At 45.1% G+C, this 57,671-nt stretch carries 52 protein-coding genes (1 of these 52 only partly in view); 37 read left to right on the top strand and 15 right to left on the bottom strand.

All coding sequences use genetic code 11. From position 1 onward, the window contains the following. The 10 genes from F6I03_RS02545 to F6I03_RS02500 form a co-directional block, all read left to right on the top strand. Window positions 1-1,882, top strand: partial view of a LysM peptidoglycan-binding domain-containing protein gene (locus F6I03_RS02545; protein WP_070430512.1) — the 3' portion only. The gene continues 23 nt to the left of window position 1, outside the view; only the last 1,882 of its 1,905 coding nucleotides appear in the window; the start codon falls outside the window, past its left edge; the stop codon is at window positions 1,880-1,882. 185 nt (window positions 1,883-2,067) lie between these two features. Continuing rightward, a complete protein-coding gene (pepV, locus tag F6I03_RS02540; protein ID WP_150983050.1) occupies window positions 2,068-3,462 on the top strand; it encodes a dipeptidase PepV in 1,395 nt (464 codons plus the stop codon). 4 nt (window positions 3,463-3,466) lie between these two features. Next, entirely contained in the window at window positions 3,467-4,225 is a 759-nt protein-coding gene (locus tag F6I03_RS02535; protein ID WP_070430510.1) for a TrmH family RNA methyltransferase, read from the top strand. Window positions 4,226-4,248: 23 nt separating this feature from the next. Then, complete coding sequence (locus tag F6I03_RS02530; RefSeq protein ID WP_070430509.1) at window positions 4,249-4,788, top strand: HD domain-containing protein; 540 nt, start codon at window positions 4,249-4,251, stop codon at window positions 4,786-4,788. 1 nt (window position 4,789) lies between these two features. After that, on the top strand, window positions 4,790-5,131 hold the full coding sequence (locus F6I03_RS02525) for a winged helix-turn-helix transcriptional regulator (protein ID WP_150983049.1): 342 nt from the start codon (window positions 4,790-4,792) through the stop codon (window positions 5,129-5,131). Window positions 5,132-5,496: 365 nt separating this feature from the next. Beyond that, on the top strand, window positions 5,497-6,543 hold the full coding sequence (gene pheS / locus F6I03_RS02520; protein ID WP_070430507.1) for a phenylalanine--tRNA ligase subunit alpha: 1,047 nt from the start codon (window positions 5,497-5,499) through the stop codon (window positions 6,541-6,543). Window positions 6,544-6,551: 8 nt separating this feature from the next. Then, window positions 6,552-8,981: a phenylalanine--tRNA ligase subunit beta gene (gene pheT / locus F6I03_RS02515; protein WP_070626009.1), complete on the top strand. Its 2,430-nt coding sequence runs from the start codon at window positions 6,552-6,554 to the stop codon at window positions 8,979-8,981. Between the two features lie 96 nt (window positions 8,982-9,077). Continuing rightward, window positions 9,078-10,058 (top strand): phosphate acetyltransferase, encoded by a 981-nt coding sequence (pta, locus tag F6I03_RS02510; RefSeq protein WP_070430505.1) that lies wholly within the window; start codon window positions 9,078-9,080, stop codon window positions 10,056-10,058. 120 nt (window positions 10,059-10,178) lie between these two features. Then, window positions 10,179-10,646, top strand: coding sequence for a tRNA (adenosine(37)-N6)-threonylcarbamoyltransferase complex ATPase subunit type 1 TsaE (gene tsaE, locus F6I03_RS02505; protein WP_070430504.1), 468 nt, complete (start codon window positions 10,179-10,181; stop codon window positions 10,644-10,646). A gap of 2 nt (window positions 10,647-10,648) precedes the next feature. Beyond that, complete coding sequence (locus F6I03_RS02500) at window positions 10,649-11,188, top strand: GNAT family N-acetyltransferase (protein WP_070430503.1); 540 nt, start codon at window positions 10,649-10,651, stop codon at window positions 11,186-11,188. Between the two features lie 72 nt (window positions 11,189-11,260). Here the strand turns inward: F6I03_RS02500 and F6I03_RS02495 are convergent, their stop codons facing one another. Next, on the bottom strand, window positions 11,261-11,503 hold the full coding sequence (locus F6I03_RS02495; protein WP_070430502.1) for a hypothetical protein: 243 nt from the start codon (window positions 11,501-11,503) through the stop codon (window positions 11,261-11,263). Between the two features lie 531 nt (window positions 11,504-12,034). Between F6I03_RS02495 and murB the strand changes: the two genes are divergently transcribed. From murB to F6I03_RS02475, 4 genes are all read left to right on the top strand, one after another. After that, complete coding sequence (gene murB, locus F6I03_RS02490; protein WP_371325726.1) at window positions 12,035-12,940, top strand: UDP-N-acetylmuramate dehydrogenase; 906 nt, start codon at window positions 12,035-12,037, stop codon at window positions 12,938-12,940. Between the two features lie 145 nt (window positions 12,941-13,085). Next, window positions 13,086-14,756, top strand: coding sequence for a DUF3744 domain-containing protein (locus F6I03_RS02485; RefSeq protein WP_070698460.1), 1,671 nt, complete (start codon window positions 13,086-13,088; stop codon window positions 14,754-14,756). A 15-nt stretch (window positions 14,757-14,771) separates the two neighbouring features. Continuing rightward, on the top strand, window positions 14,772-15,485 hold the full coding sequence (locus tag F6I03_RS02480) for an AzlC family ABC transporter permease (protein WP_070431815.1): 714 nt from the start codon (window positions 14,772-14,774) through the stop codon (window positions 15,483-15,485). Then, entirely contained in the window at window positions 15,482-15,799 is a 318-nt protein-coding gene (locus F6I03_RS02475; RefSeq protein WP_070431814.1) for an AzlD domain-containing protein, read from the top strand. The genes F6I03_RS02480 and F6I03_RS02475 overlap by 4 nt, the downstream gene beginning before the upstream one ends. Window positions 15,800-15,869: 70 nt before the next feature. Here F6I03_RS02475 and fni read toward each other — a convergent pair whose 3' ends face one another. The 4 genes from fni to mvk are packed head-to-tail and all read right to left on the bottom strand — an operon-like array spanning window position 15,870 to window position 20,031. Beyond that, window positions 15,870-16,937: a type 2 isopentenyl-diphosphate Delta-isomerase gene (gene fni / locus F6I03_RS02470; RefSeq protein WP_070431813.1), complete on the bottom strand. Its 1,068-nt coding sequence runs from the start codon at window positions 16,935-16,937 to the stop codon at window positions 15,870-15,872. A 21-nt stretch (window positions 16,938-16,958) separates the two neighbouring features. Next, window positions 16,959-18,044: a phosphomevalonate kinase gene (locus F6I03_RS02465; protein ID WP_070431812.1), complete on the bottom strand. Its 1,086-nt coding sequence runs from the start codon at window positions 18,042-18,044 to the stop codon at window positions 16,959-16,961. Window positions 18,045-18,068: 24 nt separating this feature from the next. Continuing rightward, a complete protein-coding gene (gene mvaD / locus F6I03_RS02460; protein WP_070431811.1) occupies window positions 18,069-19,058 on the bottom strand; it encodes a diphosphomevalonate decarboxylase in 990 nt (329 codons plus the stop codon). Window positions 19,059-19,077: 19 nt separating this feature from the next. Next, complete coding sequence (gene mvk, locus F6I03_RS02455; RefSeq protein ID WP_168160489.1) at window positions 19,078-20,031, bottom strand: mevalonate kinase; 954 nt, start codon at window positions 20,029-20,031, stop codon at window positions 19,078-19,080. A gap of 214 nt (window positions 20,032-20,245) precedes the next feature. On the opposite strand from mvk, the gene guaA reads away from it, so the two are divergent. After that, on the top strand, window positions 20,246-21,787 hold the full coding sequence (gene guaA, locus F6I03_RS02450) for a glutamine-hydrolyzing GMP synthase (RefSeq protein ID WP_070431825.1): 1,542 nt from the start codon (window positions 20,246-20,248) through the stop codon (window positions 21,785-21,787). Window positions 21,788-21,867: 80 nt separating this feature from the next. Here guaA and F6I03_RS02445 read toward each other — a convergent pair whose 3' ends face one another. The 5 genes from F6I03_RS02445 to F6I03_RS02425 form a co-directional block, all read right to left on the bottom strand. Beyond that, on the bottom strand, window positions 21,868-22,947 hold the full coding sequence (locus F6I03_RS02445) for a site-specific integrase (RefSeq protein ID WP_070431809.1): 1,080 nt from the start codon (window positions 22,945-22,947) through the stop codon (window positions 21,868-21,870). 132 nt (window positions 22,948-23,079) lie between these two features. Next, on the bottom strand, window positions 23,080-23,847 hold the full coding sequence (locus F6I03_RS02440; protein ID WP_070431808.1) for a DUF1828 domain-containing protein: 768 nt from the start codon (window positions 23,845-23,847) through the stop codon (window positions 23,080-23,082). 19 nt (window positions 23,848-23,866) lie between these two features. Then, complete coding sequence (locus F6I03_RS02435) at window positions 23,867-24,316, bottom strand: DUF6978 family protein (protein WP_083290649.1); 450 nt, start codon at window positions 24,314-24,316, stop codon at window positions 23,867-23,869. 131 nt (window positions 24,317-24,447) lie between these two features. Continuing rightward, window positions 24,448-25,818 carry a DUF4041 domain-containing protein gene (locus tag F6I03_RS02430; protein WP_224788481.1) on the bottom strand — a complete coding sequence of 457 codons (1,371 nt, stop codon included), beginning with the start codon at window positions 25,816-25,818 and terminating at the stop codon, window positions 24,448-24,450. Between the two features lie 55 nt (window positions 25,819-25,873). Next, on the bottom strand, window positions 25,874-26,599 hold the full coding sequence (locus tag F6I03_RS02425) for an XRE family transcriptional regulator (protein WP_070431807.1): 726 nt from the start codon (window positions 26,597-26,599) through the stop codon (window positions 25,874-25,876). 394 nt (window positions 26,600-26,993) lie between these two features. On the opposite strand from F6I03_RS02425, the gene F6I03_RS02420 reads away from it, so the two are divergent. From F6I03_RS02420 to F6I03_RS02365, 12 genes are all read left to right on the top strand, one after another. After that, window positions 26,994-28,217 carry a mechanosensitive ion channel gene (locus F6I03_RS02420; RefSeq protein ID WP_150983048.1) on the top strand — a complete coding sequence of 408 codons (1,224 nt, stop codon included), beginning with the start codon at window positions 26,994-26,996 and terminating at the stop codon, window positions 28,215-28,217. A 337-nt stretch (window positions 28,218-28,554) separates the two neighbouring features. Beyond that, the gene (locus tag F6I03_RS02415) at window positions 28,555-30,807 is read left to right on the top strand and encodes a CAMP factor family pore-forming toxin (protein ID WP_070431806.1); all 2,253 of its coding nucleotides are present in this window, start codon (window positions 28,555-28,557) and stop codon (window positions 30,805-30,807) included. Between the two features lie 190 nt (window positions 30,808-30,997). Then, a complete protein-coding gene (cysK, locus tag F6I03_RS02410; RefSeq protein WP_070431805.1) occupies window positions 30,998-31,912 on the top strand; it encodes a cysteine synthase A in 915 nt (304 codons plus the stop codon). Next, window positions 31,902-32,471: a serine O-acetyltransferase EpsC gene (gene epsC / locus F6I03_RS02405; protein WP_070431804.1), complete on the top strand. Its 570-nt coding sequence runs from the start codon at window positions 31,902-31,904 to the stop codon at window positions 32,469-32,471. The genes cysK and epsC overlap by 11 nt, the downstream gene beginning before the upstream one ends. A gap of 208 nt (window positions 32,472-32,679) precedes the next feature. Then, the gene (locus tag F6I03_RS02400; protein WP_070431803.1) at window positions 32,680-33,591 is read left to right on the top strand and encodes a magnesium transporter CorA family protein; all 912 of its coding nucleotides are present in this window, start codon (window positions 32,680-32,682) and stop codon (window positions 33,589-33,591) included. 181 nt (window positions 33,592-33,772) lie between these two features. After that, complete coding sequence (lysA, locus tag F6I03_RS02395; RefSeq protein WP_070431802.1) at window positions 33,773-35,086, top strand: diaminopimelate decarboxylase; 1,314 nt, start codon at window positions 33,773-33,775, stop codon at window positions 35,084-35,086. 15 nt (window positions 35,087-35,101) lie between these two features. Next, window positions 35,102-36,073 (top strand): diaminopimelate dehydrogenase, encoded by a 972-nt coding sequence (locus F6I03_RS02390; RefSeq protein WP_070431801.1) that lies wholly within the window; start codon window positions 35,102-35,104, stop codon window positions 36,071-36,073. 131 nt (window positions 36,074-36,204) lie between these two features. Next, entirely contained in the window at window positions 36,205-37,128 is a 924-nt protein-coding gene (locus tag F6I03_RS02385; RefSeq protein ID WP_070431800.1) for a pseudouridine-5'-phosphate glycosidase, read from the top strand. 63 nt (window positions 37,129-37,191) lie between these two features. After that, a complete protein-coding gene (tsaA, locus tag F6I03_RS02380) occupies window positions 37,192-37,878 on the top strand; it encodes a tRNA (N6-threonylcarbamoyladenosine(37)-N6)-methyltransferase TrmO (RefSeq protein WP_070431799.1) in 687 nt (228 codons plus the stop codon). A gap of 19 nt (window positions 37,879-37,897) precedes the next feature. After that, on the top strand, window positions 37,898-38,449 hold the full coding sequence (locus F6I03_RS02375; protein WP_224788480.1) for a LemA family protein: 552 nt from the start codon (window positions 37,898-37,900) through the stop codon (window positions 38,447-38,449). Continuing rightward, window positions 38,443-40,248: a DUF2207 family protein gene (locus F6I03_RS02370; RefSeq protein ID WP_070431798.1), complete on the top strand. Its 1,806-nt coding sequence runs from the start codon at window positions 38,443-38,445 to the stop codon at window positions 40,246-40,248. The genes F6I03_RS02375 and F6I03_RS02370 overlap by 7 nt, the downstream gene beginning before the upstream one ends. 148 nt (window positions 40,249-40,396) lie before the next feature. Then, window positions 40,397-41,281 carry a DUF368 domain-containing protein gene (locus tag F6I03_RS02365; protein ID WP_070431797.1) on the top strand — a complete coding sequence of 295 codons (885 nt, stop codon included), beginning with the start codon at window positions 40,397-40,399 and terminating at the stop codon, window positions 41,279-41,281. Between the two features lie 93 nt (window positions 41,282-41,374). On the opposite strand, the gene F6I03_RS02360 is transcribed toward F6I03_RS02365, so the two are convergent. Both F6I03_RS02360 and F6I03_RS02355 read right to left on the bottom strand, forming a co-directional pair. Beyond that, complete coding sequence (locus F6I03_RS02360) at window positions 41,375-42,118, bottom strand: amino acid ABC transporter ATP-binding protein (protein ID WP_070431796.1); 744 nt, start codon at window positions 42,116-42,118, stop codon at window positions 41,375-41,377. Then, window positions 42,111-43,751 (bottom strand): ABC transporter permease subunit, encoded by a 1,641-nt coding sequence (locus tag F6I03_RS02355; RefSeq protein WP_070431795.1) that lies wholly within the window; start codon window positions 43,749-43,751, stop codon window positions 42,111-42,113. Before F6I03_RS02355 ends, F6I03_RS02360 begins: the two co-directional genes overlap by 8 nt. Window positions 43,752-43,979: 228 nt before the next feature. Between F6I03_RS02355 and zapA the strand changes: the two genes are divergently transcribed. From zapA to trxA, 4 genes are all read left to right on the top strand, one after another. Then, window positions 43,980-44,462 carry a cell division protein ZapA gene (gene zapA / locus F6I03_RS02350; RefSeq protein WP_168160488.1) on the top strand — a complete coding sequence of 161 codons (483 nt, stop codon included), beginning with the start codon at window positions 43,980-43,982 and terminating at the stop codon, window positions 44,460-44,462. Between the two features lie 21 nt (window positions 44,463-44,483). Further along, window positions 44,484-45,059, top strand: a complete 576-nt coding sequence (locus tag F6I03_RS02345; RefSeq protein ID WP_150983047.1) for a hypothetical protein — start codon at window positions 44,484-44,486, stop codon at window positions 45,057-45,059. A gap of 24 nt (window positions 45,060-45,083) precedes the next feature. Further along, window positions 45,084-47,486: an endonuclease MutS2 gene (locus F6I03_RS02340; protein ID WP_070431792.1), complete on the top strand. Its 2,403-nt coding sequence runs from the start codon at window positions 45,084-45,086 to the stop codon at window positions 47,484-47,486. A gap of 82 nt (window positions 47,487-47,568) precedes the next feature. Next, on the top strand, window positions 47,569-47,880 hold the full coding sequence (trxA, locus tag F6I03_RS02335) for a thioredoxin (protein WP_070431791.1): 312 nt from the start codon (window positions 47,569-47,571) through the stop codon (window positions 47,878-47,880). A gap of 612 nt (window positions 47,881-48,492) precedes the next feature. On the opposite strand, the gene mgsA is transcribed toward trxA, so the two are convergent. Beyond that, complete coding sequence (mgsA, locus tag F6I03_RS02330) at window positions 48,493-48,954, bottom strand: methylglyoxal synthase (RefSeq protein ID WP_070626067.1); 462 nt, start codon at window positions 48,952-48,954, stop codon at window positions 48,493-48,495. Between the two features lie 86 nt (window positions 48,955-49,040). On the opposite strand from mgsA, the gene racE reads away from it, so the two are divergent. Next, a complete protein-coding gene (racE, locus tag F6I03_RS02325; RefSeq protein ID WP_070431789.1) occupies window positions 49,041-49,841 on the top strand; it encodes a glutamate racemase in 801 nt (266 codons plus the stop codon). 11 nt (window positions 49,842-49,852) lie between these two features. After that, a complete protein-coding gene (locus F6I03_RS02320; protein ID WP_070626069.1) occupies window positions 49,853-50,452 on the top strand; it encodes an XTP/dITP diphosphatase in 600 nt (199 codons plus the stop codon). A 75-nt stretch (window positions 50,453-50,527) separates the two neighbouring features. Here the strand turns inward: F6I03_RS02320 and F6I03_RS02315 are convergent, their stop codons facing one another. Next, on the bottom strand, window positions 50,528-51,415 hold the full coding sequence (locus F6I03_RS02315; RefSeq protein ID WP_150983046.1) for a mechanosensitive ion channel family protein: 888 nt from the start codon (window positions 51,413-51,415) through the stop codon (window positions 50,528-50,530). A gap of 211 nt (window positions 51,416-51,626) precedes the next feature. On the opposite strand from F6I03_RS02315, the gene F6I03_RS02310 reads away from it, so the two are divergent. The 3 genes from F6I03_RS02310 to F6I03_RS02300 all read left to right on the top strand — a co-directional run bounded on the left by F6I03_RS02310 (window position 51,627) and on the right by F6I03_RS02300 (window position 54,010). Next, window positions 51,627-52,136, top strand: coding sequence for a DUF948 domain-containing protein (locus F6I03_RS02310; protein WP_070431786.1), 510 nt, complete (start codon window positions 51,627-51,629; stop codon window positions 52,134-52,136). Window positions 52,137-52,156: 20 nt separating this feature from the next. Then, window positions 52,157-52,714 (top strand): YtxH domain-containing protein, encoded by a 558-nt coding sequence (locus F6I03_RS02305; RefSeq protein ID WP_070431785.1) that lies wholly within the window; start codon window positions 52,157-52,159, stop codon window positions 52,712-52,714. A 285-nt stretch (window positions 52,715-52,999) separates the two neighbouring features. Further along, window positions 53,000-54,010, top strand: coding sequence for a substrate-binding domain-containing protein (locus F6I03_RS02300; RefSeq protein ID WP_070431784.1), 1,011 nt, complete (start codon window positions 53,000-53,002; stop codon window positions 54,008-54,010). Window positions 54,011-54,104: 94 nt separating this feature from the next. Here the strand turns inward: F6I03_RS02300 and F6I03_RS02295 are convergent, their stop codons facing one another. Beyond that, window positions 54,105-56,600 (bottom strand): transglycosylase domain-containing protein, encoded by a 2,496-nt coding sequence (locus tag F6I03_RS02295; RefSeq protein WP_150983045.1) that lies wholly within the window; start codon window positions 56,598-56,600, stop codon window positions 54,105-54,107. A gap of 113 nt (window positions 56,601-56,713) precedes the next feature. On the opposite strand from F6I03_RS02295, the gene F6I03_RS02290 reads away from it, so the two are divergent. Further along, window positions 56,714-57,610 carry a diacylglycerol/lipid kinase family protein gene (locus F6I03_RS02290; RefSeq protein ID WP_070431782.1) on the top strand — a complete coding sequence of 299 codons (897 nt, stop codon included), beginning with the start codon at window positions 56,714-56,716 and terminating at the stop codon, window positions 57,608-57,610. Window positions 57,611-57,671: the final 61 nt, after the last annotated feature.

The raw sequence follows: 57,671 nt of genomic DNA, 5'->3' as shown, positions 1-57,671 counted from the left end.
AGGACAAGTTCTTAAAAAATTATCACTTGCATCACTTGCCTTAGTATCTACTGCCGCTTATCAAGTTTGTAAAGAAAGTGTAAAAGCTGACGAGGTCAACCAACACCAAGTCCAAGCTGGGGATTCTCTCTGGAAGATTGGGAACACTTATGGGGTCAGCATTGACCAATTAAAGAACTGGAACCAATTGAAGGACAATTATGTCTTACACCCAGGGGATACCTTGTATATTCAAGCACAAGCAGGTGTGCCTAAGACAGAAGACCAAGCCAGCCCAAGGGCAAGTCAAGAACCAGCTAGCACGAGCAATCAAACCGCTCCTGCAGCGGAAGCCGAACACGTTAGTCCCAATACTGATGCGACTTACCAAGTCAAGGCAGGGGACTCACTCTGGCGGATTGCTAAGAATAATGGGGTCAGCTTGGATGACTTACTGGAATGGAACCAGCTAAAAACAGATAGCCTGATCCTGCCAGGTAAGCAACTCGTAGTCAAAGCTCCAGCCAATGCACCGGTTAAAGAAGCAACAAATAACCAGGCCGAGTCTAAGCCTAGCACAGTAAGCCAAAGCCCTTATGTGCGTGATCAAAAGACCTTTAAAGATGTCAACTCTGCTGTTAAGTATGCGCGCGCTCATTTTGACTATAAGCGCCACAAACAATTCTATGTGAATTGGCAAGCAGATGGAACCTACACGGTCGACTGGGAGATGCAGTCTGACCAAAAACAAAAGCCAAAAGTTCACCAAGATAACAAGCAAGAGCCAGCAAGAGCTGACTATGCTGTGAAAGCTGGCGACTCGCTCTGGGCAATTGGTCAACGCTATGGCGTCAGCATCCAAGACCTGATGAAGTGGAATCAATTAACGCCGCAGAGTGTCATCCATCCAGGGCAAAAGCTCCAGGTCAAAGCAAGCAAAACGCCTCACGTCAAAGCTGACCAAGCAAAAGATACTGAAAAGGGTCAACCAGCTCATTATGAAGTGAAAGCTGGCGACTCACTTTGGGCCATTAGCCAAAGCCAAGGGGTTAGCCTCCAAGACTTGATGAAGTGGAACCAGCTGACGGCTCAAAGTGTCATCCATCCGGGGCAAAAACTCGTCCTTAAGGCGACGCAAGCAAGTCCAAATCATCAAACAACAGCTCAGCCAAGCCCTGTCGTAACGGCAGAAGGACGGCTTGTGGATCCCAAACGTTTTGATGATGTGAAGGCAGCAGTCCAATACGGGCGCGCCCACTTCGATTACACCAAACATAAAGAATTCTATGTTAACCAAGCTAAAGATGGCTCTTATATCCTGGAATGGGAGATGAAGGATAAGCCCGCTAAGCCTAAAGAAAAAGAAGTTGATAAAGGCAGTCAGGATCAAGAAACTTACACCGTCAAAGCTGGCGATTCGCTCTGGCGGATTAGTCAAAGAGCAGGTGTGACACTTGCTGACTTGATGCAATGGAATCAATTGCAAGCTCATTCTATCATCCATCCCGGCGACCAATTAAGGGTTAAAAAGCCGGCTGAAAAAGACCCACAAAGCACTCCCCAAACTGATAACAACACAAGCCCATATGTCAGAGATGGCCGGTATTTCCAAACTGTCAATGATGCTGTCCGTTATGGCCGTCAAAATTTTGACTACAAGCGCCATAAAGAGTTCTATGTCAACTGGGATAAGGGACACTATGTCATCGATTGGGAAATGCAGCCAGGAATCAAAAAAAACTTAGCGGATAATAGCCCAGAAAAAACGAACTATACCGTTAAAGCAGGCGATTCCCTCTGGTTGATTGGAGTCCGCCATGGTGTGAGTGTCGACCAATTGAAGAGATGGAACCACTTGACCTCTGATTTCTTACAAATCGGTGACCAATTAGTAATTAAGTAAAAATTAACAAGCAGGAGCATTTTGAAGCCTAGCTTATCTTTTAGAAAGAGACTGGAAATTTTATCCCAGTCTCTTTCTCCCTTAACGATTAATTGATAAACTTTTAACACTTTCATATAGTAAGTTGCTTTCAAGACTACGGAAATATGCTATAATTGATAAAAAAAGATGGAGGCGTTTACCTTATGACAATTCATTGGACACAAGAAGCACAGAAACGCTATGAGGACTATTATGAAGACCTTTTTAGCCTACTCAAGGTGGATAGTGTACGGGATGACAGCCAAGCGAGCGCGGAGGCACCGGTTGGCCCAGGTCCTAAGAAAGCCTTAGAAACATTCTTAGCCATGGCTGAGCGTGATGGCTTTAAAACAGCTAATATCGATAATATTGCCGGGCGGGTTGAATTCGGCCAGGGCGATGAAGTCCTAGGTATCCTGGCCCATGTGGACGTGGTTCCTGTTGATAAATATTGGGAAACAGACCCCTTTAATCCGGTCATAAAGGACGGCAAGCTCTATGCTCGGGGAGCAAGTGACGACAAAGGACCACTGATGGCGGCTTACTATGCCCTTAAAATCATTAAAGACTTGGAATTACCCGTTTCCAAACGGGTTCACTTCATTGTAGGGACGGATGAAGAAAGCGATTGGAAGTGCATGGACCGCTATTTCGAGGCTGAAGTCAAACCCGATTTCGGCTTCTCACCAGATGCTGAATTCCCTATTATTAATGGGGAAAAAGGCCAGTACACAAGCCATCTTAGCTTTACGCCATTCTCTGGAGACTTGGTCAGCTTCGAAGGGGGCCAACGTGAGAATATGGTGCCAGCTGAGGCCAAGGCCTACCTCGCCCATCTTGACCTAGACCAAGTGAAGGGGGCTGCAGAAGTCTTCCACAAGGACCACCCAGCAGCAAGCTTGGCTGTTGAAGAAGCAGACCAAGGGCAAATCCTCGTTGCCTGTGAAGGTAAGGCCGCTCATGCCATGGATCCTTCACAAGGGGAGAATGCGGCAACTTATCTGGCTCTCTTCTTGCAAGGATTGAGTGATGATTTAGCTAAGAATACTTTTGTCAACTTTACGGCTAACCTTCTGCATGAAGACTTTTACGGGCAAAACTTAGGCTTTGCCCACCATGATGAGGTGATGGGAGACTTAACCCTCAACCCAGGTGTTTTTGCCCCTGAAGGCTCTAACTTGCGGGTGACTTTAAACATGCGGGTGCCCCAAGGCATTAGCTATGAAGAGATTGGCCAAGTCTTGGATAAATTAGGCCAGGACTATGACTTCAGCCGTGAAGATGGGCAATCCAACAAGCCCCCACACTATGTGCCAGCGGACGATCCATTGGTGACGACCCTGCTCGATGTTTATGAGAAATATACGGGTGAAATTGGCCAAGAAAAAGTGATTGGCGGAGGGACTTATGGGCGCCTCTTTGAACGTGGTGTTGCCTTCGGTGCACTCTTCCCCGACTCACCCGATACCATGCACCAGGCCAATGAATTTGCCCGCCTGAAAGACCTTGAAAAAGCCATGGCCATTTATGCTGAAGCAATTTACCGTTTGATTAAATAGTACGATGATTGAATCCAAACAAAATCCTCAGATCAAAGCGATTAAGAAATTGCAGCAGGCCAAGGGGAGGCGAAAGGCCAAGCGTTATGTCCTCGAAGGCCCTCATTTATTGGAAATGGCCCTCGAGGCTGGCTGTCAGCCGGACTTAATCTTATGCACGGAAGCCAGTTTTATCCCGGACTATGCCGAGTATTCTTATGAACTCATCAGTCCCCAACTGGCTGATTATCTGGCTGAAACCCAAACGACTCAGGCTGTCTTTGCCGTGATGCCCCTAGCTGACTCCCTAACTTTAGACCAGTTGACCTCTCCTGCCATCCTTCTTCTAGATGGGCTCCAAGATCCTGGTAACCTGGGAACCATTATCCGGACAGCGGATGCTCTAGGTTACCATAGTCTGATCCTGGGAAAGGGAAGCGTTGACCCCTATAACGCCAAGGCCCTGCGCGCCATGCAGGGGAGCCAGTTTAACTTACAAGTCATCCAAGCCGACTTGAATCAGGCTATTCCCCAATTGCAGGCTAAGGGTTATCAAATTGCTGCCTCGACACTTTCCCGTGATTCAAAGAGTGTCAGGGATTACTGTTTGACAGATGCCCAAAAATGGGGCATTATATTAGGTAACGAGGGTAATGGTGTGAGTCCGGAAGTTATTGAATTAGCAGATGTCAGTCTGCATATTCCGATGACGGGCCAGGCTGAATCCCTAAATGTCGCCATTGCAGCTGCAATTATGATGTACGAATATCGTCCCGTGATTTAGATAATAGAAAGAGTGATGAGTGAATGCACAAACACACACGACCATGGGAATCTGACAGCGACTACTTAGAGCTCGTAGCCGATATTAAAGACCACCAATTTATTAAAGATTTGGAACGTTTTCCCCAACATATCCATGGAAATCGGATGATTCATTCCTTCCAAGTATCCTACAAGAGCTATAAGATTGCGCGTAAGTTAGGTTTAGACTACCGGTCGGTGGCACGTGCAGGCTTAATGCATGACTTGTTCTATTATATGCCTGGTGAGCTAAGCTTTTCGCACGGCAATCACTTAAGCAACCATCCCTACATTGCCTTACAAAATGCCCGAGCCTTAACCAAGCTTAATCCAATTGAGGAAGATATCATTGTTAAGCATATGTGGTTAGCAACAGCTGCCCTGCCTAAGTATCGCGAATCTTATATCGTAACTATGGTAGATAAGTGGGTGGCTTGCGAAGATTTTGCTTATCCCCTCTGCCGCAATTTAAGCACCAGCTTCCAGAGCAAAGTTTATAAATATTTCTTAGGTTTAGACCTGAGTGAAGAAATGAGAGATTAAGATGACAACAGAGAAACACGTGCCGACACTGTGTCCTAAATTTGAACGTGCTTTTCAGTTGATTGGTAAGAAATGGAATGGACTCATTATCCAAAGTTTGCTCAATGAGCCTTTACGCTTTGGGCAATTGCGTGACAGCATCAATGGCATTTCCGACCGGGTGCTCATTGAACGTCTGCGCCAATTAGGGCGTTTGGATATTGTGTGTCACAAAACAACAGAAATTGATTCCCACCAGGTCGCGCTCTATAGCCTCACCGAAAAGGGCCATGAATTGGAGCCTGTTCTTAATAATCTTCACCAATGGGCTGATCAGTGGATGTCTAAAGATGATAAAATTTAGTTGACAGACTAAAGGAGCTAGGATAAATGTCCTAGCTTTTTTGTCCTTTGAGTTGACGCTGACTTAGAATTTGCTTATAATAAGTAGTAATATCACGTTGATAGAAGACGGAAATAGTCATACATGTAGCCAGGAAGAGAAATCAGCGACTGAGAGTTTCTTCTACATGGACTAGGCCCTTTCACTTCTTGAGTAGGCACCGGGACCAGATGGAAAAGGTGTCCGCTAGCCAGCGTTAAGGGCTTTGAGTGTCAGCGATATTATTTGTCCGCTGAAACAAGGGTGGTACCGCGGTCTTTCGTCCCTATGAGGGATGGAAGGCTTTTTTGTTTTCTATCAAATTGCATTGAATAAAAGGAGTTATCATGGATATCATTGAACAATTGAAAACTTTAGAAGTGGAAATGCATGATCAATTATCCCAGCTAACGGATCTTGATGGTGTGAAACAGTTAAGAATTGACTATCTCGGTAAGAAGGGGGCCTTGACCCAGACCTTGCGTGGGATGAAGGACTTATCCAATGAAGAGCGCCCCAAAGTTGGTGCCTTCGCTAATGAGTTAAAGACCAAACTAGCTGCTGCCTTAGACCAAAAAGAAGAAAAATTTCAGGCCCAGGCCTTAGCGGAAGCCCTAGCCGCTGAAACCATCGATGTGACCCTGCCTGGCCAGCAAGTTCAGCTCGGTAAGGCCCATATTATTGCCCAAGTCATGGCTGATATTGAAACACTCTTTGTTTCTATGGGCTATGAGGTGGTAGAAGGTCCCGAAATTGAATCGGACTATTACAATTTCCAACGGATGAACTTACCAGAAAACCATCCGGCTCGTGACATGCAGGATACCTTCTATGTGAATGAAGACGTTCTCTTGCGGACCCATACGTCACCTGTCCAAGCTCGGACGATGGACCAGCATGACTTCTCTAAGGGTCCCCTTAAGATGATCAGTCCAGGTAAGGTTTACCGCCGGGATGATGATGATGCCACCCACTCCCACCAATTCCACCAAATTGAAGGCTTAGTTGTAGCTGAGAATGTTGGTTTAGCCGACCTCAAAGGAACCCTTGAAGTTTTTGCCCAGCACATGTTTGGGGCTGACCGGGAGATTCGCTTACGGCCATCCTATTTCCCATTCACTGAACCCTCAGTTGAAATTGATATTTCCTGCTTTAAGTGCGCGGGTAAGGGATGCAATATTTGTAAACAGAGCGGTTGGATTGAAATCCTCGGTGGGGGTGTGGTCCATCCTAATGTCTTAGAAATGTCAGGCGTAGATAGTGAACGTTACACAGGTTTTGCTTTCGGGATTGGGCCTGACCGGGTAGCCATGTTGAAGTATGGTATCGAAGATATTCGCCACTTCTACCAAAATGACCTACGCTTCTTAACACAGTTCCAAGAAAAGGGGTAAGCAAGTAAATGAAAGTATCAATTGAATGGTTAAATGAACTCGTTTCGCTAGAGGGGCTCACAGCTGAAGAACTAGCGGATAAGATGTCCCGGACCGGGATTGAAGTCGATGGCTTGGAGAACCTCGGTAGTGTCTTGAAGAAGGTGGTGGTCGGCCATACTCTAGAAGTTGTTGACCATCCAGATTCAGACCACCTCCATATCTGCCAAGTGGATGTCGGAGAAGAAGAGCCTTATCAAATTGTTTGCGGGGCTCCTAATATCGCCAGCAATCAAAAAGTGATCGTGGCGCTTCCCAATTCACGGATTAAAGATAATGTGAAGATAAAAAAAGGTAAACTACGTGGTCAAGTCTCTCAAGGGATGATTTGTAGCTTAGAAGAAATCGGCTTCGAAGAAAATGTTGTCCCTAAAGAATTCGCTAATGGGATTGCTATTTTGCCTGAGGATGCACCAGTAGGAAGTCCCATTGTCGACTATCTTAAATTAGATGATCCTATCCTTGATTTGGACGTCACGCCTAACCGGGCGGATGCCTTATCTGTTCGCGGGAATGCCTGGGAAGTGGCAGCTATTTATGGCCGCCAACCCCAATTCGCTAGCCCTGACGTCAAAAGTTTTGCCGACCAATCGGACCTCTCTGGCAGTATAGCCATTCAGGTCGATGATCCTCAAATGGTTCCTGAATACAATGCCTTCCTAGTACGCAATGTGAAGATCCAGCCAAGTCCATTAGCTGTCCAAGTGCGCTTAATGAAAGCAGGCATCCGTCCGATTAATAACATTGTGGATGCCACCAACTACGTCCTCCTCGAATACGGCCAACCTCTCCATGCCTTTGACTATGATAAATTAGGCACAGGCAAGATTGAAACACGGATGGCTAAAGCTGGCGAAACACTCCAAACGCTTGATGGGGAAGAGCGTCAGTTGACAGAGGAAGATATCGTGATTACAGACGGTCAAGAGCCAATTGCCTTAGCTGGAGTCATGGGCGGCTACGATACAGAAATTGACCAGTCAACCCAGAATGTCTTAGTTGAAGCAGCGATGTTTGAACCCATCCATATTCGGAAAACAGCCCGTCGTTTAGGTTTAAGAAGTGAGTCTAGCATGCGCAATGAGCGTGGGGTTAACCAAGCAACGATCGCTGAAGCTGGTTACTATGCTGCCCAATTGATGGTGGAGTGGTCTGCTGGTGAACTAGAAGCAGGTATGGCCCAAGTTTCATCCTTGGACCATGGAGATGTCAAGGTCGAAAGCTCCCTGGCTTATATCAACCGTGTCTTAGGCACCAAGCTTAACTATGCAGATATTGAGCAAGTCTTCGCTGACCTCCAATTTGGTCTTGAAGGGGACGCAGATCGTTTCACAGTGACGGTTCCACCTCGTCGCTGGGATATCCATATTCCAGCTGACCTCAGTGAAGAAGTTGCCCGTATCTATGGTTACGACAAGATTCCTTCTCACTTACCGGATGCTCAGGGCTATAAGATTGGCCTAACTGAGCGCCAAACGTTCGACCGCCGTGCCCGCTTGACCATGCAGGCTCTTTCTTTCAACCAGGTGATTGGCTATAATTTGGTTAGCGAGGAAGCTCTAAATGTTCTGCAATTGGAAGAGCGATCAGCTGTTGAGCTTGACTTCCCAATGAGTGAAGACCACCGCTTTATGCGGACCAACTTGCTCACCACCGACCTTGATATTACCCGTTACAATGTCGCCCGTAATGTGAATAATGTGGCGATTTATGAGAGTGGCCGTATTTCTTACTGGGAAGATGACCAGCCTGTTGAAGAGAACCATTTGGCAGCCGTTTGGACTGGAAACCGTATCGACCAATCTTGGCAAGGCCAGGACCAAGCCGTGGACTTCTTTGCCATGAAGGGCATTGTTGAAGCCTTGCTGGGATCCATGAACCTAGCTTGCAGCATCCATTACCAAGCTGCTCAAGATATCGCCGATACCCATCCGGGCCGGACTGCCCGTATCCTGGCTGACTTAGGTGATGAGGAGCTTGTCCTTGGTTTTCTTGGTCAACTCCACCCGCAAACTGCTGACCGCTACGACCTCGTACCAGCCACTTATGTTTTTGAGCTGTCCCTAGACCGTCTCTTTGACCTGCCAAAACAGACCATTGTTCAGGAAAGTATTCCTAAATATCCAGGCATCAAACGGGATATTGCCCTTCTGGTTGATGAGTCTGTGACCCATGCGGAAATCCAAGCCTGCATCCAAAAGGCCGGAAACCAGTACTTGCGAGCTATTCAAGTCTTTGACCTCTATACCGGGGACAAGATCCAAGACGGTAAGAAGTCTCTGGCTTATCAATTGTCTTACTTGAATCCTGAAGCTACCCTCCAAGACGATGAGGTTACAGCTAATGTCGAAGCGATTATCCAAGCCCTTAGCCAAGAACTGGGCGCTCAAGTTCGCTAAGAATTAGCTAAGAATTGGACCAGTTCAAGAGGATTTTTAGGCAAAGTATGTTAAGATTAAAGTAGACATATGATAAAAAATTAGGAGGTCAAAATAATGGATATGTTTGAGAGCTTAAAAGCTAAAATTCAAGGCAAAAATGTGCGCATTGTTTTCCCTGAGGGTGCTGAAGAACGCATCCAAGGAGCAGTTGTCCGCCTGAAAGAAGATGGTTTAGTTGAACCTGTCTTATTAGGGAATCCGGATGACTTACAAGCTAAGGCAAAGGAATCAGGCCTTGACTTGTCTGGAATTGAGATAATTGACCCAAATAACTACGACGCTTTCGATGAAATGGTTGAGGCCTTCGTTGAACGCCGTCGTGGTAAGGCAACTGAGGAACAAGCGCGTGAAATCCTCAAAGATGAAAACTACTTCGGGACCATGTTAGTTTACCAAGACAAGGTTGACGGCTTGGTATCAGGGGCTGTTCATTCAACAGGTGATACGGTTCGCCCTGCCTTGCAAATTGTTAAGACCAAGGAAGGCGTTCGCTCGACTTCAGGCGCTTTCATCATGGTTCGTGACGATGAACGCTATGTCTTTGCAGATTGTGCCATTAATATTGACCCCGATAAAGAAGCTCTGGCTGAAATCGCTATTGAATCGGCTAAGACAGCTGAATTATTCGATATTGAACCCAATGTCGCTATGTTAAGCTTCTCAACCAAGGGCTCAGCTTCCGCTCCCCAACAAGAAAAAGTAGCTGAAGCTGTCGCTATCGCCCAAGAAAAAGCACCTGAACGCTTCAATATTGACGGCGAATTACAATTTGACGCTGCCTTCGTTGAATCTGTTGGCAAACAAAAAGCTCCTGATTCTAAGGTAGCAGGCCAGGCTAAGGTCTTTGTCTTCCCTGAGATTCAATCGGGGAACATTGGCTACAAGATTGCCCAAAGACTCGGCGGCTTCGAAGCCATTGGACCTATCCTCCAAGGGATGGCTAAGCCAATTTCTGACCTCTCACGTGGCTGTAATGAAGAAGATGTGTACAAAATTTCAATCATTACTGCTAACCAAGCCTTGCTTGATGACTAAGTGATTAGATATCAATCAAATAAAGGGACTGGGACTGACCCGAGTCCCTTTTCTTTTTGCTCAGCTGTGATTTTGGTGATAAAATATGAAGCATAGACGATTTGAAAGAGGAGGGGTTGCATGTCTGAAGACTTCATTTGGCAGGGGGAAGCTGCCACCCAAGCTTTTGCCCACTATCTCGCTTCCTACCTGAAAGCTGGAGATATCATTTGCTTAGCAGGAGACTTGGGGGCGGGAAAGACGACTTTCACCCGCTACCTAGCAGAAGGCTTGGGCATAACAGGTAATATTAAGAGTCCGACCTTCACGATTATCCGTGAATACCAAACGGGCAGACTTCCGCTCTATCACATGGACGCCTATCGCCTGGAAGAGACCGGAGCAGAGGGAATGGGCTTGGAAGAGTATTTGGAAGGCGATGGCCTGACTGTGATCGAGTGGCCACAGTTCATTGAAGAGGAATTATCAACGAATTACTTGTGGCTAAGGATTAACAAAGGCCAAGATGATGAGCGTATCGTCCACTTTGAAGGCTTTGGTCCACGGGGTAAGCAGCTCGCCCGAATAATAGAAGAGGAGTATGGCTAGTTATGAAGAAAGAAGAAATTGAAATTGTTTTTGAGGATGGACAGCCCAAGCACGCCAAGCAGCTTTTGGATTTTTACCGTTTGGTTGGGGCAGAGAGCCCCTATCTGACCTTTGGCGAAGAGGGCTTAGGCATTAACCAAGAGCAGGAAACTCGCTACTTGAAACAGATCCAAGAAACGACCAATAACCGCCTCTTGCTAGCTAGCCTTAATGGCGAGATCATTGGCGTGGCGAGTATTGGGGCGCCTAGCAATCCCAAAACAGGCCATGTGGGGGAAATTGGTATCTGCATCCTTCGTCGCTTCTGGGGTATGGGCCTCAGCCGGGTGATGATGGAAGATATGATTGAATGGGCAGAGGAGAGCCCCTCCCTGCGCTATCTACGTTTGGAAGTGAATGCGGATAATATTCGTGCCATCAAGCTTTATGAACATTATAACTTTGAAATAATCGGTAAAACCCCTTCAGGCATGTTTTGCCAAGAAGACTACCAGGATGTCTTGATGATGGGACGCCGGGTGGATGAAGCTGAAGACGAATAAAAAAGGCCAGTCCCTCTGTCTCCTTGCTTAGACTTCATGATCTGAGGTCTGCAGGAGCCAGGGGCTGGCTTTTTACCATGCTTTGAATGAAATAGTGAGCATAAAGAGGAATAATAAGAGGTTACAGAGGGCTAAACCCCAACGCCAACGGGGAGACTTATCATTGAGTGCAAAAATAAGACCCACTATAGGGATGAGTAGACTTATAAGCAAGCTCCAATGGGTCAAGTCTTGGGGCTGGGTCATTAATTGTTTAGCTGAGAAGAATAGGCTGAGGGCAGTCATTAAGAGCGCTTGCCGTCTTTCTTTGGTCATTAGTCAATTTCCTTTCTCGTGTTTACTTTGGAGAAGCTATCATCAATGCTTCTATTCTAGCAAATTATCCAGCTTTAGACTAGGCGGTCTAATTATTTAAGTCTGGGACAAAAGTCCTGGCCTCTTTACAAAATATGAACTATTCTTTAAAAACGTGCTCCAAAAGTCAGCCCTGACATCTACTTCGTACAGGGTGTGAGCAAAGGCGTCCAAAAAGGGATGACTGGAGGCAAAGGGGATAAGAGCGGCTTTAGCCGATCGTTCCACTTTGCTGAAGTCACTCCCTTTTTGCCTTTGTGAACCCAACTACGAATTATGGAAGATCCTTTGACAAGCTTCTTCCATAATTCACGGACAGTTGCTATAGCTGTTCGAAGCGTAGCGAGCTACAGATATAGTATGCGCTAGCTGATTCCGGGCTAACCGACTTTTGTCACACTCTCAATTATTTAAGCTATCTTTTCATTTATTTGGACTTGTGGTATGATGGAGGGACGAAAGTATCCATTAGGCGGGAAAGGTGATCGTTAAGTGATGAAAGAAAAATTTCTTGAGCATTTTCCTCAAGCAAAGGTGAAGTTCGATGAAGCCCTGAGCTCATATTCCTATACACGTACAGGAGGACCGGCGGATATCCTTGTCTTCCCGCAGACGATTGAGGAAGTTCAAGCTATTGTCTCCTATGCAAGTACTGAAGAGCTGCCCTTCATGGTTTTAGGCAATTCGAGTAATTTGATTGTACGAGATGGAGGCATTGAAGGGATTGTGATGATCCTAACAGACCTGACAGAGGCCCAGGTTCAAGACCAAGCCTTGACGGTTGAGGCCGGCGCCCGCTTAATTGATGTCAGTCGACTGGCCGCTGATTATAGCCTTGGCGGGCTGGAATTCGCCTGTGGCATCCCCGGTAGCTTGGGGGGCGCCGTCTTTATGAATGCGGGAGCTTATGGGGGCGAGATGGCTGATATTGTTTCTCAGGTTGACTATGTAGACCGAAGAGGTAATTTGTGCGAGCTCACAGCTGAAGAACTTGACTTTGCCTACCGCCATAGCTGCTTCCAAGAGAATGGAGGTATTGTTGTAAGGGTCCACATGCAGCTCCACTCGGCTGATCAAACCATGATTGAATCCCGGATGGCTGAACTGACCCAGCTGCGTGAATCCAAGCAGCCTTTAGACCTTCCTTCTTGTGGCAGTGTTTTTAAGCGACCTGAAGGCCACTATACCGGCCAGCTCATCCAAGAGGCTGGCCTACAAGGTTACACTGTTGGAGGGGCCCAAGTTTCCCTGAAGCATGCGGGCTTCATTGTCAATATCGGCCAAGCCAGTGCCAGTGATTATTTGGCCGTTATTGCCCATGTTCAAGCAGTGGTCAAGGAACGCTATGGGGTAGACTTAGAGACTGAAGTGCGGATCATCGGCCGCGATAACCAATAAAAACTTAACATAAAGCAATCAGATAAACTTCTTCTGTGTAAAAAATATGTTAAAATACGGGAAGAAGTTTATTTGTGTTTTTTTAATTTAAATCGCTGCGAACAGAGATGGCTCTGGCAGTATTTGGCGAAAGGAGTTGGCAAGGATGGGGGAAGCCTGGATTAAATTTAATAATTTCTCTTTTACTTATGCTGGAGCACAGTTTCCAGCCCTGAAAGATATTAACTTGACCATAGAAAAAGGAGAAAAAGTTCTTGTATTGGGGGCCAATGGATCGGGTAAGACGAGTTTTCTTAAAGCCTTAAATCAAGAGTTAGGGACAGCAGCAAATCCCGGAAAAATTGAAGGTAGCGTCAGCTATTGTGACCATAATGTAGAAAGCTTTAAGGGTAAGGACATTGCTGACTTTATTTCAGAAGAAGCAGACGATGAACACTTGGTGGACTTAACGCCACAAGATGAAGGAAATTTTAGCAAGCGAATTTGGGCTTTACTAGCCAAGGATTCCCAGGGACGGTCTTATAATGATCTCTCGGCAGGAGAGCAAGACCTCTATCGTATGTTGGATCATATTAAAGACCACAAAAAGCTTTATATTTTCGACGAGCCCCTTGCCAATTTAGCTCCCCGAGCTGCGGAAGGCTTTGTCGATGCTTTGGACGATTTTCATATGAAGACCCAATCCACAATTGTTGTCGTGGAACACCGTTTAGAACAAATGATGTACCGCCATATTGACCGTGTCTTGGTCCTTCTGGGAGGTCGCTTGGTCTTTGATGGCTCCTTATCCGACTTGCTCCACCATGCCATCCTGGCCAACCTCGATGTGCGTGAACCTTTATACGTCACGGCCATGCGTTACGCTGGTTATCCGCTCGACCAGGTCCACCACATCGCCCATGTGAACCATATTTCAGGGCCCAATTTGAAGAAGGTAATGGAAGACTGGGCACTGTCTATCCCTAATTTTCGTTATCAAGAATCTAAGGAAGAGCTCATCCGTTTGGAAGGCGTCTCCTATCACTATAACCACAAAAACCATGCCCTAAAAGACCTTAATTTAAAAATTTGCCAGGGGGAAATGATCAGTGTGGTAGGCGCTAATGGTGCAGGTAAAACGACACTCAGCCGTATCCTTAGCCAAAGTCTGCAAGCGGACCAGGGGCAAATCTACTGGCATGGGCAAGCAGTGTCTGAAGACAACCGCCAAGCCGTAAGAAATAAGATTGCTTACCTTCCTCAAGATTTTAAGCATCTAATCCTTGGCCAAAATCCTTGGGAGCAATTAGATCGAACCTATGCTCACTACCAGGAAGCTGGTTGCCAGTTAGCTGAAAATAAGGAGGACTTATTTAACCAGGTCCTAGCTGCCATTGGCTTTGACCACTTGAAGAGTTATCCTTTGAAATTTTTAAGCTATGGCCAGCTGAAACGGTTAATACTAGCTTCTGTTTTATTGAAAGAGCCCGACTTGATTATTATTGATGAGCCAACAGAAGGGCAAGACTACCGGCATATGGTAGACTTCATGGGAACCCTCTACCAGATTAACCAAGAGCAAGGCATCGCTGTCATCATGAATACCTATGATGTGGAAGTTCTCCTAGCCTATACCCGGCGCTGTCTCGTCATGGCAGAAGGCGAAATTATTGCCGACACGGATCCAGTTCATGTTACCAGTAATGAAGACCTAGTCGACCAGGCTGCCCTGAGAGAAAGCTCCCTCTCCGTCTTTGCCAAAAGAATTGGTCTGGTCGATCCCTATGCTTTTATCCGGAAGTTTATGGACTATGACCGCGAAGTGCAACAAAGTTAAAGGAGGCTTGATTCGATGACGACTGCCTTAAAGCGTGCCGTCCAATATGCCTGGCCAGTCATTGTGGCCTATATTCCGCTTTCAATCGCTTGTGGGGTCTTGTTAGCTAGTGCTGGTTTGACTTATTGGCAGGTGGGCTTAACTTCTCTTTTGATTTTTGGGGGATCTGCTCAATTTATGCTGGCCTCACTCGTCTTAGCTCAGAGCTCTCCCTGGGTCATCATTGGCTTAGTGCTATTGCTTAATTCTAGGCAAATGCTCCTAACGTCTTCTTTGGCTTCTTACCTCCCCCAAGAAAAAACTTGGAAATTGGCTTGGCTCAGCCAGCTGACAGCGGATGAATCCTATGCTCTGAATGTGGTTAACTTTCAAGAGGCAGACCAGGGGCGCCTCCAATGGACCTATCAGGAGGCCTTTTACCTGGCCCTAACGACCTACCTCACTTGGCTCTTTGGGACGGTTGCCGGAAGTATTCTTGGTCAATTCTTTGCTTTTCCTACGGTGATTGTGAATTATGTGCTCATTGCCATGTTTATTGGCCTATTGATTCCGCAAATTAGGAACCGTAAGATTTTCTCTGTTAGCTTGATTAGCCTTGTGTTGAGCTTGTTTTTTCGCCTATTTGCCCCTTCGAGCTTGGTGATTGTGATGGTAACGCTTTTGGCTAGTTACCTGGCTTATCGGATTGACCGGCACTTACTGGAAGAGAGAGGAGACTTGCCCTTATGAGCTTGAATGCCCTGATCCTAATCATTGGCGGCTTATCAGTGCTGATGCGGGTCCTCCCTGGTGTCCTAATGCGCAAGGCAGACCTACCATTAGCCCTGCGTTTGGCCATGCCCTATGTACCCATTACACTCTTTACAGCCATGATAGCCTGTGATATTTTCTTTTGGGAGGATGGCTTTAACCTCAATCCCTTAGTTAATCTGAAATTAATCGCCTCACTGGTCGCAATAATTGTTGCTTATTGGACCAAAGACTTGATTAAAACGGTCTTAGCCGGAGTGCTAGCTATCAGCTTACTCTATTTGATTGTTTAAATATAAAATGCAGGCCCCAGCGTCGTTTTCGACGTCAGGGCCTGCATTTTTAACTTGGATGAGATAGCTTTTAATCTTGTGACTTGCTCTGTGACCGTTGGGCGAGGGCTTGGGCATCGATGCCGCGAAGCTGGGCCCAATGCCAAGGCCCATCGCTAAGGATGAGGTCCAAGTGCTTGAGCTCTTGACTATTGCGACAGTTTAAGAGCAGGTAGATGAGTTTTGTTTTTTCAATGAAGTTTTGGACCTTTTGGACGCTTGTCTCTAGGTCATGGTTAAGTACTAATTGAAGGAAGTAACCGCTCATACCGACTGCTTGGGCGCCTAAGCTTAGCGCCTTAACTAAATCGAGGGGTTGGCGGATGCCCCCAGAGGCTAGGATAGTCAGGTCCTCTCTTAGCTGGCTGGCTTCTAATAGACTAACCACAGTCGTTTGCCCCCAGTCGAAGAGCTCGGCAAAGTCTTGGTCAGCCCGTCTCTGGTTTTCGATTTGAGCAAAATTAGTTCCGCCGCGGCCACTGATATCAAGGGTTGAAAAACCTAGTTGGGCGAGCTCTTCCATACTTTCTCGACTCATACCGAAGCCAACTTCTTTAACAACAATCGGGACATCTACTTGGGCTTGGATATCAAGCAAGTGGTCTTTAATCTTCCGAAAATCGCGGTCGCCCTCGGGCATGACGATTTCTTGGGGGAGGTTAAGATGGACTTGGAGCGCGTCAGCCTGCAAAATTTCAACCGCTCGTTTGGCATCTTGCCCATCACGATCGGCTCCTACATTGGCGAGGACAAAGCCATCGGGATAAATTTCGCGAATAATTCGGAAAGAATCTTCTTGCTTAGGGTCTCTAAGAGCTGCTGACAGTGAACCGGAAGCCATTGGGACTTTCAGTTCCCTGGCGAGATGGGCAAGGCGGCCATTGATTTCTTTGGTCCAAGTACTCCCTCCTGTCATGGCATTGATATAGAAGGGGAGGGGGAAATCTTGGCCCAGCCAGTGACTGGATAAGTCAATATCTTCTTCGGCCAGCTGACCGATGCTTTGGTGGACAAAGCGAACATGGTCAAAGTCGCTCGTCTTAATTTCACCATAGTTGGCAGCAGCTTCCTTCACATGGTCGTCTTTACGGTTGGTCATGTCAACCACCGCCTCCTTTCGTTAAAAATAATAAAGATCGAGATCTAAATGGGTCAAAGCAGCCGCTTGGGCCTCCTGGAGAAAGGCTTGTCCGCTCGCCCGGTTTGGGGCGATGGCAATGGCACAGTCGCCCTGACCCGCTCCTGATACTTTGGCAGCCAGTCCGGCTTGACGGGCTAGGTTGATTACTTTGTTCAAAGCGGGACTAGCGTAATAACTGCCCTGGCTCTGAACTTGGTCTTCAATCAAGTCTTGGTTGGCACTTAAATGCTTAGCAAAAGATGAAAAATCTTCAGCCTCGAGGTCATGGCTCAAGGCTTCAACTAAGTTCTGGGATTGGGCCAAGAAGGTCTGGTCTAACAGGGCCTTTTGCTGGGTTAAGATTTTTTCGGTTGAAGCTTCCTGGCCTACCCAGAAGGCATAGAAGGCCCAATCATCAGGGAAAACCAGACTTTGAATCAGCAAGCCCGGCCAGTTTTTGTCTAATAATTTCAGCACATCTTGACCTGTCGTTTTTTTGGCTCGGCGGAACCATGACCGGTCAAAGTTCTGATAGAGAAGGAGTCCTCCGTGGCTGGCCGCTGCCAGGTCACCAAATGAGCCCTTCATCTTTAGCCGGGCTTCAGCGATAGCCGCTAACTTAAAGATCTTGAGTCGGTCTTCTTCTGAAAGGGGCTCTTGGATGTCTGAAAAGGCTTGAAGGATCCCTCGTAAGCAAGCAACAAGGACAGCTGCGCTAGAGCCTAAACCGTATTTTTGGCCGTTTGGGTCATGGAGCTGGCTTTTGATTGTGATTCGGTAGTGGCCTAAGTCTATTTCTGGATATTTGGCAAAGAGGTATTGTTCAGCTAAACGAATTCCCTCCCAAATTAAGCTAAAATTGTCTGCTCCCTGACTAGTACTGACGATTTTACCGGCATTAGTCCGAGACCAAGTGAGCCTTTCCTCTGCTAGATCGCTAATGACTTCATTCTGGTCACTGGCTTCAATTTCTAGGCAGAGAAAGGCATCCACAGCAGCAACAATGGCTTTTTGTTGGCTTTGGGTCACGGCATATTCGCCGGCCCAAAATAATTTACCAGGGACTGTAACTTGACAAGCTTTCATGAAAAAATCCTTTCTAAATCTTTCTTAATAAGGCCAGTGGTTGAGGGATTGGATACCCGGACCGACTTGACTCGTGATGACTTGGGCTTGAGGGAAGGCCTGGGCCAAGGCTTGGGCAATGGCCTGGCTTTCTGAAGAAGGGCAGAGGACCTTAATATTAGGGCCGGCATCCATGGTAAAGTAAGCCGTGTAACCTTGGTCACGGAGCTTTCTAACTTGGTCCATGGCTTCCAAACTTGCAGGCTCAAAATAAGTAAAAGGAGGGTTTGAAGCTAGCATCGTGGCATGCATTGCCATGGCATTGGCTTCTGCAATCTGGCCAATTTGGGCGAGATCGCGCTGGTCAATCGCGCTTTCCATTTCTTTTAATTGCTTCTCAGCGAGTTCAGGCCAGGCGGGGTAGAAGGCTGACGTTTCAATTGTGTGGGCCATGCCTTGGCGGGAGGGAATTTTCTTGTGCTGGGTATTGAGGGCTAAAATCACCATGGCCACTCCCCAATCAGCTGGGTCTAAGGGGACCGCATAAGAATTTTCATGGCGGTCGCCCTTGTTCCATTTAACAAAGCCGGGGAAGATACTCCGGGTCGCTGAGCCAGACCCCCGCCTTGCATAGGTCGAAAGCTCCTGGTCAGTTAAATCTAAGGCCAAGGCTTGGCGGCAAGCGGCAGCCAACGCAGCAAAGGCCGAGGCTGAACTAGCCAGCCCCGCTCCTGTTGGCACATGGTTGATACTCTCTACCTGGCAGGGGAGGTCTACTTGGGCGAGCTGTCTGAAGAGGTCTAGGAAAGGGCTAATTTTGGCGACATCGGCTTCTGATTGAAGCTCTCCATTCAAACGGAAGCTATCTTGCTTCAAGTCATCGGAAAAACAAACTTTGGTATCCGTGTATAAGGCTTCCAAGGTGAGGGAGAGGGAACTATTCATCGGAATAAAGAGCTGGTTATCTGCCTTGCCCCAGTATTTGATGAGGGCAATATTGGTGTGGGCACGGGCCATTGCTTGGTAAGTAGTCATAATATCCTCCTTCACTGGTTTACTGGCTTGCCAGGGGGACGAGCCAATAGTCAACAATCATTTCTTCGCTTTTTAGGGCCTGGCCTAAGCTTTCTGCCTGCGCTTTATCTTTAACCAGAGTGATGAAGCAGCCACCCTTGCCGCCACCCGTCATCTTGCCAGCAGGAGCGCCGTGGCTGAGGCAAAAATGGATGCCCATGTCCAATTCGGGGCTTGATACCTGGAGGGCTTGGAGCTTGGCTTGAGAGGCCTGCATCGCTTGGGCTAGGGCGCTCAGGTCAGTTTGACCGTTTTTCATTAAATGCTGGTAGAGGTCTTCTGTGGCTTGGCCTAGGCCAGCCAGAGCGCTTTGAGCTGCCAGCTGGCGGGCTCGGTAGGGGCTATCGAGGGCTTGGCGGATGCCTGTAACAGCCTCCTTGGTATTGCCTGGAATGCCAGTATCCGCAACCATCAGATAATAGGGGGTATGAAAGTGAAAGACTTCCATACTTTGCCCCTTTTTGTAGGAGAGGGGACGGTTCAAGACCGTTAGGCGGGCATCCAGACCACTGGGATTGCCATGGCTAATCGTCTCTGCCAAGTCTGCATAGGCTAAGAGGGTCTCTTGGTCCAAGGCCTTATCGTAAAAATCATAATAGGCACGAATGAAGGCTACCGCAACCGCAGCTGAACTTCCCATACCACGTTCAGCCGGAATGTTGCTTTCAATTTCTATCCTAAAATCACTCGAATCGGCATGGTCTTGTCGTAAGCTCTGCCAAAGTTGGCGGAGATTATCGAGTTTACTAGGGGCGGCTTCAAGGGGACCCTGGTAGAGTTCACTCATTAAAAAGCTGGGCCCGGCGGATTGCTCTAGGCTGACTTGAATCGTTACCGCTTCGATTGGCAGGGCCAGGGCGCGATAGCCGTAGACGACACTGTGTTCCCCACTTAAAATAATTTTACCGTGGGCTTTACCTATTCCTCTTTTCAAATCTCTCACTTCCATTTCCATTCTTATCTATTGTACAATATTTATAAGCAAAACACGAAGAGGAATGGCAAATCTCAATTGATTTCATCAAAATATTAAAAAAGATTTATTGCATCTTCGTGGCTAAACGTATACACTACAATATAATGGGACGCTTATCAATAGAGCTGTCCAGGAAATAAAGGAGAGTGGAAAAGTGGCAGTAAATGAAAGCATGCAAGCTGTAGAAAAAATCATTGTGCTTGACTACGGCAGTCAGTACAATCAATTGATTACCCGCCGTATCCGTGAATTTGGGGTCTATTCAGAACTCCTATCCCACCGCTTGACAGCCGAAGAGATCCAGGCTGAAGGCAATGTCAAAGGGATTATCTTATCGGGTGGCCCTAATTCAGTTTATGCTGATGGTGCCTTCGATGTTGATCCTGCCATCTTCGACTTAGGGATTCCTGTACTGGGAATCTGCTATGGGATGCAACTGATTACCCAAAAATTAGGTGGTCGGGTAGAAGCTTCTGATAAACGGGAATATGGCCAGCAAGAAATGACCATTAAGAAAACAGATTCTAAAATCTTTGCCGGCTTGGAAGAAGAAGAGCATGTTTTAATGAGCCATGGGGACCGGATTGCTGAGATTCCTGAAGGCTTTGAAATTACTGGGGTTGCTCCCCATAGCCCAGCCGCAGCTTTTGAGAATGAAGCGGAGCAAATCTATGGCTTCCAATTCCATCCGGAAGTTCGCGCTTCTGTACACGGTAACCAAATGTTACGCAACTTTGTCTTCAATATTTGTGGGGCTTCTGGCGATTGGTCCATGGAAGACTTTATCCAAATTAAAACGGCTGAAATCCAAGAACTTGTCGGCGACCGCAAAGTACTCTTAGGTCTGTCGGGAGGCGTGGATTCATCTGTAGTAGGTGTGCTCTTACAACGTGCTATCGGGGACCAGCTTGTCTGCATCTTTGTTGACCATGGTCTCTTGCGTAAGGGCGAGGCTGACCAAGTTATGGAAACGCTAGGCGGCAAATTTGGCTTAAATATTATTAAGGCAGATGCTGCTGATCGCTTCCTCGATAAATTAGCCGGTGTCTCTGATCCAGAAAGCAAGCGTAAAATTATTGGTAACGAATTTATTGAAGTCTTCAATGATGAAGCCATTAAGCTCAACGGCGTAGACTTCCTTGCCCAAGGCACGCTCTACACAGATGTTATTGAGTCTGGGACAGAAACTGCCCAAACCATCAAATCCCACCACAATGTAGGGGGCTTACCAGAAGATATGAGCTTCGAATTGATCGAGCCGCTCAATACCCTCTTCAAGGATGAAGTGCGCGCCCTAGGAACAGCTTTAGGGATGCCTGATCCAATTGTATGGCGCCAACCCTTCCCAGGACCCGGCCTAGCTATTCGGGTGATTGGTGAAGTGACAGAAGAGAAGCTACACATTGTCCGCGAATCAGATGCTATTTTACGCGAAGAAATTGCCAAGAACGGCTTGGAACGTGATGTTTGGCAATACTTTACGGTTCTTCCTGGCTTCAAGTCAGTGGGCGTTATGGGTGACCAAAGAACCTATGAATATACAATTGGTATCCGAGCCATCACATCCGTCGACGGCATGACCGCTGAATGGGCACGCTTACCCCATGAGCTTTTAGATACCATCAGCCGCCGGATTGTCAACGAAGTGTCGGGAATTAACCGCGTGGTTTACGATATTACCAGTAAGCCACCATCGACTATTGAATGGGAATAACACTAATGAAAGTTAGAAAGACTGTTAAATCAATAGTTTGAAGGGTGTTATAAAATGCCGTGCAACAAGTTTGCAACAAATTATTTTAAAAGTGTTTCTAGCAGGTTAGCGACTGAGTTGTCCGCACCGTCCCAAAGATGGGCGTAAGTATCGAGCGTTGTCTTAATACTTTCGTGTCCCAGGCGGTGCTGGACGACTTTTGCTGATGTCCCGTGCTGGATGAGTAATGTTGCATGGCTATGACGTAAACAATGGGAAGTGATTGGTGTGATATTGCACCAATCAGCCGTTGTCCGAAGCTGTCGATTTAAAGCTTCTTTACCACAAGAAGTGAATAGTCGTTCCCTAGGCTTGTAAGCATATAGGGTGTCTATATAGTCATCTAGGCGATCAAAAACGATTTGAGGGGCACTAATGGTGCGTATAGAAGCTTCTGTTTTAGGAGTCTGTATGACGGGCTCTCTATCTATGACTTGATAGTTCTTAGTGATGCTTACCGTCTTTTCCTCGTAATCAAAATCATTTTTACTCAGAGCTAGCATTTCACCTAAACGAATTCCAGTGAAGAAGATTAGTGTTATAATGGCTTGATACATCTTAGAATCCACTTGATTATGATATCGAATATCATAGCAAGACATGGCTTCGTAATAGTCCTCAAGGGTCCATATGGGCTTCTTGGGGGCTTTTTTGCTGCCCATGCTGCCTGCTTGCCTTGCTGGATTCTGGGGAAGGTCATAGTATCTGACGGCATAGTTCAGCATAGCCGACAACTGATTGTTTAGGGTCTTTAAATAGGTTGGAGTATAGCCCTTAAGTCTCATTTCATTTTGCCACTTAACCACATGCTTAGCCTTTATTTCTCGAAGGGGTAAATTGCCAAAGAAAGGAAGAATCTTAGAAGTGATGATATTCTCTTTATTTTCCCATGTTGTTGCTTTGACAGTAGGCTTGATATCTTCCTGGTAGTGTGACCATAGACCATTGAAAGTCATATCCGGAGAGGTCGCCATTTTGTCTAAGAAGTTGCGTTCCCATTCTTTCGCTTCTTTCTTGAGGGTAAAGCCACGCTTCCACTTTGTTTTTCTTTCCCCATTAACATCTTCATACTGACATTTGACAAACCAGGTCTCTCTCTTCTTGTCCTTATACACGGGCATGGTGATCAGTCCTTTCTTTAGCTTCTAAATTTTGATATAATTGGGCATGCAAAAACCACACACTTATGGTGTGTTTTTTGAGTGTAGCTCTACTCCATAGTGCCGACCAAAGCTAGGGGAGTAGGGCTTTTTTTATTTTAAAGCTAATAGTTCATTTTGATGAGAGAATGGAATAATTTCTACATCGGCTTCATTAGCTGCTGTTTGATTTCTTTCTGAAATTTTATCTACTTCTGAAATTAATACAAACTTTAAGCCGTGTTGCCGGAATTGACTTTCATTTTTTAAGTCTTCATATATAAATTTTTGGGAAACTATATTATCAAAAACCGGCTTTCTAATAAATTGGAACATTATATTTGGCCGTGATTTAGTAGCACCTAAGCTATAATCCATTTGATAATGTATGCTCGAACTTCCGGTAAAATTAGGCTCAATATTCCCTCCAAATTCATGTTCAAAAAAGAAGCTATAAACATCTTCTTTAAACATACTTCGTGTGTTTGATTCATTTAAGTTTAATAAGTCGTATATACTTAAGATTGCTTGTAGCATATCATGCTTTTTTTGTGGAAAATCTTTTATTTCAATTTTTTTGGTAGTAAGAATATTGTCTTGAAGATTTAAGGAATACTTTTTAACGATATTTGTCAAAATCTGTTGCCTAGTTTCGGTGCTATAATTTAGTCCCATCATATCTAATTCATCAAGAGTCATTCCATCGTCTGTTAGCTCCAAGGTTTTATCGTTATGCCAAATAATAAAAATAGGGATTCTATCATTTAGGTGATTCGTATAAGGAGTAATAATTTCATCAGCCTTTTTTAGTTCATTAATTTGAATTTTAGACTTGTACCATTCGATATAATTATCAATGAGTAATGTTGTATCTTTTTTCATAATAGCACCTCCTTTTTTGCTATATTAAAGCAATTTCTATATTACTTAAGTCAACATTATTATATAACAAAAAAGCAATAAGACTATCTCTCAATTCATTAATAATTTGTTTGTCTGAAATGTCACTAAGTGGAATTGCTATTCTACCATTATCATATTTCTCCGAAAAAATATGAACATGTGGTGTGTCAATAGTTGTAATGCTTCCATCTGGATTTCTATTATCATGGGGTGGGCCAGCATAGTCAAGCCGAACCATTATTTTATGTTCTTCAGAATTCATAATGTATGTTAAATAGTCTTCTCTCAAGTGTCCTTTTCTATTGACTATTAATGAATATTTTTCTTCTTTTGAAAGCTGATTATACAAATTAAATTTGGATTGACTACCATAATCAGGAAAATTAATTACGTTTTTAGTTAAAATTTTTACACAGTTTATTAATTGCAGATATATTGAATGTTCCATTTTATCACTAATTACTCCTCCTTTAATGTTTGCGGACTTTGTTATACTATTTAATTTCCTTAAAACACTACTTTACCGATTAATTTGATATCGTCATCTTCTTTGAAAATGATATGGAGGTTTACATCGTATTAAGAATGTTTTTCTATATTTAAAGTCTCGTAATATTGCTCAGCCTCAGGAGATTCAATAAAAGTAGCAGTTTGATCGTATTCTTTATGTACGAGTTCTTTAATGGATTCAATATCCGTTTTGAAGAATTCCTTTCTATGGTTCACTTTATTCACTTCATTGTCTCTAAAATGTTGATGCAGTGAATTTTCAAGTGCTGGTGCATCTTCACTGAAGATTAAGGCATGGACATCAAAAGGGAAGGGGACTGAAGCACTGCTGAGTTCGTTAATCCGATCCATTGGTTCTAGCCGTCTCGTCATACCAATTTTAAAGATATTTTCACCGAATGAACCAATATTTGAAATGATATATACAAAGCCAGCTTTAGGTGTTGCTTCCAAGTTAGAAACTTTTTCTTTTTCAGCAGTTAATTCATCTATTTTTACTTGGAGTTCCTTAATCTTATCAGCATAGATTTGAGTTTCTACATCATTACTGGATTGACTCATATATTTCAATAAGCGAGATAATTCATTATTGAATTGTTTTTCGTCTTTTTCGATTTTCTTTTTCTGGGCTTGCAATTCTTGCTCAGCACGTTGCTGCTCACGAATTTCTTCTTTTTTAGCTTTCAGTAATTCTTTTTCTGTCATTCGTGCCACTTGATAACGATATGTTAGTTCAAGTTTTTCTAATTTTATATCCAAGAATTCTTTCGGAAGACTAACTGAATCAATTTCATAAAGTTTATTCAGTTGTTCAAAACTCCTAACAATCCGTTTTCTTACTGTATCAATATTTTTAGTAGTGACATTAGAAATTTGATGATCAGTCTCTGCATTAAAAGCTCGTGTAATTTGTTTGTTATGCTTTTTATCAGATTTGTTTCGATTAGCTATACTCTTAGAAAGTTCCTTTTCTTTTAGCTTTATCTTTTCAAACTCATTTTTCAATTCACTAGAAGTAAACTCTTTCGTATAATCAAAACTGGTAAATTCATAAAAGGTATCTGCATTAAGTAATTTGTTTTCCTCAATTAATGAGCTTTTTTCGTTTTTCAATTTTTCAATCTGTTCCTTAATAGATTGGAGTTGTTCTTCTGCTTTATTTTTATTATCAGAGCACTCTTTCTCAAATTCTTTCTTTTTCGCTTCTATTGACTTTTGAATCTCTAAGTCACTTTCATAAGCTTTTCTATATTCTTTAGGTACAAGTCGATTATCCATGAGGTTTTTAACAACATAATAAATTAGTGCAATAACTGCTAATACAATGCCTAATTCAGGACTACTGACAAAGACAACAAATATTAGGATGGCTGCACAACCTAACATGGTGTCATTATTTGTTTTAGATTGATTTTGCTTTTCATCATTATTTTGATTCACTTTTTAATATTCCTTTCTGATTATTTAGCTGGTCCTAATTAGATTTCGATAATATTTATAAAACAATACTGCCTATAAGTTGGATGGCATTGTAATTTTTAAAAATTAAGTCATCATATTTATCATTTAATGATACTAGGCGTAATTGATCATCGTCTATGTACGCCTTTCTGAGATAGGCTTCACTATCAATACTGAAAATACCGATTTGACCAGTTCGGATATCTGTTGCTTTTCTAACAAAAATGTATTCATCATTTCTAAACATCGGTTCCATTGAATCTCCATCAACCTGGACAACAAAATCAAATTCAGTATTTGGCAAAATATTTGTTGGTAAAGAAATAGTTTCCTGGTGTTCACTATCTAACCATTCTCCAGTTTCTGCAGATACAGGACCGCAGAATAAGAGATCTTGATAGTCAGATAAGAGGTAGGTATTGGAATCTTCTCTGATTATATCTTCATTATGTTCCTGTTTCTGTGCTTGAGCAAATGAGTAGACTTTGTTTTGTTGAGTGGGTGAGAGGATTTTAACAGTATCCGTTATTTTATCAATAATTGATTCTATATCATTTGTAGTTAGATCCTTATTCATTAAGTCATCTAAATCTACATTAAAAATTGAAGCAATTTCTGATAATACTTTTATTTTGGGAGTATAAGTTCCTTTCTCCCATTCGCTAATGGTTGAGCCACTTTTTCTACCTAGTTGATTTGCCAGTTCTTCTTGTTGAAGGCCAAATTTATTTCGTAAATATTTTAAATTCGAGTTAAACATTTCACACCTCCAATTTATTAACATAATATCATCATTTCAGAAATAATGAAATAAATAGCAGCATAAGAATTCAGAAAAACTGAAATTAGACGTTTGTCTTCATAAGACCGAAACCTCTAGTAGATTTAGAAGTCAAGAAGGATGATGATGCGATTGGAAACATATACTAGCCCAAACCAATTTCAAAAGCTCTCGTCTTGTGATTGTTTATTTAGCAGCTTGTTCTAGAGACCAAATTAATGACTGTCGGGTCAGTATTAGAACACGTCGAGCTAATTTTTGTGTAGTCAATATAAATTGGGTAAATAATATCCATAAAAAATTCAGCTTTCAATTTAAAACTTTCTTAATTATTGATATACTGGATTTATCAAAAGAATAGGAGGAATAAGAAATGGATGCGATTAATGCTTTTTTAGAGCCGATTCTTTCGGCTATTCCTAATATTTTAGGAACGATCTTACTCTTGCTTGTTGCTTGGATTATTGCGGTGATTATCCGTAAGCTAACCTTCAAAGGTCTTGAAGCTATCCGTGCCGACCAACGCTTTATAAGTTGGGGTGTAGCACAGGATGAAGCAGATGCTAGAGGACTACTAAAGACGATTGCTAAGACTGCTTACTTCTTAGTCTTTGTCTTCTTCCTGCCTGCTATCCTACAGGGCTTGAATATTGGGGGCGTCATGGAACCTATTACCAATATGTTTGATAAGTTCTTTGCCTTCATCCCCAATATTATTGGTTCAATCCTTATCTTGGTACTGGCCTTCTACTTCTGCGGCTTTGTCCGCGATATCGTACAAAAGCTCTTAGAGCGGGTCAATGTTGACGGCAAATTAGCCGGTCTCTTGCAGACTGATCCAGAAGAAGGACAGACTCGAAGCAAGGGCCAACAAGTGGCTAAAGGGCTTTCCATGCTCGTTTATGTCTTACTCTTTATTCCTTTATTGACAGCAGCCTTAGAGGTTTTAGGGATCGAATCGATTGCCAGACCTATCGTTAACTTGCTCAATACGCTATTGGCGGCGATTCCAAATATCTTGGTGGCTTTAGTCTTAATGGTAGTAGGGGCACTTCTTGCCAAGTTAATTGGTGACTTAGTCGAAAATTTATTGGCTGCAGCTAATATTGACAGCTTCACCAAATATCTCAATCTTAAAGCAGATGCTAATTCTCTTCAGTTGAGTGCTATCTTGGGCCATGCGGTCAAGGCAGTTATCGGCATCTTCTTCCTAGTCCAAGCCCTAAATGTTTTAAAGCTTGATGTTCTGACCCAAATTGGTCAAGCCATCATTGCTTACTTGCCCTTGGTGCTTTCAGCCTTAGCTATTCTCTGCCTCGGTGTAATTGGAGGGAACCTGTTAGCAAACTTCCTCAAAGAATCGACAGGCTCTAAGTTCCTAGCGAATCTGGTGCAATACGGCTTAGTGATCTTAGCCATCTTTATGGCTTTAGACCAGTTAGAATTTGCTGCTTCCATCGTTAATATCGGTTTTATGCTAGTAGTGGGTGGCGCTTCGGTTGCCTTTGCTCTAGCTTTCGGTTTAGGAGGACGTGACTTTGCGCGTAAGCAATTAGAACGACTCGATCAAAAAATCAATCAGAAGAATGAACATTAAGTGAATGACTAGCCTAATAGCCTGGTGCACAGAGAGTGTGCACCGGCTTTTTTTATTGAAATAAAACATTTATTGTTTCGCTCGGAGTACTTGATAGGGGGTAAAAAATACAATAGTGTCTCAGATGCAAATGATGAAAGCTTGATATTTAAGCTTTCTTAAACAATATTTAAAATAACTTTTAGCAAAAGGGTGACAAATAGATTTTAGGGGCTTAAACTATAGGTAAGAAATGATACATAAATTGTTTCTTTTTTGTTTTGGAATATCCTTGTAAGCGCTTAGGATAATTGCTGGTGTTATTGCTTTTTTTCGTGAACTTAGGAGGAAGATGAAGATGAATAAATCTACAGCTCATTCACACACTATGTTAAGTCGTAAAGTTAGTTTAGGTGCCGCTTCCTTGGCATTTGGGATTGGCTTACTCTTTGCTTCACAAGAAGCGGTATTAGCGGCTGATCTAGACCAATCAGCTCCTAATCAAGCAGGAGTGGAATCAAGTGTAGAACTTGACCAAGTTAAGCCTGAGCTTCCAGAAAAATCACAAGCTATTGAATCAGAAGCAAAAGCTGAAACAGCCTTGCCTGAAGAAGACATTAAAGCACTGGAAGAAGAAATAGCTGAAATCTACCCTGAAGAAGCGCCTGTCGAAAAAAAAGTCAGTGAAGCGTCTGCTTCCCTTGAAGATCAAGCTGAAAATAAAAAAGAGGACAAGCTAGAAGACCAAGCCCGTCCAGAAGCTTCCAGCGAAGAAGGGACAGATTCCTTAAAAGAAAGTAAAGAAGCTGAAAACAAGGCGGCTGACAAAGAAAGCCTTCCTGAAGTAAAAGAAGAGACCGCCTCATCTGTCGAAGTTGAAAAAGATAGTCTGTTATCTGAAGAAAGCAAGGCTGACCAAAAAGAAGCGATTGATTTTGCTGCCTTAGAAAACTTCGCCAAGGAGAATCCTGAAGGCTTCAATAAAGTTCTCTCTGTTGCCATTGCTGTATCCGTTCAAGATGAAGACCGCGCAGCTAACGAAGACGTCTTGAAGACTCTAGGGGAAGTTCTTGTTGATAATAAATTAGACCATGAACTCCTAGAAGAGCTCTCTAAATTTGTTATCCGCTACGGCGAGTTAGGACCAGATGAAAGTGAAGTTCAGCATATTGTTGCAGGCCAACCAAGTGTTAGCCGGGCAAGCGACTTCTCCTTCTATGCAGCCGGCGAAGATAAACCAGCTTTTTCTTTCGATGACTTTGAAAAATTAGTAGGCAGAGTAACGGGAACAACGGACAGTGTCTTGAGCCTCTTAGAAAACCTACAAAAAGGTGAACGGCCTGCTGCTGGTATTGGAGCGATTATGGACTCCATCTTACCCGTTAACTTAAACTTCACCAAGATTGGTGAATTAATCCAACGTATTGCCGAACTCAAGGCAGAAGCTGTCCGCCAAGATGTTTACCTTTCAACAGAAGTAGTGGGTGCTATCGCCGAATTAATTCCTTCTGAAGTTACCTTCAATGGGACGCCAGTTAACTATGTTTTGGATAAGTTAGGGCAAATGGCTATGGATATCGGCCGCAGTATTGCAGATGGTATGGTTGTGACCTACCACCCTGGCAGCTTCTACAATCCTAACACCTACCGTTTACGTGCTCGTGTCCTACGTAAAGGCGCTGAACTTATTAAAACAGCGACTACCGAATGGCGGATGAAACCACAGATTGTCCACTCTAAGGCCGGCTTAGAAATTACCCACGCCTTCATGTCAGTTGTCGATCCTTTCTCTACAGCCGAACGTTTGACTAAGCGTTTGAATGAATTGGAAGCCTTAGAAGTCTTCGGTAATGCTTACCGAAACATTACACCTAAGGATATTGCGACAACTTACGTTAAGGAAAAACTGGACAAGGCGATTTGGGATACCCGCTTCAAACGTGATGAATACATTCTCTCTAAGGTACCCTTTGAGGTTTACCATAATTTAAATAAAGCCATTACACGGGCTGTTGGGGTTCAATTGTATTCTGAAACCCGCGTTTATCAAATCGATGAAGCGGTTGAAGCTCTAAATGCCGCTTATGGTGAAGCCATTGCTTATCTTGAAAGCATTCCAGCTGACCAACAAATCGCGCCAAACGCCCTCAAGCGTGAATTGAAAGATCTGATTTGGAATACCCGTTTTGAACGTGATGGCTCTATCTTAGGTAATGTCCCAACGGAAGTTTACACCGCTCTTAATGCGACATTAACTAAAGCGGTTGGCCTCCAATTAGACCTTCATGCGAAGACAGTAGATGTACAAGCTGTGATGGAAGAAATCAAGGGCCAATTAAATGAAGCACGTGAAATTGCTCAAGCTACATTGAATGCACGGGCATCTAAAGAAAGAAAACTAGAACTCCGTGACCTGATTCGTGAAGTTCGTAGCATCCGCGATAGTGAATTACTTGGTAAGGTTTCCTTTAAAGCCTACAATAATTTAAACAAAGTGATCACTAAGGCTGTAGGAACTCGCCTCAGCCTGAAAGCCAGCAATGCCGAAGTTGATGAAGCTGCTAACGCTCTTCGTCAGGCACTTGCGCAGGCTCGAGCTGAACTCGCTTAATCGATTCACTCCAACTAGCAGATTAGCCTCCTAGGTTGATCTGCTAGTTTTTTGTTTGGCCCAGGCGATTAGGGGCGTTCGGAAAAAATCATCGCGGGAATTGGAGGCTTATAGCTTGACCTGGGGAAAGATTCCATCTACAATAAGAACAACTAACAAAAAATAAGTTAAACTTAATGAGGTGACCTAAATGATTTACAATAATGTTTCTGAAGCTATTGGCCATACTCCCGTCATTAAATTAGACCAAGAAGGAGAAGCTGGCGCTAATATTTATGTCAAGCTGGAATCCCGCAACCCAGGCGGTTCGGTGAAAGATCGTCCGGTTAAATATATCCTACAAAGTCTAATTGATAGCGGTGAAATCAAAGAAGGTGGCGCCATTGTCGAGTCAACTTCCGGCAATACCGGTATCGCTCTGGCTATGCTCGGGGCGGCTTTGAACTTGCGCGTGATTATCGTGATGCCTGAAACCATGAGTATCGAACGCCGTAATTTAATGAAAGCTTATGGCGCTGAATTGATCCTGACCCCTGGTGCTGAAGGGATGAAGGGAGCAGGAGCTAAGGCTGAAGAAATCGCTGAAGAGCTAGGAGCTCCTGTCTTTGGTCAATTTGTGCGCGAAGCCAATGTCCAAGCCCATGTGGAAACAACCGCACGTGAAATTCTAGAAGACCTGCCAGAGATTGATGGCTTTGTTGCTGGAATCGGCACTGGTGGTACAGTGACAGGGGTTGGCCGGGTCCTCAAAGAAGAGAAAGCAGATGCTAAGGTCTGGGGGGTTGAACCAGAAGCTTCGCCATTATTGACTGAAGGAACAGCAGGTTCCCACAAGATTCAAGGCTTGGGGGCCAACTTTATTCCTAAGATTCTTGACCAATCGGTTATTGATTATATCGATAAGGTATCCAATGAAGATGCCATTGCTGGAGCTGTTGAACTGGCTCATAAATATGGTATCTTAGCTGGCTTCTCCTCCGGTGCGAACTATGTATCCGCCAAACGTCTGGCTAAAGAATTAGGGGCTGGCCACCATGTCCTAACCGTCCTACCAGATACGGGCGAACGTTACTTATCATCTGGAGCTTATAGCGATGAAGACTAAGGACATGGAGGATTCGCGCTGGATAGAACTTGCTCAATATATTTATGAGGAAGATCCTGCTGCAACCTCTTGGCAAGAGGTTTATGAGCTCTATCCAGGTATCCATGCCTTACGCGACCATGCCCAAGCCCACGCCCTCTACTTGGAAGGGGAGAAGTATGAAGCCCGTCGCTTGTCTGAGAAGAGCAAGCGGGAGACGGGGATTGAAATTCACCCAGGAGCAGAGATTGCAGACCATGTCTTCATTGACCATGGAATGGGTATTGTGATAGGGGAAACGGCTCAGATCGGAAGCTATGTCAAAATTTTCCACGGGGTGACCTTAGGTGGAACTGGTAAAGAAAAGGGCCGTAAACGCCATCCAACGATTAAAGACTATGTTGAGATTGGTACCGGGGCAACTATTCTTGGTAATGTAACAGTCGGCCACCACAGTAAGGTGGGCGCTGGAGCCGTTGTCTTGGAGGATGTGCCCCCCTATGCTACAGCAGTAGGCGTCCCTGCCCGTATCATTCTCCATGATAAGAACTGGAACCGGATTGGCGAATATGAAATTTAGACTTAATAGAAAGAGGATGGAAGGACATTTCATCCTCTTTTAACATATATAGGAAAGCCTCCAATTTTTCTAAGAGGATTCTTCTATCCGTTAGCCTCACAAGCTGACAGTGCTTCAGACTCGCCGCAATAGTTCTCCTTAGCTTACGCATTAGACCTGCTATTTGTGGGCAAATATGCTATAATCGAGAAGATAAAGGAGGCTAGTTATGATTGGTAAAGTAATATTTGGGCCAAAGAAGGCCAACACCTGGGTCAATATCCAGGTTGAATCCCCCAAGGTGCTCCAAAAGCACTTGGTCACTTATGGGATTGATGCGGAAATGGCAGCCTATGCCTTAGACCGCAATGAAAGGGCTCGGGTAGAGTACGATGACGACCACGATTGCCTGCTTCTCATCTACAATGCGCCCAAGCGTCGTTTGGCTAACAGCTTCAATGAAACTTTTCCGGTCACTTTTTTTATTAAGGACCAGCGAATTATTTCGATTTCTAATGAACAAAACCAGTATATTATAGATGGCATGCGTCAAATCTTAACGACAAATAAGAATTATTCCATCCATTCTTTCTTATTTGAATGCCTGTATTTTATAACGACCTCCTACTTTCCCATTGTTGAATCCATGGTGCAGGAGCGTAACCGACTGACTAAGGAATTACGAGAACGAACCACTAAGGATAACTTGCTTGGCCTATCGGACCTGGAGACAGGGACGGCTTACTTCTTGACTTCAGCCAAGCAAAATGTTCTCCTTCTTGAGCAATTTCGTTTAGGACGGGTCGCCAAGGCCTTATCAGATGATGAGATCGACGAATTAGAGGACGTCCAAATTGAAGCCAAGCAGCTGGTTGAAATGACAGAGCTCTCTTCACAAATCCTGGAACAATTGGGCTCCACCTTCAATAATGTCTTAAATAATAATTTGAATGAAACCATGCGGGTCCTGACAGTTTTATCTATCATCCTTACAATTCCAACTATTGTGACGGGCTTTTTCGGGATGAATATGCCTTTGCCAGGTGTTGATTCGCCCCTGAGCTGGATAGGAACCATTATTTTTAGTATTATCGTCGGTTTTCTTGTACATATACTTATCAAGTTTTACTTTAAGGATTAGCAAGCAGCTAGTCCTTTTATAGTTTGCTTTATGTTTTACGGATTAATCATAGTGAATGGCTATGAAAATGATCTGATATCAGTATTGGCTAGGTCCAGGTTTGGCCTTATAAGAATTGACAAGCTAGAGAATAATTGATAATCTTTTAACATTAGAAAATAATAAGAGGGGGAATGTCTGAGTGGATTTAACGGGCACAATGGAAGAAAGAAACAATGAATTGTTTATTGGAGGAGTGGGGGTTAAAGCACTAAAAGAAAAATATGGAACTCCTCTTCAAATTATTGATCAAAAAGCCTTAAAAGATAAGATTTCTTGCTTTAAGGATAATTTCCAAGTTGAAGGTCTCGATTGCCGGGTCGTTTACGCGTCAAAGGCCTTCTTGAATGTCTATATGGTTCAATTGGTTAAAAGCCTAGGCCTTCATATCGATGCAGTCAGCGGGGGGGAGCTTTATACGATTCTTGCTGCCGGCATGCCGGCTGAACGGATCTACTTCCACGGTAATAATAAGTTGGCGGCTGAGATTCGCCAAGCGCTTGATGCAGGTGTCGGAAGCTATGTAGTGGATAGTGCCGCAGACTACCAGCACTTAAGAAGTATCGCAGCAGAAGCTGGGCAAAAGATTCGTTTGCTTCTGCGGATTAATCCTGGGATTGCGGCAGACACGCACAAATATATTCAGACAACCACAGAGGATTCTAAGTTTGGGATGTCGATGACCGATCCACGCACCGAAGTCTTGATTGAAGAAATGTTGGCTGATGCTCAAGTTGACTTTGTAGGCTTCCACTGCCATATCGGCTCCCAAGTTCTAAAAGAGAACTTCTTTTTCGAAGAAGCGGAGAGCGTGATTGCATTTGCCAAGCGAATGACTGACCGCTATGGAATGAAGGTCCAGGAATTGAATCTTGGCGGTGGCTTTGGGGTCTACTATGCTGAAGGGGACCATCCCTTTGATTATGCGACTTTCCTCCAGAAATATGCCAAGTATATTAAGGATGAAGCAGGTAGACAGGGCTTAGAGGACCTCGCCGTGATTAGCATTGAGCCCGGCCGGTCTTTGGTGAATGCTTCTGGATCAACTCTCTATACAGTTGGTCAAATTAAGCGAACCAAGGCAGGCTTACCCTTTATCTTTGTGGATGGGGGGATGTCAGATAATATTCGTCCGGCCCTCTACCAAGCCGAGTACGAAGCGGTCTTAGCTAACCGCTTAAAGGATCCTGTCCAAGCGACTTACCGGGTAGGCGGAAAGCTATGTGAGAGTGGTGATGTCCTATTGAAGGCAGCTCCTCTACCTGAAGCGGAAGCTGGCGACCTCCTTTTGATGCCAAATACGGGAGCATATACCTATAGCATGAGCTCAAATTATAATCGGATGGGACGGCCAGCAGTGGTCTTTGTAGAAGCTGGTAAGGATCGTTTAGCGGTCAAACGGGAAACTTATGCGGACATGATGCGCAATGATCTCAGCTATGAAATCGATGAATAGAAAGTAGTGATAATAATGGCAAACATTGGAATTGTAGGTTATGGGAACTTAGGACGGGGCGTGGAGGCTGTTCTAAAGACAGCTCCGGATTTGGACTTAGTCGGTATCTTTAGCCGGCGCGAGCCGGCTAGCCTGGATACAGAAAGTCCAGCTTATGCTTTGGCGGATATTGACCAATTTACCGATCAGATTGATGTCTTAATCTTGTGCGGGGGATCGCGCTCCGATATTCCTGAACAGGGACCAGCCCTAGCTGCTAAATTCAATACAGTTGATGCTTATGATAACCATGCAGAGATTCCAGCCTATTTCGACCAGATGGACCAGGTCGCGAAAGAGAATCAGACGGTTGCCGTCATTTCTACCGGATGGGATCCCGGTCTCTTCTCTCTAAATCGTCTACTGAGCGAGGCCATTCTGCCTGAGGGGAATACCTATACCTTCTGGGGCAAAGGCGTTAGCCAGGGCCACTCAGACGCGGTGCGACGGGTTGAAGGGGTCAAGGATGCCGTTCAATACACCCTCCCTAACCAAGCCCTGATTGAAGCGCTCCATGCAGGGGAAGCTATCGATTATCAGCAAGGGACTGCCCACAGCCGCTTGGTCTATGCTGTCCTAGAAGAAGGGGCAGATGCCGACCGAGTGAAAGAAGAAATTGTCAATATGCCGGATTATTTTGCGCCCTATGAAGAAGTGGCGGTTCACTTTATCAGCCAGGAAGAATTAGACCGTGACCATTCGGGGATTCCTCATGGGGGAACCGTGATCCGCCAAGGGCAAACAAGCTCTGACCACAAGCAAGTTTATGACTTCACCCTAAAATTAGACTCTAATCCTGAATTTACTGCTGCTGTTAATGTAGCCTATGCTCGGGCTGCAGCTCGTTTAGCTAAGGAAGGGCAATACGGGGCCAAGACGGTCTTCGACATTGCACCGGCCTATCTTTCAGCTAAAGATGGTCAGACCCTGCGCCAAAAGCTTCTATAAAAGCCGTATAAGAAGCGTGTTGATGAGGCTTAAAAGTCAGCCTTGAACTCGTCAGATGAAGGATTTATAATGGTCTTTCTTAGCTAATTATGTTATTCTAAGACTGACAATACTTGGAAAGAGGCGTATATATGAAAGAGACTTATTTATCAATTAGTCCAGAAGTAAAAGAAGCTCAAGCTGCAGGAAAACCAGTCGTTGCCCTCGAATCGACGATTATCTCTCACGGCATGCCTTACCCACAAAATGTGGAAATGGCTAAGCAAGTGGAACAGATTATCCGCGACAATGGGGCAACTCCAGCGACCGTTGCGATTATGGATGGAAAGATCAAAATCGGTCTGACCGAAGAAGATTTGGAACGCTTAGCCAGTGAAAAAGACGTGGCAAAGGTTTCTCGCCGGGATATGGCGGAAGTTATTGCTAAGGGCGGCCTCGGTGCGACAACCGTCACGACGACCATGATAGGTGCCCACATGGCGGGAATCGATGTCTTTGTGACAGGCGGTCTTGGTGGGGTTCACCGCGGCTATAATGACCATATGGATGTTTCTGCTGACCTTGAAGAACTTGGCCAAACCCCTGTCACTGTCGTTTGTGCTGGAGCTAAGGCTATCTTAGACTTGCCAAGAACTTTAGAATACCTAGAAACCAAAGGGGTACCTGTGGTTGGCTATCAAACAGATAAACTGCCAGCCTTCTTCTCATCAAGCTCAGACTATGAGCTCAATACCCGTGCAGATTCACCTGAAGAGATTGCACGCATGATGAAGATTTCACGTGACCTAGAATTAGGTCAAGGGATGTTGGTCACCAATCCAATCAAAAAAGAAGACGAAATCCCTCACGAAGAAATTGACCAAATTATTGATCAAGCCATCCGTGAAGCGGATGAAGCTGGGGTTCAAGGTAAGGATATCACGCCTTTCTTATTAGCTAAAATTGTTGAGCTGACCGATGGACGCAGCTTAGATGCCAATATTAAATTGGTTTATAACAATGCGGTTGTAGGTGCCCAAATTGCGGTAGCCTATAATGAAATTGCAAATTCATAAGCCAACACATAGGGGCTGGGCGTTGAGGCCCAGTCCCTTTTTTTCACATAAAGGAGCCAACCAATGGAGATTCAGCCAATTGCTTATATCTATACGGCCTTCAAAGAGAAATTCGGAACGCCTAGACAGAGTTCTTTGGCAACTGATTTGGAAGGTCGAATTGAATTTACGCCGGCTTACCGGCAAAAGGACTATATCCGGGGCATCGAGGATTTTGATTATTTGTGGCTTATCTGGGGGTTTTCCCAGGTGGCAGCTAAGCAGACCAAGGCTACCGTCCGCCCACCTAGACTAGGAGGCAACCAGCGTTTAGGGGTTTTTGCGACACGGTCGCCTTTCCGCCCCAACCGTTTAGGCCTTTCCTCGGTTCGATTGGACCGGATTGACTGGACTCAGGATAAGGGGCCTATCCTCTATGTCAAAGGGGTGGATATGGTAACAGAAACACCTATTTATGACATCAAACCTTATTCTGTGGAAGCGGATTCGCATAACCAGGCAGCTTCAGGTTTTGTCGACCAAGAAGCCTTTGAACAATTAGAGGTTAACTTCCCTGAAGCCGAGCTAGAAAAAATCCCTGAAGCTAAGCGCCCCGGTGCCTACCAGGCCTTGGCCTTAGACCCCCGGCCAGCCTACCAACAACATAAGGAAAAACGCTATGGGATGCGTTACTATGAACAGAATATTATTTTTACCGTAGCAGACGGTCAATTACAGGTTATTGAAGTACAAGAACTATCGGAAAGATAAGAATAGAAAGAGGATTATTATGGGAATGATAATTGGACTCATTGTCCTAGCTCTCATTGCATTGCTTGTTGTATGGGGGATCGGACGTTATAATCAAATGATTGGAACGGCTGAAATGGTGGATAATGCTATGGCACAGATTGCGGCTCAAGTAGAGTCGCGCTGGGATGCCTTAACGAATCTTATTTCAGCTACTAAGTCCTACCAAAGTCACGAAGCAGACACCCTAAAGCAGATTGTCCATGAACGATCTGGAGTCAGCCGGCAATCAAGTGTAAGTCAAATTGAAGAAGACCAGGCACAGTTTGAACGGGCTATGCGGGCGATTGATGTCGTAGTGGAACAGTACCCCGATCTTAAAGCATCGAATGTTTACCAGCAAACGATGACCAGTGTGGATAAATACGAAAACAATGTGCGCCAATCGCGTATGGTCTTTAATGATATGGTGACTAAGTTTAACCGCTTGATTAAGGTTTTTCCTAATTCGATTATTGCTAATTTGACAGGCTTCCAAGCTAAGGACTACTTTAAGTCCAGCCCTGAAAAAGCGGAGATGCCCCAATGGTAAAAGCTGGACGCCAGCGCTTCCTCCTCTTCTTAGTCAGCCTTATCCTAAGCCTCATAGTCATTCCAGGAGAAAGGGTATGGGCTAACGAAAATAAGGGCATCCAGGTAGAAGTGACCCTCCATCAGGATGGCAGTGCCAGTATCCGAGAGGTCTGGGATATGGTGGTAGACGAGGGGACAGAGCTGTATAAACCGATGACCATGCTTGAAGACCAAGAGTTGGTTAATTACCAAGTTAAAGTTGATGGCCAAGCCTTGACCTACCAAGACAACTGGGATGTGGATGCTTCCCGAGAAGATAAGGCCGGCTATTACGGCCGAGCAGATGGCGAATTGAATTGGGGCATTGGCTCTTACGGTTCCCATTCTTATGAAATTTCCTACCAAATTAATAATTTTGTGGCCCAGAGTCAGACAGAGCAGATGGTCTTCTGGAAATTGGTGAACGACTCCATGTCACCTGCCCCGGAGAAGATTCAAATCCGCCTCAAGTCAGAGCTGGAACCCCTGACCTTGGAGAATAATTACCGGGCCTGGGCTTTTGGCTTCAGAGGCAAGTTATCCTTTGAAGACGGGCAAATATTAGCCCTCAGCCAAGGCGATTTTGATAGCTCCAATTATGCAACCCTCCTCCTGCGTATTCCTTCCGGGACCTATCAGACAGGCCTCCAGCTAGACAAGCGCTTTGAAGACTATCTCAAAACAGCTTTTGAAGGCAGTGATTATAATTACGAAGACTATGATCCAGAGGCTACCTATGAAGACCTGCAGACCGGGAGTTTAAATGCTAAGGGCCCGTCAGATTTTGATCGCTTTATGGACCGGCATTTAGGTAAAATCATCCTAGCAGGCTTGGCTTTGGTTGGCGTGACCGGAGCTATGGCAGCCTACCATATCCATAAGCAACGCAAGTTAAAAGCCCGTTACTATCCGACTATGGCCCAGGCGGAAGACCGCCTGCAAGGCCACTACCATAGGGAAAGCCCGGCAGAAGATGTTTACCAGCTCTATGCTCTACTGGAAGCTATGGAAGTCGAAGACCTTAAAGAAAATTATCTGACAGTCGCTCTCCTAGACCTGGTGGCTTCTGGCGCCCTAACAATAGCGACTGACCAGGAGAATGGTTTCTTTCGGACTAAGGAAGAGAGTTACTTTAGCCTAGTCGCTGACCAGGAAGTCTCCGGCCCTGCAGCAAGTATCTACCAGTTAATGGCTAAGGCTAAGGGCAAGAGAGACCAGCTGAGTCAGACTGCTTTCAGCCAATACGTCGAAAATCACCCTGAAAAATTCACCCAAGCCCTAGCCAAGATGAAGACGCACAGCAAGTCTTATCTCAAGGAAGCAGGCTATCTAAAAAGCTTGCAGGCTAAGCCAGCCAAAGAGCAGACAGAACGCGACCATGCCGATGAATTGGCTGACTTACCCCTGACGGATGCGGGCTTTAGCTTTAGAGACCAAGTTGTGGGCTTTAAGAATTACCTTGCTGATTATTCGCTTTTGAATGAAAGGGGAGCCCAGGAAGTCGCCCTCTGGGACCAAATGATGCTCTATGCGGGCGCCTATGGGATACTGGAAGCGGTAGAAAAAGAATTTGAAAAAGTCTATCCAAACTACTACCAATATTCCAGCTTTAACCAAGTACCTTTGATGAATTATTATTGGATCAGTCGGTCGATTAATAATTCCTATATCAAGGCAACGAGTATGAGTGCCGTTTCCAGCAGTGGGGGCGGTGGCTTCACCAGTATCGGAGGGGGCGGTGGCTCCTTCGGTGGAGGTAGTGGAGGGGGCGTCCGTTAAAGGCCCTCCACCAGCTCTCTTTCCTAGCAAGGGTCTAGGGAGGAGAGCTTTTCTATTTTATAAATTTTTAGCCTTCTTTAAATAAATTTAAGGGACTTTCATGTATAATTGAGAAGATCGATTAAGTGATATAAATGGAGGTTTAACTGTGAACAATCAATTACAGACCAATGATTTATTTTCTAAAGATTGGTTTTTTAGAATATTTAAGGGTGCTTTGGTAGGGATCGGTGGTATCCTGCCTGGTTTATCGGGTGGGGTCCTTGCTGTCATTTTTGGTCTTTACGATGAAATTTTGAGCTTTTTAGGCAATATCACAAAGAATTTTTGGCAAAATGTCCGCTACTTTATTCCGGTAGGGATCGGTTTTGTTTTGGGCATCTTGCTCTTCTCATTTGTGGTTAAAGAAGCCTTTGGAGCCTATGAAGGGCTTTTTACTTGTTTGTTTATTGGCTTTGTTATCGGGACCTTTCCCTCGCTCTACCAACAAGCTGGCGAGCAAGGACGCTCAACAACTGACCTAGCTATTATGGGGGTGAGTGCGCTCATACTCTTCCTACTGATGGTTGTTGGCGGTAGTGCACTCACAGCAGTGGAGCCCAATTTCTTTGTTTGGTTACTATCTGGGGCCCTCATTGGTCTCGGTGTCATTGTGCCTGGTATGAGTCCAAGTAACTTTTTGATTTATTTTGGCCTCTATGAGAAGATGTCTGCGGGAATTGCCGCTCTTGATTTTTCGGTGATTATTCCCTTGGCTTTGGGAGGCTTGATCTGCGTGCTCGCCCTAGCTAAAGTTGCGAATTGGCTCTTTGAGCACTTCTATTCTAAGATGTACCACTTTATCTTAGGTACAGTGATTGGGTCCTCGCTAGCTATCTTCCCAACGGTTGTCTTCCCTACCTTCACAGCGGAAGGTTTAGCAGCTTCAGGTTTGAGCTTCTTTTCCAACTTGCTCCTATCTTTGGTGATGCTTTTGGCAGGCGTAGCCTTCTCTCTCTGGTTTGCTAAGGTGGAAGCCAAGTACTCTAACTAGGCTGACGATAAGGCAAGCGGGGACTAAATTTAATTTTATAAGTGTCAATAAAAAATGGCAGCCGCTAGTGTAGAACTAGGGCTGCCATTTTTATTATTTCTCTGCAAGGTAGCGGGTTAGGAATTCCTTAGTCCGCTCGTGTTTTGGATGGTTGATGACTTGATCAGGGTCACCGTCTTCAACAATATATCCCTTGTCCATAAAGCAGATGCGGTTAGATACATCCCGGGCAAAGGCCATCTCATGGGTAACGACGATCATCGTTAATCCTTCTTCTGCGAGTTGAGTCATTGTCTGAAGCACTTCGCCAACCATTTCGGGGTCCAAGGCTGATGTTGGCTCATCGAAGAGGAGTAATTCGGGATTCATCGATAGGGCTCGGGCAATAGCAACCCGCTGCTGCTGGCCACCCGAAAGTTGGTGGGGTTTGGCATCCCGGTAAGGGGCCATACCCACTTTCTCCAAGTTGGCTAAGGCAACTTGTTCAGCTTCTTGACGGCTGCGTTTCATGATTTTTTCTTGACCTATTACACAGTTTTCAAGAACATTCATATTTTTGAAGAGGTTGAACTGTTGAAAGACCATGCCAACTTTGGCCCGAAACTTATTTTGATCAAAGTTGTTGGCTAGGATGGACTGGCCATGGAAGAGGATATCTCCTTCCGTAGGGTCTTCGAGTAGGTTCAAGCAACGCAGGAGGGTTGATTTCCCAGATCCGGATGAACCGATAATGGAAATAACCTCTCCTGGATGGACGGAGAAATCAATATCCTTGAGGACAATATTCTCGCCAAATGCTTTCTTTAAGTGGTTAACATTTAAGATTGCATTAGTCATGGATTTCCACCTCACTTGTTGATGATTGATAGACAGTATAGGAATCGCTGCCGCTCATCTTGTGTTCAACGAGACGCAGGATACGAGTGGTTGTGAAGGTAAGAACGAAATAGATGATAGAAGTAATGAAGAAGGTTTGGAAGGTCAGATAAGTGGTCCCAGCGGCTGAGCGGGTAACGAAGAAGAGCTCGGTAACCGCAATTACATTAAGGACGGAGGTATCTTTAATATTAATCACAAATTCATTACCTAGGGCTGGCAAGATCGACCGGATGGCTTGGGGAAGGACCACATAGGTCATGGTCTGGAAGTGGTTCATTCCGATTGCTTTAGCGGCCTCACTCTGCCCATCATCGACACCAATAATCCCACCCCGGATAACTTCAGCCAGATAGGCTCCTGTATTCACCGATACAATCAGTAAGGCGGCGAACATGGAGCTCATATCGATGTTAAAGAAGAGCTTGGACCCGTAGAAGATTAACATGGCCTGAACCATCATTGGGGTTCCGCGGAAGATTTCGATATAGGCCATAATGATGAAGTCCACCACTTTATAGATGGCTTGTCCTAATTGGTTGTGTTTAGGTACTTTAATGGTTCGATAGATAGCTACTAAGAGCCCGATGAAGAAACCAACCAGGGTTGAAACCAGGGCGATAAACATGGTGTTGGCTGCCCCTTTGATAAATTGTGAGCTGTAGGTCTTCCAAATACCTGCCACCTCGCCCCAGAAACCAGCTTCTTGGTTTCTTTGGTTAAGGTCCACCATCTCTTCCATAATTTGGTTCCGTTCGTCTTCAGGAATAGTCGCTAAAGCCTTATTGATTTCTGAAGTGAGGGGGGATGACTTGCGTAGGCCAACGGCAATGACGCTTGTTTGCTCACCCAGGTCAAAGCCTTGACCTTCTGCAAAACTTACCATGCTAAGCTCATCATTGGCTGCCAGAGCCGCTAGGGCACCTGGGCGTTCAGAAATATAGCCATCGATCTTATCACTGAGGACTGATGAAATCATAGTCGGGAAGGAGTCCATAGCGGTTTCCTTTTGAACATTAGGGACCTGGTCAATGAGGTCATAGTGGAAGGTGTTTAACTGTCCGGTAAGCCGGGCCCCCTCAAGATCTTCCAGACTCTTCGCATTGGCATAGGGGCTATCCTTACGGGTAACAACGACGATATCTGAATTATAATAAGGATCAGAAAAGTCAATTTGACGGAGCCGTTCAGGGGTAGGCGACATCCCCGCAATGATGGCATCGATCTTGCCAGATTCTAGGGCTGGGGGAAGGCCATCCCAATCCAGTTTGACAATTTCTAGTTTCAGTCCGAGGCTATCGGCTAGCCGTTTAGCAATTTGTAAGTCATAGCCATTGGCAAATTGGCCTTCTGCATTAGAAATTTCAATGGCTCTATTGTCAGCGGAAGTTTGGGTCCAGTTGAAGGGCGCGTAGTTGGCTTCCATTCCGACTCTTAGGACACCCGGGCTTTCCAAACCCTGTTCAATTTTTTCTTGGTTAAACTGTGTGCTTGCTTCTGATTGAGCAGCTTGGGCTGGCTGGGGCAAGACACTTGTTATCGCCAGAAAAACTGTCATTAAAACAGCAAAAAAGGACAATACCTTTCTTGTCATATGTATTCTCTCCAATCTTGATGAAAATTCAACCGTTAAAACCGGTTGACATCTAGTATGTCGTTCTCAATGATACCATGGAACCCCTTGTTTTTGTCAAAAAAATTCAAACAAGTCAAGTTTTTCTAGGCTTAAGAGCTGAGGAAATAGAGGCGGTGGACTAGCGCCTTGAAGTGACTCATGCTAAAATAGATAGAGAATAACAAGTTAAGGAAAGAAAGGATGCCTATGACGAGAAATAAAAAAATGCGTCATCAAGTCGTGATTGCTAACCAAGACTATACGATTGTCAGCGATAAGTCGCGGGCGCATGTCGACCAGGTAGTAAAAATTCTTAACCAACAAATGAAGGAGATGCAGGCGAGTCAGTTTGGCATTTCAACGGAGGAACAGGCTTTGCTAGCAGCTGTCAATGCGATTTCGGACCGCTTAGACCTTGAACAAGCTAATGACAGCAGACAAAAATCGGGCGCCGAAACAAGTGGGAACATTCAGCAGCTAGAAGCTGAGGTCAAGGCCCTAAAAGAAGAGATTCATTTTCTTCACAAGAACTTTGCCAAATTTTTTCGAGCTTTGTTAAAAGAAAGTAATGAAAATGACCTTATGAGCTCAGCAGCTACCCACGATCAATTACAAGGCGCTAAAGAAGGGCAAGCTAGTCCTTCAAGGGACCGGAAGCAGGGCGGCTTAACTAAGACGCGACGCCATTAAGACAAAGGAGCACATCGGCCCATGTTACTTATCTTATTTTTATTGTTCAGCTTGACGAAGGCTCTAGTCTATTGGCAAAAACCTTATTTATTGAATAAGAGAGGCCTCTTGGTCAATGCACTGACTTTAGCTTTCGCTTTGCTTATTGCGCGTGGCTTGGGTCCAGTTTTGGCGGTACCACTCGAGCTTTTCCTTCCTATGCCAGGTCATGCTCTGGACACGTCTTATGCTTTTTATCCAGCAGAGCTCATTCCCGACCTAGACACTGCCTATTTTAGGCTAGCGGCTTTCTGTTTGCTTCTAGTCTTGGCTCTGTTTCTATTACGCCGCTTGCTTAAGCCCTTGCTTTTATTCTTCCAGCCTGAGACTGAGGAGAAGTTGAGTCGCTACCAGGCGGGATGGGCTGGTTTTTACGCCTTGGTAGATACTTATTTATTATTTTTTTTTACATTACAGTTACTGACCTTTATTGGCCAGGATAAGTTACAGGAGTATTTGGCTAGTGATTTTTGGGTTTCTGGACTTTTATTCCAAAGTCCTGTGTTAAGTCAGTGGACTTTTTCCTTCATTTTTGAAGGGCTGGCTTATGGTCTCTAGTTTAAGCGAAGGAGGATTCTCTGTTTGAATCAGAAAATATTTGAAACATTGGAATTTGAACGTATTCGTCAGGAAGTCAAGGGCTACTGCCAGCATCCCCTAGCTAGTGAGCAGGCTCAGACTCTAACGGCAATGACCAGGCGAGAAGATATTCAGCAAGCCCTCGATGAGGTCGAAGAATTTTGCAGACTGGATGCCCTGACTCTCGATCCTCCACTGGGCCGGGTAAGCGATATCCGACCGAGCTTAAAACGTCTAGAGATTCAGGCTGCCTTGAATGGCCAAGAATTGGCAGCTATCCTACAGCTCTTGAACCTGGTCAAGGCCTTACTCGATTATCGAGAACGCCTCCAGGAGGAAGAGGAAGACTTTGAATGGCTCCAAACTTATTTGGACCAGCTGCTAGCCTTAGCCAGTGAACGACGAGCTTTGGCTGATGCGATTGAAGTCGACGGTAGCGTGAAAGATGGCGCAAGCGGCCGCTTAATGCAGATCCGACGCCAGCTCCATAATGAAGAGAGCAATATTCGCCGCCAGTTGAACCAGATCATTAAATCAAACAAGAGCAGCTACTTGAGTGATCAATTGGTGACCATCCGTAATGACCGCTATGTCCTTCCTGTCCAACATTCTTACCGCCATGCCTTTGGGGGGATTGTCCACGACCAGTCGGCGAGTGGTCAGACCCTATATATTGAACCCCAAGTAGTGGTGGAGAGCAATAATCGCTTGCAAGCCTTAAGAAGAGAAGAGAAGGAAGAAATCGAAAGGATCTTGGTTGAATTATGCGCGAGCTTAGAGCCGGTTCTGCCGGACCTAGCTAGTAATAATGAAGTCCTCGGCCACTTGGACTTTATCCATGCTAAATTTCAGTTGGCCAAGCACTACCATGCGAGTAAGCCCTTGCTGGCGGAGCCCGATGACCAGCTCGCCCTGAAAGAAGCCTATCATCCCTACCTTGATGCCGAGACGGCTGTCGCTAATGATATTTATTTTAGCTCAGACTATCGGATGATAATCATCACAGGTCCGAATACGGGTGGGAAGACCATTACCCTCAAAACTGTGGGCCTCCTCCAATTGATGGCCCAGTCTGGTCTCTTTATTACTGCTAAAGAAGGTTCTCGAGTAGAAATTTTTGCGGATATTTTCGCAGATATTGGAGATGAGCAGTCCATTGAACAGAACCTGTCGACCTTCTCTGGCCATATGACGAATATCATTCAAATCCTAGACCAAGTCGATGCTAAGAGCTTGGTTCTAGTCGACGAACTGGGTTCAGGAACGGATCCTCAGGAAGGGGCAGCCTTGGCTATGGCTATCCTCAATCGACTGTCAGATAGCCAGGCCAAGGTGATGGCAACTACCCACTATCCAGAACTCAAAGCCTTCTCCTATGAACACCCAGCTAGTATTAACGCCAGTGTTGAATTTAACGAAAAAACACTGAGCCCCACTTACCGGCTCTTGATCGGGGAACCTGGACGCTCCAATGCCATTGATATTGCGAGTCGTCTCGGCCTGGACCAAGACATTGTTCAAGAAGCGCGTTCCTATCTGTCAACAGATAGTCATAATCTTAATGACATGCTCCTGTCGCTCGATGAACAAAGACAGAAGTTTGAACGTAAGTCCAAGCAACTCAATCAGAATATGCAGAAAGCCGATGACCTGCTCCACGACTTAAAATTAGCCTACCAGGCCATGCGGGAAGACAAAGAAAAATACCTGCAGCGGGCTAAGAAAGAAGCTAATGAGATTGTTGAAAAACGCAAAAAGCAATCGGATCAAATTCTCCAAGACATTCGCCAATGGCAGCTTGACCAAGGAAAATCTCAGATTAAAGAACATCAAATGATTGATAAGAAAAAAGCCTTGGACGACTTAAGCTACGAAGAGCAACAACTAAAAGACAATAAGGTATTGAAGAAGGCTAAAAGGGAAAAAGCTGCACAGGAAGCTGCTAAGTCGATTGAAGTTGGTGATGAGGTTAAAGTTATTCCTTATGGTCAAGACGGTGTCGTTATGGAGGAAAGAGAGAACAACGAATGGGTTGTTCAAATGGGCATTTTGAAGATGACTTTACCGCGTCAAGATCTCAAGCTTCTACGTAAGGGGAAACAAGCAGCTACAGATAAGCAACCCAAGGCTAGTGTTAAAGCCTCAAAAGCTAAATCGGTAGCTTCGAGCCTCGACTTGAGGGGAGAACGCTATGATGATGCCATGCAACGCTTGGATGCCTATATTGATGCGGCCCTTTTGGCTAATTATGGGCAAGTGACCATTATCCATGGCCATGGGACAGGAGCCTTGCGTAAGGGCGTGCAAAATTACTTGAAGAGACATTCACGGGTGGTTGATTTCCACTTTGCACCTTATAATATGGGCGGCAATGGGGCAACTGTTGTCAAATTTAAAGAGGACTAGACTTAAGCAAATCGTATCTTAAATGAAGGAGCCTATGTTATACTAATCGTATAGCGTAAAGAATTTATCAAGGAGGTATCTCATGGTACAAGCATTAAACGATGCAAACTTTGAAGCTGAAACAAAAGAAGGCCTTGTCCTGGTTGATTTTTGGGCGACTTGGTGTGGGCCTTGTCGGATGCAAAGTCCAGTCATTGAACAATTAGATGATGAAATGGGTGACCAAGTGAAGTTCACTAAGGTTGACGTGGATGAAAACCAAGAAACTGCCCGTCAATTTGGGATTATGTCCATCCCAACCCTGCTCATTAAAAAGGATGGCGAAGCTGTTGAAACCCTAATTGGCTATACGCCAAAAGAAAAGCTTGAGCAAATTCTCGAACAATACTTATAAGCGAATAAGCAAAAAAATTGAGCGGTTGGGCCAAGCCTAACCGCTCAAGTGCTTAGAAATGCTATGAAAGTGTGATGGAAGTCTATTTCTCCTGCTAGTCTGCAATCATTCAAGTTTAACCGCTCTTGCTCACACCCTTTAGTTGGGTTCGGGCTAGCAGAAGTGGCTCCTCTTCACAAAGACCCGCCGAAGACTAACAGTCTTCTCTGGCTCTTTGCTCCAGAGGTCTATTTCTCCCGCCAGCCCTCACACCCTTTATTTGGGTTCGGTCTGGCAGCTTTCCTGTCACTTCACAAGTCTCCGCCGCAGTCTGTGAGACTGCTCTGGTGACTTGCTCCAGTGAAGGAAAGCTAGGCGCCAGCCCTCACACCCTTTTTAGTCGGGTTCGCAAAGGCAGAAAGGGAGTGACTTCAGCAAAGTGGAACGATCGGCTTGCAGCCGCTCTTATCCTCTTTGCCTCCAGTCATCCCTTTATAGACGCCTTTGCTCACACCCTTAGTTGGGTTCGAGGATGCAGAAAGGGCTCCTCTTCACAAAAGTCTGCTGAAGTCTTTCAGACTTCCTCAGCCTTTTGTTCCAGAGCTCCCTTTCTCCCGCATCCTCTCACACCCTTTATTTAATTGGGCGATTGGGGTCGCCGTGGGCTAGGTTGGCCAGGATGTCTTTGTTGATGGCGCCGTTGTCATATTGGGAGCGCCAGTCTAAGAAGCCGGCTTCAAGGCCACGGATGAGGACTTCTGCCGTCCCAATATTTGTTGCTAATGGTACATTATAGACGTCACAGAGACGGATGAGGGCATTGACATCGGGCTCGTGAGGCATGGCAGCTAGGGGATCACGCAAGAAAATCACTAGGTCCATTTCATTTTGTGAAACAGCTGCACCAATCTGCTGGTCGCCACCCAGGGGACCTGATTGGTAGCGGTGGACATCCAGTCCTGTCGCTTCTTGAATTTTCTTTCCAGTCGTACCAGTTGCAAAAAGCTCATGATCTTGTAAAATCTTCTTATAGGCTGTGGTGAACGCAACCATTAGATCTTTCTTGCTATCATGAGCAATTAAAGCAATTTTCATTTAAAAGCCACCTTTCCATTAAGTAATAATAATTACCTTCTAATCAATTGTAACATGAATTTGAATATAAAGGATTTGTGAAATTTATGAATTTACCTATTGCCTTTTTAGACTCGGGGGTCGGGGGCTTAACTGTTGTCAAAGAAGCCATGCACCAGCTGCCGAATGAATCCTTGCTCTATATTGGTGATAATGCGCGCTGCCCCTATGGCCCTAGACCTGAAGAAGAGGTCTGCACCTTTACCAATCAATTGGTTGATTTCTTGCTAAAGCAAGGTGCTAAAATCTTAGTGATCGCTTGTAACACGGCTTCTGCTGTTTGTTTGGAGGAAGTGCGAGCACGTCTAGAGATTCCTGTGATTGGTATGATCCAGCCAGGCGCCCGAGCGGCCAATAAAGCTAGCCAGAATGGACGGATTGGCATTCTAGGGACCCAGGGAACCATCGAGAGCGGCGCCTACCAGGAAGCCTTGTGGGCTAAGAACGCTCATTTAGAGCTTTTCCCTCATGCTTGCCCCGCCTTTGTGCCCTTGGTTGAGAGCCATCAATACAAATCGTCTTTGGCCAAGAAATTAGTTTCTGAGACTCTGGCTGATTTACGTAAGCAGAAGCTAGATACGCTAATCTTAGGTTGTACGCATTTTCCGCTTTTAGAACAAACCATCCAGCATGTTATGGGCAAAGAAGTGACCCTGATTAATTCAGGGGCTGAGGCTGTGTCAGAATTATCCATCTTATTAGACTATCTTGGCTTAGCTGAGACCCAACCAGGCCAGGCAAGCCATCAATTCTACACGACAGGTTCGGTCCGTTTATTTAAAGAAATTGGCCAAGACTGGCTCGGCCAAGAGATGGCGGTTCAACAAGTTAAATTAAGTGATTTATAGGAGGACATACGATGAAAAAAATTGTTATTGCAACCAAAAATCCAGGTAAAGCTAAGGAATTTCAATTGATCTTTTCCGATTACCAAGTAGAGACCCTCTTAGACCACCCTGAAATGGATGATATTGAAGAGAATGGACGGAGTTTCTTAGAGAATGCGGGGATTAAGGCACGGACAGCTGCCCTAGCTTTGGGAGAGATCGTGATAGCCGATGATTCCGGTTTATCCGTAGATGCCTTAGATGGGGCACCGGGAATTTATTCCGCGCGTTATGCAGGTCCGGAAAAGTCTGATGCGGCAAACCGAGCTAAACTACTCGAAGCTTTGGCAGACGTAGCTGACAGTGACCGGCAGGCTGCCTTCCATTGTGCCCTAGTGGTAGCCGCTAGCAATGGCGAGATTTTAGCTGACTATGAGGGGCAGCTCCAAGGAGAGATTTTAAGAGAAGAGCGGGGGTCCAATGGTTTTGGCTACGATCCGCTCTTCTATGTTCCAAGCAAGGGCAAAACGACGGCTGAAATGACAGCAGAAGAAAAAGCTGCAATCAGCCATAGGGGGCAAGCGCTGGCTGCTCTTCAAGCCGATCTTGACCAGGGCAAGTTAAAGCTCTAGTTTTTAGTCCCGAGCGCTTAATTTTTCAGATAAAAAAGCAACTCCCTTGCATTTTGGGAGCTGCTTTTTGTATTTTTAGGCCTCTTCATTGTATTTTTCTTCTCGGGCTTGGAGCATGGCCATGGAGGTATTATATTGTGATTCCGGTTGGCTAATGCCTGCCTGGTCTAAAGCATCTGTTAACTTGTTGTAGTACTTACCTTCAACATCAAGTTGTTTGCCATTGACTGCAAAGAGGCGGACCCGGTAAATCAGGTTGAAGCGGTTGCTATCGCGGAAGACCCCTAGGTAGATAGGATCTTGAGCGAGTAGAGCATCTGGCGCTTCTTTTTCCATGGCTTCTTTGAGCACAGCTTCAATCTGATCGGCATTCGAATCAGGATAGATACGTAGGTCAATATCGCAGCGGATGGGGTAGCGGGACCGGTTGGTGACATCCGTGATATTCCGGTTAGAGATAAAGTGTAAGTCCCCATTAAAGTCCTTAATCACCGTTGTCCGGATGCCCAGCTTAGAAATTTCACCCTCATAGTCATTGATGAGAACCGTGTCGCCCACATCAAATTGGTGTTCTAAGAGGATGAAGAAGCCGTTGACAATATCATTAACCAAACCTTGGGCCCCAATACCAATTGCCACACTAGCAATCCCAGCCCCAGCCATCAGGGTAGCCATAGGAACACCCAAGATGGCAAGCACCGAATAAATAACCACGAAGTAGTAGGTGTATTGGATGAAGTTCTGGATCAGGGTGCGAAGGGTTTGCTGGCGAGCTGGGTTCTTTTCGAAACGCTCCGCCTTATCATAATAAAAATCAACTGATCGTGCTAACAAGCGGCGGACGATAGAAAGAATTAAAACCGTAATAATAATCTGCATGAGATTCCCGAACCAAGAGCTAATCAATTGCTCCCAGTCGATGTTAGCAAGGTAATTGCTAATAAAATTTTTGATTTGCGACATGTTTTCCTCCTTGTATCTTTCAGATAATTTAATTTTAAGGAGAATGGGAGCAAAAGTAAAGTTTTCTGACTGCTAGGCTTGATTGCGACTTGGAAAAAAGGATTATTTTTTGTATTCTCTAAGAAAAAATGGTATCATTATCCTATGAAAATGGGAAGCAATAACTATAAATTGAAGAGCTTACCCGATAATTTAAGGGGTGATGTGCAAGATGACATGGGGCGGAGCTGCAGCCTTAATTGCTGCGATAGCTTTTGCAGTCTTGGTTGTATTTTTAGTCTTACTAGTGAGAGAGCTCACAACAACGATTAAGAATGTGAGTCAAACCGTTGAAGAAGTCAATGATAGTTTAGCTGTATTGCGACGGGATGTCGATGATCTATCGATTGAAGCGCAGGGGCTTTTGAATAAGGCGAATGTGCTGATGGATGATGTTAACGGTAAAGTGAGCACTGTGGATCCTTTATTTAAGGCCATCGGTGACCTGGGCGTATCGGTTTCGGATGTCAATGACGCGACCCGGGACTTGGTGGTTAGCATCCGGCAAAAAGACCAAAAAAGCCAAGATAAGTCGGCTAGCCAAGTTAATAGCCAACTTGCGGCAGGACCTGCTAAAGAAAAACCAGGTGCTGTGGAGAAGTTGGGCCAGACCGCTAAGCTACTCAAGCAAAAACGTTATATCCGTAAGGTAAAAGAAGCTTCAAAAAGTAAAGCATTTTAAGAGTTAAAGGAGTTATTATCATGAGTAAAAATAATTTAGGATCATTCTTATTAGGCGCCTTGGTTGGCGGGTCAGCAGCAGCAGTGGCAGCTCTCTTATTTGCACCTAAGTCAGGTGAAGAGTTGCGTCAAGATTTAAATGAACAAGCGCGCCAAGCTCGCGATACAGCCCGTGACTACAAGGACCTCGCTTTAGAAAAAGGGGCAGCTATCTACGACACTGCTTATGTTGCAGCAGATGATATCCGCATAAACTTGAAAGAATCAGCCAGCAATATCAAGTCACAATTAGCTGAAACAGGCGAAGAAGTTAACCAACAATACCAGGCAGCTAAGCATGATATTGCAGAAGCTTACAATGAAGCTTCAGATTCAGTTAAAGCAAGTGCTGAAGAAGGCAAGGAAGTGGCTAAAGAGGCTGGCCAAGAAATTAAAGAATCAGCCAAGGCTGCTGGCGAAGAAGTAAAGGCAGAAGGCAAAGTAGCCAAAGATGAAGCGAAAGCAGATGCTAAGGCAGCTAAGGATCTTGCCAAAGAAGAAGCTAAGGATGCCAAAGACCAGGCAGAAGCTAAGGCTTAATGGCATAAGTAAATACTAGCATTTAAAAGTCCAGCTGATAGGCTGGGCTTTTTTGTAATATTTTCATTAATGAATGTAAAAGTTTTCAAATTTAGGCACTTTACTATTGTATTAATCGGCAATTAGTGTCAAAATAGTATTTGTGCTCATTTTTAGTGAAAACGCTATAGCTAATTTGAAACAGTGATGAAAGCTGATAAGATTCTTTTAGTAAACGCTTGCATTTCTTTAAAGACTTGCTTATACTTACAATGACTGCATGTGGAATAATCGAGGAGGGAAAGCATGAACAAACAAACTGTAACAATTTATGATGTTGCGCGTGAAGCTGAAGTCTCCATGGCAACAGTATCGCGTGTGGTTAATGGCAATACCAATGTCAAACCATCCACTCGCGAAAAAGTAATGAAAGTTATTGAGAAACTGGACTACCGTCCAAATGCTGTGGCTAGAGGTTTAGCCAGTCGGCGGACCACTACAGTTGGGGTGATCATTCCCGACATCACGAATCTTTATTTTTCAAGTTTTGCGCTAGGTATTGATGATATTGCGGCTATGTATGATTACAGTATTATTATGGCCAATGCTGACCAGGGGCGGGAAGAAAAAGTCGTAACAGATATCTTATCGCGCCAAGTTGATGGGCTGGTTTACTTAGGGCATACCATGACCGATAAGATCCGCCATGAAGTGGAACGGACGCGGACACCGATTGTCTTGGCTGGCATGATTGATCCTGAAGGCACTATGCCTTCCGTTCATATTGACTATGAATCAGCTGTTTCAGAATCTGTTTCGCGTCTCTTTGACCAGGGAATTGAAGAGGTCGCCTTTATTTCAGCTCCTGAATACCAGGTAGATGACGAATTAGGACGCTTTAATGGTTATAAAGATGCCCTAGCTAGCCATAACAAAACATTGGATCCGGCCTTGGTGCTAACCGCTGAAAACTCCCGTTACCGGGCAGCAGAAGAGGTGGGGCAACAACTCATTGAGTCCAAGGCTCAGGCAGCTATGATTATCGGTGATGAGCTAGCCGCCGGGGTCAGCAATTATGTCCAAGACCATGGCCTCAAGGTACCAGAAGATATTTCCATTGTGTCATCCAATAACTCCATTATTACGGAAATTGTCCGTCCTCAGCTCACAACGATAGCACCGCCACTCTATGATATCGGGGCAGTGGCTATGCGGATTTTGACCAAGTTGATGGGTGAAAAAACAGCAGAAGATGAAATTATTGAGAACAAAAATATCCTGCCCTACAAGATCATTGTACGGGATTCAACGAAATAGCTAGTTCCTGCTGGGACTGCTTCTTGCGCTTATATAAAGCTATGAAAAAGGCCCTCAAACTGTTTTTAAGAACGGTTTGAGGGCCTTTTTGGACTTAAGGCTGGTCATTTCGATTGGGCTGCTGATTTTCCTGGTTTTCATCCTCGTCATCCTTAATTCCCTTAATGGCTTTAAAAGAACGGTTAAAAGATTTTTCCAAGCGCTGGCGATAGCCCTGGAGGATGGAACGGAATCGGCGATTAATTGCTTCTGAGTCTTTTAAGCGGTAGTCTTCTAATTCATAGGCGATTTCATCCAGTTCAGCCCCAATAGCATAATTAAAACTAGCGTCAGGTCGGGGCATATGCTGAGGAAAGATTTCTGTTTTCATCGGTGCTTCTGCGGAAACCTGATAGCGACTCTGATAGGGGCCGGGGAAAGCTCCGGGAGCTTGGCCGGTCTTTTCTACAATTGAGTATTCTTGGACGCTTGCAGGGCGCTCAAAGCTTTGTCCGGCACCAAGAAGCTGGGCATTACTGGCATAGAGACGATTCATAGCGCGAGCATGGCGGTCTGAAGGACGGCCAAAAGCCTGGTTATCGTCTGCTTGGTCAAGACTTTGTTGGATTTCGGGATTGTCATAACCAATCCAGGAAGCCAGGCTAATACTTGGTGTGCTACCAACCACCCAACTATCGATATAGCCTTCAGAGGTCCCGGTTTTGACCATCCAGTCTAGGTCTCCGGCTAAGACATGCTGGTGGTCCTGCCAGAGACCTTCTGTCTTAACTGACTTAAGCATATCCACTAAGATATAGGCCACATCAGGGTTAAAGGCACGCTCTTCTTGACTGTTGACTTGGTAGTAAAGATTGCCATGCCGGTCCCGGATGCTCTGGATAAGATGGGGCTTATGGTAGACTCCTCCGTTGGCAATAGCCGCATAAGCAGCTGCCATCTCAGCGACTGTGGGCCCCGTTTGCGTTCCCCCTAGACTGAGAGCGAGATTCTGATACTCATGGTCAGCGATTGCTTGGTCGAAGCCTAGGCGGTCCATATAGGATTTGAGGTCTGCCCCTTGCTGGAGGAGGGCATGGTAGAGGTGGACGGTTGGGTTATTTAGCGACTGGGCCAGAGCCTGCCTAGCTGTGACCATTTGATTGGAGATCGTCTGGCCATAGTTACTCGGCTCATAGTAAGTGCCGTCTTCTTCTTGACTTCGAATGTAATTATCCGCAAGTCGGCTGGCAGGGCTAATCAAGCCTTCTTGGAGGGCTGGGCCATAAGTAAGCAGGGGTTTGATCGTCGACCCAGGCGACCGCCGAGTCGAAAAAGCGTGGTCAGTTTGCTGGTGCTCGTAATCAATTCCTCCAGTGAAGGCAAGGATAGCTCCTGTATGATTATCGATTAAGACCGTACCATTCTGAACCACATCGCCATGCCGAGGACTGCCCAGACGGCTTGCAGTTTGTTCAAGATTAGATGCTAAGGCCTGGTGGAGGTCCAATTGAATCGTAGTTTGAATCTCTAGGCCACGATTCTTAAAGACTTGTTCGGCTTCATCATAGTAGTTTACTAAACGGTCGGGCTGACTTTTTATGCTTTCCCAATCTTCTCCCCTTGCTTCGACGAGTCGTTGGGTTAAAATATGTAAGCTTTCCCGTTTCAGGGCTTGGAAGAGATAGGTGTTGGGGTCTTCTTGAGTCGGAGTGCGTTCACTTGTTTGGATGAAATCTTGGCGGATATTATAAGTCTTAGCGGCTTGGTATTCTTCTGCTGAGATCACTTCTTCAATCCGCATCCGCTCTAGAACTTCTTCCATACGGTGGAGGCCTTGTTCGTTTTGTTCGTCAGATTTGAAAGAGCCATCCTGCCTATAGGGGGTATAGCTATAAGGATTCTGTGCCAGACCAACGAGGAAGGCCGCTTGGGGGAGGTTGACCTCGGCTGCTTTTTTGCCAAAGAGGCCTTGGCTAGCCGCTTCAATTCCTGCGACATTCTCCCCTTTAGCATTGCGGCCAAAAGAAGAGAAATTGAGATAGGCTTCGAGAATTTGTTCCTTGGAGAAAAACTTCTCCAGGCGGATGGCAAGGAGTAATTCTTCTGCCTTGCGGGCTATAGACACTTCATTTGTGAGTAAGCTTTGCTTGATTAATTGTTGGCTGAGGGTCGACCCACCGGAGGGATTACCGATGCCCAGAATGTAACTAACGGCTGCACGGAGGATGGCACTTGGAACGAAGCCAGGGTGGTCAAAAAAATACTCATCTTCAGTGGCGACAAGGCCATTTACAATGAGCGGATTGACCTGGTCTAGGGGGATATTTTGTCGTCGGATGTCGGGCTGGACCTGGGCAATGACTTGGCCATCTTGGCTAATTAGCTGAGAAGGGGCTTCCGTGTTAATCATTGCTTGGGCCATTTCTTGGCGGCTGGGAATAACCTGGTCTTCAGTGAGCCCGAGAAGATAACCTAGCCCCAAACCTAGAGCAAGGCAAACGAGGGCGCAGCATAAGCCTAGACAGGCTTTTAAGCCAAGCTGGCCTAGCTGAACGACTTGACTCAGACGATGAATGAGGGAAGAATTTTGTTTTGGATAAGGGGTTGGCATAAGTCACCTCCAAGGACCTTTTTCTCTATTATAGCAAAAGACTTTGACTCAAGGAGCTTTAGCTCGGTCAAATTTTTAAATTTTTAGTATAATAGGGCAAAGGAGGTTCGTCCATGGAGAACTGTTTACTCATCATTAATCCTGCCGCTGGGAATGGTCTGGGTCGGGCCGTCGCCCCAGAATTAGATTGGATTTTAGCCAAGAGCTTTGCCCATACCCGGCTGGTTTTTACCCGGGGAGAGGGGGATATGGGGCGGATTATTGCCCAATACCATGACCAGGCAGATGCGGTTTTTGTAGCTGGAGGGGATGGGACTTTGAATGAAGCGGTCAATGCCTTAGCAGCTTATCAGTTTGATTTGCCCCTGGGTTATATGCCCCTAGGTACAGTTAATGATATCGGCCGGGTGTTAAAGATCTCCCAACAGCCTAAGGAGGCTCTCAGGCAGCTTTCTCAGTTGACCCTCCAAGCGGTGGACATCGGACGGCTCAATGACCACTACTTTATGAATGTGGTAGCAGTCGGTCAGATCCCTGAAGCGGTTAAAGATACTAAAGCTGAGGCCAAGAAACGTTTGGGGAAATTGGCCTATGTAGCAGATGGCGTTCAGGCTTTCTTTCAATCCAATGCTCAAAGCTATGAGATCTGGCTTGATGGGCACCAGCAGCTAGTTGAAACGGAATTAATTTTGATCTGCTTGACAAATTCTGTGGGTGGCTTGGAACATATGGTAGACCAAGCCCGGATAGATGATGGTTGGCTTCACCTACTTATTCTCAAAGACCGGCATAGCCTAGAATTCGTTCCTGAGCTCCTCCAGAATGCCATCCAAGGCGATATCTCAGCCTCTAAGTTTGTCCTCTATGAGCGGGCTAAGCACATCTCCCTCAAGGCTTTGGACCACTCCATAAGTTCGAATGTCGATGGGGATGCTGGACCGAGCCTACCTATTCAGGTGGATGTTTTGCCGGGCCAGCTTAAGCTCCTAGTGCCCAAGTCAACAACTTAAGTTGCTAAAAGTCTCAAAGTTTGCTATTATTGATACGTTAATTTGAAATACTTTTAGGAAA

It is taken from the genome of Aerococcus sanguinicola, assembly GCF_008726925.1.
In the GTDB taxonomy this organism is placed as follows: domain Bacteria; phylum Bacillota; class Bacilli; order Lactobacillales; family Aerococcaceae; genus Aerococcus.
Note: the sequence above shows the minus strand (reverse complement) of the source record. Positions and strands in the feature narration are given on the sequence as shown.

Coding starts and splice junctions, on each gene's coding strand:
- pepV (WP_150983050.1), top strand. CDS start 2,068: ATGACAATTCATTGGACACAAGAAGCACAGAAACGCTATGAGGACTAT.
- F6I03_RS02535 (WP_070430510.1), top strand. CDS start 3,467: ATGATTGAATCCAAACAAAATCCTCAGATCAAAGCGATTAAGAAATTG.
- F6I03_RS02530 (WP_070430509.1), top strand. CDS start 4,249: ATGCACAAACACACACGACCATGGGAATCTGACAGCGACTACTTAGAG.
- F6I03_RS02525 (WP_150983049.1), top strand. CDS start 4,790: ATGACAACAGAGAAACACGTGCCGACACTGTGTCCTAAATTTGAACGT.
- pheS (WP_070430507.1), top strand. CDS start 5,497: ATGGATATCATTGAACAATTGAAAACTTTAGAAGTGGAAATGCATGAT.
- pheT (WP_070626009.1), top strand. CDS start 6,552: ATGAAAGTATCAATTGAATGGTTAAATGAACTCGTTTCGCTAGAGGGG.
- pta (WP_070430505.1), top strand. CDS start 9,078: ATGGATATGTTTGAGAGCTTAAAAGCTAAAATTCAAGGCAAAAATGTG.
- tsaE (WP_070430504.1), top strand. CDS start 10,179: ATGTCTGAAGACTTCATTTGGCAGGGGGAAGCTGCCACCCAAGCTTTT.
- F6I03_RS02500 (WP_070430503.1), top strand. CDS start 10,649: ATGAAGAAAGAAGAAATTGAAATTGTTTTTGAGGATGGACAGCCCAAG.
- F6I03_RS02495 (WP_070430502.1), bottom strand. CDS start 11,503: ATGACCAAAGAAAGACGGCAAGCGCTCTTAATGACTGCCCTCAGCCTA.
- F6I03_RS02485 (WP_070698460.1), top strand. CDS start 13,086: ATGGGGGAAGCCTGGATTAAATTTAATAATTTCTCTTTTACTTATGCT.
- F6I03_RS02480 (WP_070431815.1), top strand. CDS start 14,772: ATGACGACTGCCTTAAAGCGTGCCGTCCAATATGCCTGGCCAGTCATT.
- F6I03_RS02475 (WP_070431814.1), top strand. CDS start 15,482: ATGAGCTTGAATGCCCTGATCCTAATCATTGGCGGCTTATCAGTGCTG.
- fni (WP_070431813.1), bottom strand. CDS start 16,937: ATGACCAACCGTAAAGACGACCATGTGAAGGAAGCTGCTGCCAACTAT.
- F6I03_RS02465 (WP_070431812.1), bottom strand. CDS start 18,044: ATGAAAGCTTGTCAAGTTACAGTCCCTGGTAAATTATTTTGGGCCGGC.
- mvaD (WP_070431811.1), bottom strand. CDS start 19,058: ATGACTACTTACCAAGCAATGGCCCGTGCCCACACCAATATTGCCCTC.
- guaA (WP_070431825.1), top strand. CDS start 20,246: ATGCAAGCTGTAGAAAAAATCATTGTGCTTGACTACGGCAGTCAGTAC.
- F6I03_RS02445 (WP_070431809.1), bottom strand. CDS start 22,947: ATGCCCGTGTATAAGGACAAGAAGAGAGAGACCTGGTTTGTCAAATGT.
- F6I03_RS02440 (WP_070431808.1), bottom strand. CDS start 23,847: ATGAAAAAAGATACAACATTACTCATTGATAATTATATCGAATGGTAC.
- F6I03_RS02435 (WP_083290649.1), bottom strand. CDS start 24,316: ATGGAACATTCAATATATCTGCAATTAATAAACTGTGTAAAAATTTTA.
- F6I03_RS02425 (WP_070431807.1), bottom strand. CDS start 26,599: ATGTTTAACTCGAATTTAAAATATTTACGAAATAAATTTGGCCTTCAA.
- F6I03_RS02420 (WP_150983048.1), top strand. CDS start 26,994: ATGGATGCGATTAATGCTTTTTTAGAGCCGATTCTTTCGGCTATTCCT.
- F6I03_RS02415 (WP_070431806.1), top strand. CDS start 28,555: ATGAATAAATCTACAGCTCATTCACACACTATGTTAAGTCGTAAAGTT.
- cysK (WP_070431805.1), top strand. CDS start 30,998: ATGATTTACAATAATGTTTCTGAAGCTATTGGCCATACTCCCGTCATT.
- epsC (WP_070431804.1), top strand. CDS start 31,902: ATGAAGACTAAGGACATGGAGGATTCGCGCTGGATAGAACTTGCTCAA.
- F6I03_RS02400 (WP_070431803.1), top strand. CDS start 32,680: ATGATTGGTAAAGTAATATTTGGGCCAAAGAAGGCCAACACCTGGGTC.
- F6I03_RS02390 (WP_070431801.1), top strand. CDS start 35,102: ATGGCAAACATTGGAATTGTAGGTTATGGGAACTTAGGACGGGGCGTG.
- F6I03_RS02385 (WP_070431800.1), top strand. CDS start 36,205: ATGAAAGAGACTTATTTATCAATTAGTCCAGAAGTAAAAGAAGCTCAA.
- tsaA (WP_070431799.1), top strand. CDS start 37,192: ATGGAGATTCAGCCAATTGCTTATATCTATACGGCCTTCAAAGAGAAA.
- F6I03_RS02375 (WP_224788480.1), top strand. CDS start 37,898: ATGGGAATGATAATTGGACTCATTGTCCTAGCTCTCATTGCATTGCTT.
- F6I03_RS02370 (WP_070431798.1), top strand. CDS start 38,443: ATGGTAAAAGCTGGACGCCAGCGCTTCCTCCTCTTCTTAGTCAGCCTT.
- F6I03_RS02360 (WP_070431796.1), bottom strand. CDS start 42,118: ATGACTAATGCAATCTTAAATGTTAACCACTTAAAGAAAGCATTTGGC.
- F6I03_RS02355 (WP_070431795.1), bottom strand. CDS start 43,751: ATGACAAGAAAGGTATTGTCCTTTTTTGCTGTTTTAATGACAGTTTTT.
- zapA (WP_168160488.1), top strand. CDS start 43,980: ATGACGAGAAATAAAAAAATGCGTCATCAAGTCGTGATTGCTAACCAA.
- F6I03_RS02345 (WP_150983047.1), top strand. CDS start 44,484: ATGTTACTTATCTTATTTTTATTGTTCAGCTTGACGAAGGCTCTAGTC.
- trxA (WP_070431791.1), top strand. CDS start 47,569: ATGGTACAAGCATTAAACGATGCAAACTTTGAAGCTGAAACAAAAGAA.
- mgsA (WP_070626067.1), bottom strand. CDS start 48,954: ATGAAAATTGCTTTAATTGCTCATGATAGCAAGAAAGATCTAATGGTT.
- racE (WP_070431789.1), top strand. CDS start 49,041: ATGAATTTACCTATTGCCTTTTTAGACTCGGGGGTCGGGGGCTTAACT.
- F6I03_RS02320 (WP_070626069.1), top strand. CDS start 49,853: ATGAAAAAAATTGTTATTGCAACCAAAAATCCAGGTAAAGCTAAGGAA.
- F6I03_RS02315 (WP_150983046.1), bottom strand. CDS start 51,415: ATGTCGCAAATCAAAAATTTTATTAGCAATTACCTTGCTAACATCGAC.
- F6I03_RS02310 (WP_070431786.1), top strand. CDS start 51,627: ATGACATGGGGCGGAGCTGCAGCCTTAATTGCTGCGATAGCTTTTGCA.
- F6I03_RS02305 (WP_070431785.1), top strand. CDS start 52,157: ATGAGTAAAAATAATTTAGGATCATTCTTATTAGGCGCCTTGGTTGGC.
- F6I03_RS02300 (WP_070431784.1), top strand. CDS start 53,000: ATGAACAAACAAACTGTAACAATTTATGATGTTGCGCGTGAAGCTGAA.
- F6I03_RS02295 (WP_150983045.1), bottom strand. CDS start 56,600: ATGCCAACCCCTTATCCAAAACAAAATTCTTCCCTCATTCATCGTCTG.
- F6I03_RS02290 (WP_070431782.1), top strand. CDS start 56,714: ATGGAGAACTGTTTACTCATCATTAATCCTGCCGCTGGGAATGGTCTG.